Genomic DNA, 57671 nt, shown 5'->3' with positions numbered 1-57671 from the left:
CCCGGCAGCGGACGGCCGCGATGATGTTGGTCTGGCCGGTGGCCGCGGCGGCGAACTCCACCTCCGGGTGCTCGGCGAGCGCATGCCCGGCCGCGGCCAGCGCGGACGGCGCCACGGTCAGCCACAGCATCGCGCCGATCTCGCGGCCCACGTGTTCCGGGGAGTACTGCACCGCGAAGTAGAGGACGCCGCTGCCGCGCAGCCGGTCCAGGCGGCGTCGCACCACGTCCTCGGACTGGCCGCATGCTGTCTGCAGGTCCGCGAGGGTGGCCCGGCCGTCCCGGAACACCGCGGCGAGCAGCGCCTCGTCGATCTCGTCGACCGTGACGGTGCCCGGTGCCGCCTCCACCGGCGTGGGGCGCAGCGCCGTCTCCTGCTCGGTGGTGAGGGCATTGGCCTTCTGCAGCCAGCGGAGGGGGCCACCGTAGAAGCGGTGCAACAGGCAGTGTGCGCTGAACCCGATCACCCGTTGGGTGCGCTGTAGCCGGCCCAGCAGCAGTTCGTCCCGGGCGGCGCGGCTACGGGGCCTCATCTCGCAGACCACCTCGCTGCCGCCGGAGATCAACGCGACGTACGACGTGTCCGGGCGGCGGGCGAGCGCGTCGGCCAGCCGTTCGGACATGTCCGGGGTGCACCGCAGCCGGACGATCCAGTTGGAGCGGCCGACCCGGCTCTCGTCGGTCATGCCCAGCACACGCAGCCCGGCCTGGGTTTGCAGGCGTCGGAAGCGGCGGGCGACGGTCTGGTCCGAGACGCCGAGAACAGCGGCGATCCGGCTGAACGGGGCGCGACCGTCGAGTTGCAGGGCCTGTAGCAGTTGCAGGTCGAGGTGGTCCAGGGAAGGGGGCACGGTCTTCCTGATCGTCGGTGGCGTCACCAGCGTAGAAGCCGGTGACGCCGCCGTCTTTCGGTTGGGTGAGGTCAGGCCGACACGGTTTCTGGCAGCGGGGCCGCAGGTTGTGGGTCGCGTACCGGGCGCGGACGGCGCAGCAGGACGACCGCGGCCAGGGCGGCGATGAGCATCAGCGTGGCCGACACCGTCAGGGACAGCTGGAAGCCGTCGAGGAACGCGTTGTTGAGGGCGTTCAGCACGCCGTCCTGCTGAGTGCCGTAGTCGGCGGTGGCGACTGCCTGGAAACCGCTGTCGCCCATCGCGGTGGTGGCGACCTGCTGGCGGTCACCGCTGACTCCGGCGTCGGTGAGGTGTCCCGGCAGGGAGCTTGCCGCCCTGCTGGTCAGCAGGGCACCCAGGACGGCGGGGCCGAGCGCGCCGCCGACCTGGCGGAACGCGTTGTTGCCCGCGGCTGCCATGCCGGCCAGCTGGAACGGCACCGAACTGACCGCGGTCGCGGTCATCGGGGTCAGCACCGCGCCGAGGCCCAGGCCGAACAACGCGAGCCGCCAGCTCAGCTGCCCGAACGACGTGCCGGCGTCGACGGTGCTGAGCAAGAACAGCGCGACCGCCGAGATGAGCAGGCCGGCGCCGAGCAGCCAGCGCACCTGCACGCGGTGCATGAGGCGGGCGATCAGCGGCCCCACGACGACCGGCACTGCCGTGTTGGTCAGCAGCCGCAGCGCAGCTTCCATGGTCGACAGCTGCTGAACCAGGCCGAGGTAGAGGCTGAGCACGAAGATGCTGCCGATCACACCCATGAAGCTGACCATGGCGATCACGGCGGTGGCGTTGAAGCCGCGGCTGGCGAAGAGGGCGGGGCTCAGCATCGGCGAGTCGCTGCGCTGCTCGATCACGACGAACGTGGCGAGGCTGAGCGCGGCCACGGCGAACGCCAGGAGCACGATGGGGTCGGTGAACGAGCCGGCGCCGCCCTCGATGACGGCGAAGACCAGGGCGACGATGGCGAGGGCTGCGGTGATCTGGCCCGGCCAGTCCAGGTGCCGCTTGCCCGGCGCCCGCGAGTCCGTCACCAGCGGAATGGCGATCAGCGCGGTGAGCAGCGCGAGCGGGATGGCCGGCAGGTAGATCCAGCGCCAGGACACGTGCTCGAGGATCGCCCCGGCCAGCAGCGGGCCGAGCGCGAGGGCGAGCATCAGGGAGGTGGCCCAGAGGCTGATGTACCGGCCGCGCTTGCGCGGATCCGGCACGGCGTGGCTGATGAGCGCCAGCGTGGCGGGTAGCAGAGCGGCCGCGCCCACGCCGGCGAGCGCCTGGCCGACCCAGACCATCGCGATCGACTGTGCGGACAGTGCGACGGCCGCGCCGATCGCGCAGAACAGCAGGCCGGCCTGGAACACCTTCTTGCGCCCGTGCACGTCGCCGAAGACGCCGGCGGTCAGGATCAGGGCGGCCATCGGCAGGACGAAGGCGTCCGACACCCAGGACAGATCGGCGGTCGACGCGTCCAGCCCGCGCTGGATCATCGGTAGGCTCACCGACACTGTCGTCACGGGCAGATAGGCGACGAACACCCCCAGACATGCCATGACCAGTGTCGCGCCGAGCCGGTTTCCCGACGCCTTATCCGTGGTTGCCATCTACGCGCAGCTCCTCTTCGGCGGACCCGGTGCCCGGCCGACGAGCCAGCATCCGTGCCGTTGAGGAGCACCGCCAGTCAATCGCGCCGAATCCCGGAATACCGACGTGCGGGCTCTGTGACGCAGGGCTTTCCGACACCGTCTACGGCTCAGCGAAGCCCGGCCGACCCGATCGGGCTAGGTGCCGGTGGTGGTCCGGTGGCCCCCGAGGGTCGCCACGGGAGCGGCTTCGGCGAGCGCGGTCCGGACGGTCTCCAGCAGCGGGTCGCCCGGGTGCTCGATCCAGTGCTGGACGGCGACCCGCAGGATGGCCAGGAAGGTCGCGGCCAGGAGGCGGGAGCGCAGTGCCACGTCGGCGTCGCTGAGCCGGTGGGCGAGTTCTGCGGCCAGCTCGCGCTCGATCGCGGCGTACGCCGCCACCTGATGGGGAGCCAGGCCGGGCTGCCCGCGTAGCTTCCGGCGTTGGCCCAGCCAGGCGGGCCCAGAACCCCCGAACATCTCCTCGGTGAGGCGTTCGGCTGCTCGGCTCAGTACGGTCCACGGCGGCTCGTCGAGGGGCTGTTCGCGGATCAACTGCAACAGCCGGTGCAGGCGCGTGGTGTCGCCGTGGAAGAGCGCCTGTTCCTTGCTGGAGAAGTAGTTGGAGAAGGTCCGCCGGGAGACGTTGGCGGCGTCGGCGATCGCTTCGACCGTCACCGCGTCGAACCCCTGCTCGGCGGCGAGGCGCAGGGCAGCCTCGTGCAGGGCGAGGCGGGTCGCCGCCTTCTTGCGCTCCCGCAGCCCGGTGGTCTCGTCCATCGCTCAGAGGGTACGTGCGGGTGACGGACTTCTCAATGCGCAAACTTGCCTGCTGGGCAAGATCGGTAGATGCTTGCTTGCGGCAACCAACATATGTGTGTGGAGCGGACGTGGACAACGGTGTTAGTGAACTCGGGCTTCGCCTGTACGACCTGGTCAGAACCGTTCGGCTGCTGAAGCAACGCCGGGCCGAAGAGCGCCCGGCGATCCCGCCGGGTCTGCTCGGCATGCTCGTGCAGATCGATCAGGTCTCCAGCGGCTGCCACGCCCGCGAGTTGGCCCATCACACCCGGCTCGACCCGTCGACGGTCAGCCGCTCCGTCACGGCGCTGGTCGCGCACGGCCTGGTCGAGCGGCGGCCCGACCCGACCGACAAGCGGGCGACCTTCCTGGCGGTCACCCCGGCCGGCCGCGAAGCCCTGGCCGGCGGCCACGGCTGGTACGGCGAGCTGCTCGAGCGAGCGCTCGCCGACTGGACTCCCGACGAGGTGACGGCGCTGAGCGCCGCCCTCGGCCGATTTACCGGCGACATCGAGGTCGCCCTCGGAAACCACGACAACCTGGAGGCCGCGCGATGAGCGCACCCACCATCACGGCCGGCGCTGAGCCGATGACCCATCGGCGGACGCTAGAGGCGCTCAGCGGCCTGCTGCTGGTGCTGTTCGTCGCGATGCTGAGCAGCACGGTCGTCTCGACCGCGCTACCGAAGATCATCGGATCGCTGAACGGCTCGCAGAACCAGTACACCTGGGTGGTCACCGCGACCCTGCTCACCGCGACCGCGACCACCCCCATCTGGGGCAAACTGGCCGACCTGTTCAACAAGAAGATCCTCATCCAGGTCGCCATCGTGGTCTTCCTGCTGGGCTCGGTCATTGCCGGCTTCTCACAGACCGCCGGCCAGCTCATCGCCGCCCGCGCGTTCCAGGGCATCGGGGTCGGCGGTCTTCAGGCGCTGGTCCAGGTGGCGATCGCGGCCATGATCCCGCCGCGGGAGCGGGGCCGCTACAACGGCTACCTCGGTGGCGTCATGGCGGTTGCGACCGTCGGCGGCCCGCTGCTCGGCGGCCTCATCGTCGACACCTCCTGGCTCGGCTGGCGCTGGTGCTTCTTCGTCGGAGTGCCGGTAGCCGCCGTCGCGCTGATCCTGCTCCAGGCCACCCTGCACCTGCCCACCGCACGCCGCGAGAACGTCAAGATCGACTACCTCGGTGCCGGCCTGATCGCCGCCGGTGTCAGCCTGCTGCTGATCTGGATCTCCTTCGTCGACAACTCGTTCGCCTGGGCCTCCTGGCAGACAGCGGCCATGGTGGGCGGCACACTCGTCCTGCTCGCCCTGGCGGTCTGGGTCGAATCGCGCGCGGCCGAGCCGGTCGTCCCGCTCGGCATCGTGCGCCAGCACACCACCGCGCTGGCCATCCTCGGCAGCCTCGCGGTCGGCATGGCCATGTTCGGCGGCGCCGTCTTCCTCGGCCAGTACTTCCAGATCGGCCGCGGCTACAGCCCGACGGAGGCAGGCCTGCTCACCATCCCGATGATGGCCGGGGTCCTCGGCTCGTCGATCATCGCGGGCCGGCTGATCACCAAGAGCGGAAAGATCAAGCCGTACATCGTCACCGGCTCGATCCTCCTCGTCGCCGGGTTCGCCCTGCTCGGCACGATCGACCACGAGACCTCGCTCGTCCTGGTCGGTGCCGCCATGTTCATCGTCGGCGTCGGTGTCGGCATGACCATGCAGAACCTCGTTCTCGCGGTGCAGAACACGGTCTCGCTCAAGGACATCGGCGCGGCCAGTTCCAGCGTCGCGTTCTTCCGCTCGCTCGGTGGCACCATCGGCGTCTCCGTGCTCGGCGCCGTCCTCGCCCGCCGGGTCAGCGACCAGATCACCCACGACCTCTCCGCCGCCGGGATCCCGGCCTCTGCCAGCTCGGGTGACAGCAACCTCAACATCACCGCGCTGCCCGAGGGAGTCCAGGAGATTGTCCGGGCCGCGTACGGTGACGCCACCGGACACATCTTCCTCATCTCCGCCGCCATCGGTGTCGTCGGCGTGATCGCCGCACTCCTGCTCAAGCCGATCACCCTGCGGACCAGCCTCGACCTACCGGACGCCGCCACGTCGACGGCCGTCGCCGCCGACGCGATCGACGGCGCTCCCGCCTTCGACACCGAGCGGGACGGAACGACCCGCCGGCGCTGACGTCGGGCCGTACGACCCGGGGCCGCCGCCGTCCGAGGACGGCGGCGGCCCCGGTCTGTCCAGCGAGGGGTGGCACCAGCGAACGTGAACCGAATCGAGGAACCTGTGGAGATCGCGGAGGTGGCAGCGGCACGACCGGCGACACCCGCCCGGCGAGCCGCCCCACTGCGCCGGGCACTGCGCGAGCTGGGGCTCGTCGCCGCGCTGTTCCTCGCCTACAAGGCGGCCCGGGTGGCGGGAGCCGACCGGGTATCGACCGCAGTGGGAAACGGGAAATGGATCTGGCACGTCGAGCGACTGTTCCACCTGCCCAACGAGGCCGCCTTCCAACGTCCCGTGCTCTCCCACGATCTGTTGGTGCACCTCGCCAACGGCTACTACGCGTACGTGCACTTCCCCGCCACGGCCATCTGTCTGATCTGGCTGTACGTGCGACACCCGGTCCACTACCTCTGGACGCGCAGGATGCTCGCCGGGCTCACCGCGGCGGCGCTGGCGCTACATTTCCTGGTCCCACTGGCACCGCCGCGACTGACGGCCCTGACCGGCATGGTCGACACCGGCAGCCGCTACGGGCCCGCCGTCTACGGCCCACCCGACACGGACGCGTTGAGCAACCAGTACGCCGCCATGCCCTCCCTGCACGTCGGTTGGGCACTCGCCGTCGCCGTCGCGCTCATCGCGGTGACCGGTGGGCGTCTGCGGTGGCTGTGGCTGGCGCACCCGCTGGCCACCCTGCTGGTGGTCGTGAGCACGGGCAACCACTACTGGCTCGACGGCATCGTCGCGGCGATGCTGCTCACCGTCGTATGCCTGGTGCTGCCCACGCCCCGCACGAACGGCCGGTCGATCCCCCCGCCGACGCAGCGTCCGGCCGGGTGGCCGCGCCAGCGCGTACGGTCCGGCCACCTGCCCGCGCGCGCCGGGGCCGGTGCCGTCCTGAAAACGCCATCACCGGCCAGGAGCCGGCGCCGAGTACCGGCCGGCGCTAGCCTTGGGGCGGCTCGAAACGGGCATCCGACCGTCGTGGATGCCGCGCGAACCGTCGGGCCGACGGCTCTGAACGGGGACGAGGATGCCTGAACCGCGCGCCTTCTGGCTCGACGAGCAGTTCGACCGCGAGCGCGGCGCTGACGGGCGAGGTCGCTACGAGGCTGAGGTGCTCAGTCGGCTCGAGGAGTTCACCGACACCTGGGGCGACATCGCGCCAGTCGCCTTCGCGGCGACAGCGTGGCGGCTGGCCACCGAGTTGTCGCCCGGTTTCGTCCGCTGGCACCGGCGGATCGTCTCGGCGACCTGCACGCGCAGCCCGTGGGACGGAAGCATGGTCTGCGCGGTAACGGTGATCTCCCGCTGGCCGGCTGAACTCACCTGGACGAAGCAGTGGCAGCGCGACCGTGGCTGGCGGGACTGGCCCCAGTTGTTCGGCCAGTACACGACCCCCTCGGAGCAGGACCAGACGCGTAGCCCACACCTACGCGCGTTGCTTCAGGTGGACGCGCCGGTCCCGCTCGACGATCTCCCGCCAGCTCCCGACGGCCCGGACGATTCCGTGGCGCTCGCGGCGCGTAGAGCCGTCACGGTGCTGACTCGGGAACTCAACGAACTCGTCGCGCCGATGATCGGCCAGCTCGAAGCCGGGGTGCCAGCGGGCTCCTGACCTGCGCCCTGCGAGCCGGCCTGTCACCCCTCAGGCTGGGAACCTGTCACCCGGGTTCTCGTGCCTGCCAGTTCAGGCGGTCCCGGTGGAGCCGTTTGATGACTGTCCAGCCGAGTGCGAACGGTATGGCGCCCATGGCGACGACTCCCAGGACGTCAGATCCGGTCACCTCGAAGACGGCCCCCACGTCGCCGAACAGTTGGGCGACCGTCTGGAAGGCCACATGGAAGCCGATGCCCGCCCAGATGTCGCCGGTGGCGACGCGGAAGCCGCCCAGGAGCAGTGCGAAGACGAAGAAGAGCAGCAGTCTGTCGAGGGAGGTGGCGGCGCCGACGAGGAACCCGAACAGGGTGAACAACATGGACTGTCCGATGACGGCCTGCCAGGCCGGCAACCGGGTGGCGAGGTTGCGCTGGAGGTAGCCGCGGAAGATGAGTTCCTCCGGCAGCGCCTCGTACAGGAAGACGAGGACGACCAGCAGCGCCGCCACCCGCAGGGCATCCGTCGCGGAGGTGCGCAGGCTGATCTGGACCCAACCGAAGCCGAGGCAGAGCGCGAACCCGATGGCGGCGGGAATGAGCCAGCAGGCCATGCCGAGCAGCAGGCGCCGCCAGCCGGTGCGCAGGGACGGCAGCCCGAGGCCGGTCCAGGGGCGACGGTCGAGCAGGCGGCGGGCGGCCACCACCAGGGGGACGATGAGCACCGTCGTGAGGACGGCCCTGGCGACATGGGTGGGGCGGTCGTAGTCACGCCCGAGCAGAGCGCCGTGGTAGAGGAACAGCCACACCAGCACGGTGCCGGCGAACACGATGAGGATTCGCCAGTGCAGGGCGAGACGAGAGTCGGGGGACGTCCGGGTATCAGACACGTCAGGCTCGCTCTCCCACACCGCGCGGCGGACCTCTCGGCAAGGCGCAGCGTAGCCATCGGCGTCAACGGCGGACCGTGGTCACGGCCAGCAGTCGGCGCATCAGGGGAGCATGATCTGGGGTCGTCAGCGACCGAGGACGAGGTAGGCGAGACCGACGACCCCGCGATACCCGCCGACGTACTGGCGCAGCCGGTCGTCGAGCTCCGCGCGGACCTCCGCGGCGCGGGGATCCTCCGGGTACGTCAGCAGCCACTCCTGCCGGCCCGCGAGCCAGGTGGACTCGAAGTCGTCCCACTCCCGTTGGTCGGCGGTGCTCAGGTGCAGCACTCGCCAGCCGCGTTCGCGGGCGGCCTCGATGAGGCCCGGGAGGTCCATGACCTCCGTGCCGAAGATCTGCTCGACCTCCGCCGTCGGGGGACGTTCCCAGTACGCGTCGCCGAACAGCAACCGCCCACCGGGCCGGACCACGGTGGCGAGCGCGTCGAGGGCCGCGCTCGTGCCACCGAAGGCGTGCGCCGAGCCGATGCAGAGGACCCGGTCGGCGGGCTCCTGCCAGGCCGCCGCTTCCCCCATCACGAAGGCGACGTGCCGGTTCAGCGACCGACCGGTGGCCAGCCGCCGCCCCCGGGCGAGGGCGGCGTCGTCGGTGTCGACGCCGACGCCCCTCGTCGCGACCGGGGCGGCCACACCACCGGCGGCGACCGCCCGCAGCAGCAGCTCACCCCAGCCGCAACCGAGATCGAGTACGCGCGCACCCGGTCGGACGTCGAGTCGTTGCAGCAGCAACGCCGCGTGCTCCTGTGACAGGGGCGTGTTCCAGCGCATCCGCGCGTAGCGGCTGGCGGCGAGGTGGTCGGTGGGCTGCATCCGTTGAGGGTGTCAAGTCGTGATCGTCGGCGTGCGCCGGGTCCGGCACCCCGACGTACGGCAGGATCGGTGGGGTGGGCGCGGAGCATGCGGGGCCGTTGCGGCGGCCAACCCCGCAGCAGGTGGCGGCGGCTGCCGGGCAGGGCCTGGTGGACGTGATCGGTCCCGGCCTGCGCGTGCTGTTCTGTGGCTTCAACCCGGGTCTCTACTCCGCTGCGGTGGGGGAGCACTTCGCCCGCAGGAGCAGCCGCTTCTGGCCGGCGCTGCATGGTTGCGGCTTCACCGACCGGGAGATGCACCCGTGGGAGCGTGACGAGTTGCTGCGGCAGGGCCTGGGCATCACCAGCCTGAGCAACCGGGCCACCGCCCGCGCCGACGAGCTGACATCGGCGGAGCTGGTGGCCGGGGTCACGGGGTTGGCGGTGAAGGCCGAGCGGTACCGGCCGGGGTGGGTGGCGATCCTCGGGGTGACCGCGTACCGGATCGCCTTCGCCCGGCCCCAGGCCGGGCTGGGGCCGCAGCCGGATCGGCTGGGTCCCGCCCGGGTCTGGGTGCTGCCCAACCCCAGCGGCCTGAACGCGCACTTCCCGCTGCCGGCGTTGACCGCCGAATTCGCCAAGCTGCGGCGGGAGATCGATCCCTAGGCGTGCAATGTGGTGGCAGCCTCGGTGGCCAGCGCCTGGTAGTACGGCTGCATCGCGGGGTGGTAGTCGTCGAACTCGGGCCGGGCTGAGCCGTCCCGCGAGGCGACCAGCATGTCCAGGTAGTACTCCCAGCCGGCGCCCACCTCGGCGATGCCCTCCAGGCTGGTCAGGTGCTGGACGAACCGCAGCTCGGTGGTGCCGTCGGTCTCGGTCAGCGCCAGCTCCAGGAGCCAGGTGCCGTAGCTGTCGATCATCGACACGGCCAGGCGCTGCCGCGGTTCGCACGCCTCGATGCGCACGTCACACCAGGGCTGCTGCTCCTCGTACGCCATCTGGACCCGGATGGTCCGTCCGGGCGCGGCGTCGCCCTCCCAGGGGCCGAACCAGCGGGCCGTGCGCTCCGAGTCGGTCAGGCTTGCCCAGACGTCCGCCGCCGGGGCGCGGAACGTCCGGGTGAGGACGAGATCGTGGCCGGCGGCGGTGCGAAACAGGCGTCCGGCGGGTGTACGGGTCATGCCGTGTGCTCCCTTCGGTGCTCCGCCGGGCCGCGGCTGCGGCGCTCTCGGCGGGTGCGATAGACCTCGGTTTCCAACGCGTCGAGATGCCGCTCCCACCGGTCGGTGGCGGCGAGTGCGGCAAGCCAGTCGACCAGCGGGGCGAGCGGGCGGGGATCGAGCCGGTAGATCCTCTTGCGGCCGACCAGTTCGTCGAGGACCAGCCCGCTCTCGCGCAGCAACCGCAGGTGGCGGCTGATCGCGGGTCGGCTGATCACGAACCGCTGGGCGATGTCGCCCGCGGACATTGGTTCGTCGCGCAGCAGGGTCAGGATGTGCCGCCGCACGGGGTCCGCGATCGCGGTGGCCACCTCATTCACCGCGGAAGCGTAACTGACGAGTTACGGATTAGCGTGGCGAAGACCACCGACACCCGTATATCGCTGCTTCGATGGTGGGCACATGATCACTTGACCTGGCACTCTGTATGTCATGGCCGCCCTCCTTCGCTCCCGCATGACCGACTGGACTTTTGTCGTACCCGTGCTCGCCGTCCTGATGCTCGTCGTCACCTGGGGGCGGAACCTGCCCGGGCCTGTCATCGTGGTGGTCGCGGTGCTGCTCGGTGGCGCGGTGCTCGCGGCCGTGCACCACGCGGAGGTGGTGGCCCACCGGGTGGGGGAGCCGTACGGCTCGCTGGTGCTCGCCGTCGCGGTCACGGTGATCGAGGTCGCCCTCATCGTCACGCTGATGATCAGCGGGCCGGAGAAGACACAGTCGCTCGCCCGGGACACCGTCTTCGCCGCCGTCATGATCACCTGTAACGGGATACTCGGCCTCTCCCTGCTGCTCGGGGCGCTGCGCCGACGGGTCGCGGTGTTCAACCCGGAGGGCACCGGCGGGGCGCTGGCCACCGTGATCACCCTGGCCACCCTGAGTCTGGTCATTCCGACCTTCACCACGGCTCGGCCCGGCCCGGAGTTCAGCCCGGCCCAGCTCGCCTTCGCAGCCGTCGCGTCGCTGGCGCTGTACGGGCTGTTCGTGCTCGTGCAGACCGGCCGGCACCGCGACTACTTCCTGCCGGTCGACAGCCGGGGTGAGGTCATCGAAACGGAGGAGCACGCGAGGCCGCCGACGACCCGCGCGGCGCTGGTCAGCCTGGGGCTGCTGCTGGTGGCGCTGGTCGCGGTGGTCGGCGACGCCAAGACCGTCTCCCCGACCATCGAGGCCGGCGTCGCGGCGGCGAACCTGCCGCACGCGTTCGTCGGCGTGATCATCGCCCTGCTCGTGCTGCTGCCGGAGACCCTGGCCGCCGCTCGCGCGGCCCGCCGCGACCGGGTGCAGATCAGTCTGAACCTCGCGCTCGGCTCCGCGATGGCCAGCATCGGCCTGACCATCCCGGCCATAGCGATCGCCTCGATCTGGCTCGACGGGCCGCTGTTGCTCGGCCTCGGTGGCACCCAACTCACGCTGCTCGCGCTGACCGCGGTGACCGCGGTGCTGACCGTCGTGCCGGGCCGGGCCAACGTGCTGCAGGGCGGCGTACACCTGGTGTTGATGGCCGCCTTCGTCTTCCTGGCCGCCAGCCCCTAAACCGTTCCGCCGCACGGAAGGGTCCCTTGTTGACGCCAGGCGTCAACAAGGGACCCTTCCTTCATCACCTGCCGATGGGTCGTCGACCAGGCGGTCGGCGCGGGCGTGCAGGTAGCGCTGCTGCGCCAGGTTCGTCGACCGGGAGGCCGCCAACCGGTACGCCTCCCGCGCCGCGACCCGCTCGCCGACCAACTCCCACAGGTGGGCACGGGCGGCCGGCAGTCGGGGATCGTCGGCCAGTCGGGTGTCGTCGGCCAGGTCGGCGAGCAGCGCCAACCCGGCCGCCGGGCTGCGGCTCATCGCGACCGCCACCGCGTGGTTGAGCGCCACGACCGGGTTGTCGTTGATACCCAACAGAACCTCGTACAGGGCGGTGATCTGCGCCCAGTCAGTGGCCGCCGCGCTGGGCGCCTCGTCGTGCACGGCCGCGATGGCCGCCTGGAGCTGGTACGGCCCGACGACCCCGCGCGGCAGCGCCCCGGTGATCAGGTCGACCCCCTCGGCGATCTGGTCGGCCCGCCACCGGCCGCGGTCCTGCTCAGCCATCGGCACCAACTCGCCGTGCGGGTCGATCCGGGCCGGGGCGCGGGCGTCGGTGAGCAGCATCACCGCGAGCAGCCCGGTGACCTCGGGATCCTCGGGCAGCAGCCGGTGCACCAGGCGGGTCAGCCGGATCGCCTCGGCGGTCAGGTCGGCGCGCAACAAACCAGGGCCGGCGGTGCGCGCGTACCCCTCGGTGAAGATCAGATAGAGCACGTGCAGCACGGCGGCGAGCCGGTCCGCGCGCTCCGCCCCGGTGGGTGGCGCGAACCGCAGCCCGCTGTCGCGGATGCGCTGCTTGCCCCGGCTGATCCGCCGGGTCATCGTCGCCTCCGGCACCAGGAACGCGCGCGCCACCTCGGCGGTGCTCAACCCGCCCACCGCGCGCAGCGTGAGCGCGATCTGCGACGCGGGCGACAGCGCCGGATGGCAGCACAGGAACAGCAGGGTGAGCGTGTCGTCGGCGTCCGCCGGCGGTCGATCGGCCGCCGGGGCGCGCCACTGCTCGGGCAGCACCCACCGGGCCACGGTGTCCTCCCGCCGCATCCGAGCCTGCTCGCGGCGCAGCAGATCGGTCAGCCGGCGGGACGCGACAGTGATCAACCAACCACGCGGATTCTCCGGTACGCCGTCGCGCGGCCAACCGCCCGCCGCGGCGATCAGCGCCTCCTGCACCGCGTCCTCGGCGGTGTCGAAGTGCCCGTAGCGGCGGACCAGCGCGCCGAGGACCTGCGGCGCCAGTTCGCGCAGCAGGTCCTCGACGGGCGTGTCCACCAGTCAGCCGGCCAGTTCCTCGAAGCCGCCCAGCACCGGCCGCACGTCCACGTATCCGCCGGGGGCATCCGGGTCGACCAGCCCGGCGGCGATCTCGGTGGCCCGGTCGAAGCTGGCGCACTCCACGATCGTGTAACCCGCGAGGACTTCCTGCGTCTCCGGGTACGGGCCGTCGGTGACCACGGGCGCGCCCTCGCGGACCTGCACCCGGCGCGCGTGCACCGGCTCGCTCAGGCCCCGGGCGTCGACCAGTTCCCCGGACTCGGCCAGCGCCTGGTGGAACGTCTCCATGTGCTGGTGCATCGCCGCGATCTGCTCGGCCGACATGGCCGGTCGGTCGGTCGCCCGGCCGGACAGCACGTCGTAGTCCTGCTGCGACCCATAAAGCAAAATCATGTACTTCACAGTGGTCTCCTCCTGCCGCTGGTGCCGCCCCCGGCACCGCCTCACAAGAAACGTCGAAGCCCACACCCCCACCCGGACACCCCACCCCCACCTGATCTGTCGATCAAGAAGTTTGCGTCACGACACGCCGGGCGGGGCGACGCCAACCTCTTGATCACGCGCAGGAAAGGGGTGGTGGGTGGGGGTTAGGTTGGCGGGATGGGGACTGTGTGGGTGGTCGTTGGGGTTTTTGCGGCGGTGGCTGGTACGGCGTTCGGGGTTGTGCTTTGGCGAGGGCGGGAGGCTGGTCGGGTCGGCGACGATCCCGCGGCTGGTCGGGATGCCCGGGGCCGGCAGCAACGGTATGAGGCCGAGCGACACGGCGACCAGGGCGGCACCTGGCAGCGCGGCCGTGAGTCCAGCGGCTGACCGAGGTCACTGACCATAGGAGCAGCGGCCAGGTCGAAGCGGAGGCGGTCCCGTAACCGGTGCGGCCACAGAGATGACCACACCAGCAGCACGGGCGCGTAACCCGCCACCACCCGGGGCGGCACCTCGTCGTCGCGCAGCTCCAGCCACGGCCGGCTGCCGGCCTCGTACGGGTCGCGCAGCGACCGCCACACGATGTGCGGCGGCGCCGGCTGACGTCGCAGGCGGCTGCCCAACTCGTGCACGACGCTCCTCCCGGACGTCCTCACCGCCCCCGAGCCATTGTGGCGGCCAGGCGCCAGCGCCGTGAACCGTCCGGCCCAGCCGTGCGTGAATCCGGTGCGTGGGCGTGGCGGTCGTATCGTCGGGGTACTGCGCAGCGCGAGCACCGATGTCTGGGGAGGCACAGTGGGGACACGGTCAGGACGCGACGCCCGGGTCCCGTTGGCGGGCCTGCTGGTCGCAGCGCTGGTGTCGCTCGCCTGCGCCGGAGGCGGGTTGGCCGAGCCGGAGGGCGAGCGCCCGGCGCCGGACCGGTCGCAGGCCTCCCCGGGGCCGCGCACCACCCGGGCCGACAGCACCACCAGCGTCGCCGAGTTCGAACAGGACGTCGCCGACGCGCAGGCGATCGCCGAGCGGTACTGGGCGGCCCAGTTCAAGGCGTCCGGGCAGAGGTTCCAACCCGTCCGGCGGATCACCCCGTACCAGCGGGCCGGTGAGGTGTCCTGCGGCGGCCAGCCGTTGCCCCGCAACAACGCGGTCTACTGCTCGCAGGGCGACTTCATCGCGTACGACGTCGCCTGGTCGGTCGCGGCGTTCCGCGAGGTCGGCGACGCGTTCGTGTTCTACCTGCTCGGCCACGAGTACGCCCACGCCATCCAGGTGCGGCTCGGCATCAACTACAGCTTCACCATTCAGCAGGAGTTGCAGGCCGACTGCATGGCCGGGGCGTACCTCGGCGACTCGGTCCGTTCCGGTGTGCTGACCCTGGCCGAGGGCGACCTGGACGAGTTCCGGGAGGGGGTGGCGGCGGTCGGCGACGACCCGGACCAGCCGTGGTTCGCGGAGGGCTCGCACGGCACCTCCGAGCAGCGCACCGATTCGTTCTTCCGCGGCTACGAGCGCTCCCTTGAGCCCTGCGACCTGGGCTGAGGGGGTTGCCCGGATCACGTCGGGGCCCATCGCGGTCACCGACGATGGTCGGGCCTGGCAGGATCGCCGGTGTCGGCCACGACCCTGGAGGATCCGCTGAACAGCCATCACCCCGCCGCCGTGCTCTTCGACATGGACGGCACGCTTGTCGACAGCGAGAAGCTGTGGGATGTCGCGCTGCAGGAACTCGCACGGGAGTACGGCGGTGAACTCTCCGCGGACGCCCGCCGGTCGATCGTCGGCACCAGCATGGCCGACTCGATGCGCATCCTCCACGACGACCTGGGGCAGCCCGAACGGGATCCGGCGATCAGTGCGGCGTGGATCAACACCCGGATCCTGGAGCTGTTCCGCACCGGTCTGCGCTGGCAGCCGGGCGCGTTCGCCCTGCTGAGCGCGGTCCGCGCGGCGGCGATCCCCACCGCGCTGGTCACCTCCAGCGGTCGGGCGCTGGTCGAGATCGCCCTGGACACCCTGGGCCGGGACAACTTCGACGTGGTGGTCTGCGGTGACGAGGTCGTCGCGGCCAAGCCGCACCCCGAGCCCTACCTGACCGCTGCCCGACTGCTGGGCGTGCCGATCGAGCGTTGCGTGGCGATCGAGGACTCGTCGACCGGGGTGGCCAGCGCGGTCGCTTCCGGCGCGGCGGTGCTGGCCGTACCGGCGGAGGTGGCACTGCCGAGCACTGCCGGCGTACACCAGGTGGAGAGCCTGACCGACGTGGACCTGGAGTTGCTCGCCGAGCTGTTGACCGACCGGGCCGCAGCCTGAGAAAGACCCCTGCCACGCACATGGCGCAGCAGGGGCCCTTCGTCCACCTCAGTCGTGGGCGATCGCGCCCAGGACGTTGATCCGGGCCGCCCGGATGGCCGGGAGCACCGCGGCGACCACGCCGATGATCGCGGCGAGACCGAGGAAGACACCCATCTGCCCCCAGGGCAGGACCAGGTCGGTGATCCCCTCGTCCTTGAGTGCCTCGACCACCGCGGCACCGAGGCCGGTGCCCACCACCACGCCGAGCAGCGCGCCGAACACGGAGATCACCACCGCCTCCACGGTGATCATGCCCATGGTCTGCGACCGGCGCAGGCCGATCGCCCGCAGCAGACCCAACTCGCGGGTCCGCTCCAGCACGGACAGCGCCAGGGTGTTGATGATGCCGAGCACGGCGATCACGATGGCCAGGGCGAGCAGGATCTGGATCATCGTGAGCAGCCCGTCGACCTGACTGGTCTGCTGCTTGATGAACGCGTCCCGATCGGCCACCGACACCTCGGGGCTGTCCGCGAGCAGCGCCTCCACCTGCGGCTGCACGTCGGCCACCGGGGTGCCCGGGGCCAGCTGGATGAAGCCCTGGATGGGCTGCGGGATGGCGAAGTCCTTCGCCGCCGCCGGCGGCAGCGTCACCGGGTTCAGCAGCTGCGACGACTCGTAGATGCCGCTGACGGTGTACGTCCGCGCCTCACCCCGGGTCAGCTGCACGTTCACCGTCGAGCCCACCGACCAGCCACGGGAGGTGGCGGTGTCGGAGCTGGCCAGCATCTGGGTCGGCCCGAGCCGGTCGATGTCACCGGCGGTGGCCTTCGCGCCGAAGATCTGCCGCAGCGACGCGGGCTCGCTGCTCGCCGCGACCCAGGAGCTCTCGCCGTCGAGCTTCGCCATGTCGCCGTACTCGCCGTCGACCATCTGAACGCCCGGCAGGGTCTTCGCCCGGTCCAGCACACCCGGGTCGAAGGTCGGCGGACGTGGACCGCCCTGAACGCCGGCGATCACCAGCTCGGCCTTGATGGTGTCCTGGGCGAGCGCGCTGATGCTGCCCTTCGCCGAGTCGAGGATCACCGTGACACCGGTGACCAGCGCGATGCCGACCATCAGCGCGGCGGCGGTGATCGCGGTGCGGCGCGGGTTGCGCCCGGAGTTGAGCCGACCCAGCTTGCCCGGCACCGACCAGGAGAAGATCGCCCCGAGCAGGCTCACCACCGGTCGGCTGATCAGCGGGGTCAGCAGCGCCACCCCGATGAAGGCGAACAGCACACCGCCCAGGATGGTGGCCAGCGTCTGCCCCCCGGCGTTGCCGCTGAGCCCGAGGAAGAGCAGCACCGCGCCGATGCCGGTGACCACCGCCCCGGCCACGGTGACCTTGGTCAACGGCCGGTCCGGGGTGGCGACGTCCTGCATCGCCGCGATCGGCGGGATCCGGGACGCCCGCAGCGCTGGCAGTAGCGCCGCCACGACGGTGATGACCAGGCCGACGGCGAACGAACCGATCACCGCGGCCGCGGGCACACCGATACCGGCCAGGGTGAGCCCACCGGCAAGCTTGCCGAACAGGAACGCCAGCAGCGCACCGACCCCGATGCCGGCCGCCAGGCCGAGCACCGACGCGATCAGCCCGACCGCGATCGCCTCCAGCACCACCGATCCGATGATCTGCCGGCCGCTGGCCCCGATGGCGCGCATCAGCGCCAACTCCCGAGTGCGCTGGGCCACGATGATCGAGAAGGTGTTGAGGATCAGGAAGGTGCCCACCAGCAGCGCCACCGCGGCGAAGCCGAGCAGGATCTTGTTGAAGAAGGACAGGCCCTCCTTCAGACCGGCCGAGGCGTCCGCTGCCACCTGCTCGCCGGTCTTCACCTCGTAATCGGCGCCGAGGGCGCGGGCCACGTCGTCGCGCAGCGTCTCGTCGGAGATCCCACCGGCAGTGCGCACGGTGATGCTGCTGAACACGTCCGGCTCGCCGAGCATCAGTCGCTGTGCCACCGGCGTGGTGAAGAAGACCTCGTTGGCACCACCGATCGAGTCCCGGTCACCGCTGTAGCCGGAAACGCCGACCAGGGTGAATTCCCGCTTCTTCGACTCGAACGCGGTGAGCACGCCGACCTTCTGGCCGACCTGCACCTTCGCCGCCGTGGCCAGCGCCTTGTTGATGACGATCTCGTCGTCGGCCTGTGGGGCGCGCCCGTCGCGCAACTGGAGCAGCTCACCCTCGCCGGTCCAGTTCTCACCCAACTGCGGCGGACCGAACGAGGTCACCACCTTGCCGTTGCTGCCGATCACCCGGGCGCCGTCGGCGGCGACGACACCGGTCGCCGAAGCCACCCCCGGCACCTGCTTGACCCGGTCCACCACGGCGGCCGGCAGCGGGTTGGCGGTCTGTTCGCCCTCGACCTCGTTGACCTCCACCTTCGGCTTCGCCGCGACGTTCACGTCGATCTCGGACGAAGCGTCGGCGAAGATCGAGTCGAAGGAGCGGCCCAGCGTGTCGGTGAGCACGAAGGCGCCGGACACGAACATCACGCCGAGCACCACCGCCAGCCCGGACAGGATCAGCCGGACCTTGCGGGCCAGCAGACTTTTCAGTGTCGCCCGGAACATCAGTTGCCCACCTCGGCCGGAGTGTCCAGCTTCTTCATGGTGTCCAGCACCGTCTCGGCGGTCGGCTCGATCAGCTCCGAGACGATCTCTCCGTCGGCGAGGAAGACCACCCGGTCGGAGTACGCTGCGGCCGTCGGGTCGTGGGTGACCATCACGATGGTCTGCCCGTGCTCGCGGACCGAGTTGCGCAGGAAGCCCAGCACCTCGGCGCCGGAGCGCGAGTCCAGGTTGCCGGTCGGCTCGTCCGCGAAGATCACCTCGGGGCGGGAAACCAGCGCTCGGGCGCACGCCACCCGCTGCTGCTGCCCGCCGGAGAGCTGCGCCGGCCGGTGATCCAGCCGGTCCCGCAGGCCGACCGTGTCGATCACCGTGTCGTACCAGGCCGGGTCGGGCTTGCGGCCGGCGATCGACAGCGGCAGCAGGATATTTTCCTTGGCGGTCAGCGTCGGCAGCAGGTTGAACTGCTGGAAGATGAAGCCGACCTTGTCGCGGCGCAGCTTCGTCAGCCCCGCGTCGCCGAGCCCCGTGACCGTCGTCTCACCGATCGCCACCGTGCCCCGGGTCACCGAGTCCAAGCCGGCCAGGCAGTGCATCAGCGTCGACTTGCCGGAACCGGACGGCCCCATGATCGCGGTGAAGCGACCGCGTTCGAACTCCGCGCTGACCCCCCGCAGCGCGATGACCTGCGCCTCGCCGCTGCCGTACACCTTCCACACGTCGTTCGCCCGGGCCGCGGCCTGCGCGTGCTGGCCTACCGTCGCGGTCACGTCATCTACCTCTTCCGTCTCTGCCCATACGCGCCGCCCCCCGATGGTCCGGCGCGACTGTTCCCATCATCGGCGCTGCGAGCGCCCGACCCGTCCGCCCACGGGGGGACCCGGCGCGGATTTCCCGCTGCGGGTGCACCCCCATGCCGGGTCAGGGTTGCCCCTGATCCGACGGCCGGTCGACCTGTTTTCTCGACCGGCGAAACGCTGCCGGACCCGACGCCAGGAGCCGACCCCACGAGAGGGTCAACCGCGCCGAGCCATCTCCGGTCACGGTAGGTGACGACGGCAACGGCGGCCGTCCCCCCACGGAGGGATCTTCGAGTACGCCGGGGGAGGTATCCGGACCGGCGGAGGCTACGCCCGGGGACGGACCAGACCCGACTCGTACGCCAGCACCACCGCCTGCACCCGGTCGCGCAACCGCAGCTTGGTCAGCACGTGCCCGACGTGAGTCTTGATGGTGGTCTCGCTGACCGACAGCACCGCCGCGATCTCGGCGTTGGACAGCCCTCTGGCGACCTGCACCAGCACCTCACGTTCCCGGTCGGTGAGCCCGTTGAGCGCCGCCGACGGGGTCGCCGCCGGGTCGGGCAGCAACTCGGCGAAGCGGTCCAACAGTCGTCGCAGGATCCGGGGCGCCACCACCGCGTCGCCGCCGGCCACCGTGCGGATCGCGGTGATCAACTCCTCGGCCGGCACGTCCTTGGCCAGGAACCCGCTGGCGCCGGCGCGCAACGCGCCCACCACGTACTCGTCCAGGTCGAACGTGGTCAACACCAGCACCCGCACCGGCAGTCGGGCCTCGACGATCGCCCGGGTCGCGGCCACCCCGTCCATCCGGGGCATCCGGATGTCCATCAGTACGACGTCGGGCAGCAGCCGGCGGGACAGCTCCACCGCCTCCAGGCCGTCACCGGCCTCCGCCACCACGTCCAGGTCGCCCTCGGCGCCCAGCACCATCCGGAAGCCGGTACGCAGCAGCGGTTGGTCGTCGGCGAGCAGGATCCGCACCGGCCGCGCCGAGGCCACCCGATCGGTCATCTCGTCTCCCGTCCCCACGCCGACACCGTGCTGCCGCAGCGGTCATCCTCGCGCACCCAGGCCGGTGCGTCGCGGACCACCGTAGAGGCCGGCTCGTCGCGCTGTCCCGACCGGCGCGGGGCTGCTTCGGTCGGGTCGTGTGGCGTCGGCGGGGGCACGCCCCGGGCCCGGCCCGAGCGGTCAGAGCCGTAGGGGCCGGACCGGCCTCACCGCGCCGGGCGTGAGCGCCGCCCCAGGGACGTCACTCGTCGGCGCCCGGGGCCACCGGAGCGGACCGGGAGTCGCGCAGCGGATCGGCGCTCGCCGCCGCGACCGGGAACGGCGGCGGGGTGCCGCCGAAGGTGGGGCACAGAGCCTGGTGGCTGCACCAGTCGCAGAGCCGGCTCGGCCGGGGCCGGAAATCCTGCCGGGCGGTGGCCTGCTCGATCGCCCGCCACAGCGCGACCACCGTGCGCTCGAAGCGGACCAGCTCGTCGGCGTCCGGCGTGTAATCCAACACTTCGGCGTCGCGCAGGTAGAGCAGCCGCAGCACCTTGGGCACCACCCCCCGGGTGCGCCACAGCACCAGCGCGTAGAACTTGAGCTGGAACAGCGCTCGCGCCTCGAACGCCTCCCGTGGGGCGCCGCCGGTCTTGTAGTCGACCACCCGCAGCGCGCCGTCCGGAGCGACGTCCAGCCGATCGAGGTAGCCCCGGATCAGCAACTCCTCGTCGACCACCGCCGAGATCAGGCTCTCCCGTTCGGCCGGCTCCAGCCGGGTCGGGTCCTCCACGGCGAAGTAGCCCTCCAACAGCCCGGCGGCGGACCGCAGGAACTCCACCGGGCCAGCCGGCTCCGCGCCGTCGAAGATCCCGGCCAGCTCCGGCTGCTCGGTGACCAGCCGGTCCCACTGGGGCGCCACCAGATCACCGGCAGCCGCCGGCGTGCGGCCCTGCGCGGGCAGGTCGAACAGGCGCTCCAGCACCGCGTGCACCAGCGTGCCCCGGGCCTGCTCGACGGTGGTGCGTTCGGGTAGCCGGTCGATGCTGCGGAACCGGTAGAGCAACGGGCAGGTCTTGAAATCCGCCGCACGTGACGGGGACAGCGAGGCCCGCACCGTCGGCGGCGCCTGCGCCGGGGAGGAGGGCTGGGAGGTGGTGACCGATTCCGCCGTCATGTCGGCAAAGGTTAGGGCACCGGTGTGACACCGACCGCCGCCCGCCCCGCACAGCGACGGTCCGTAGCATCGTGCCGATGGAGCAGACATCCCGGCCGCCGCGCCGACCCGACCGGCGCCTCGGCCTGAACGTCGGCCGGGTATTCGGGGTGCCGCTGCACCTCAACGGTTCCATGGTCCTGCTCGCGGTGCTCATCGCCGTGTTGTACTCCGAGTTCGCCCGCCGGCAGCTGGACCTGTCGCAGATCGGCGGCTACCTGATCGGCTTCGGCTTCGTGGTGTCGCTGCTCGGCTCGGTGCTGCTGCACGAGCTGGGCCATGCCCTCACCGCCCGGCGGTACGGCATCGGTGTGCGCGGAATCACCCTGGAACTGCTCGGCGGCTACACCGAGATGGACCGGGACGCCCCGTCGCCCCGCGTCGACCTGCTGGTCTCGCTGGCCGGCCCGGCGGTCTCCGCGGTGCTCGGCGTCCTCGCGGTCGCCGCCACGCTCGCCCTGCCCGAACAGACAGTGGCCCACCAACTCGCCTTCCAGCTCGCGCTCAGCAACGTCATCGTCGCGCTGTTCAACAGCCTGCCCGGGCTGCCCCTGGACGGCGGCCGGGCGTTGCGCGCCGCCGTGTGGGGGTTGACCCGCGACCGGCACCTCGGCACCGAGGTCGCCGGCTGGGCCGGCCGCGTCGTCGCCGTCGGCACCGCAGCCCTGGTGCTGCTGCTCACCCTCGCCGACTACCTGGCGCCGTTGGCGCTGCCGCTGATGCTGCTGGTCGCCGTCACCCTCTGGCGCGGTGCCGGGCAGTCGATCCGGGCAGCCCGGGTCAGCCGCCGCTTCCCGCTGATCGACCTGTCCCGGCTGGCCCGGCCGGTCTGGCCGGTCGCCACCGGTACGCCCCTGGCCGAGGCCCAGCGCCGACGCGCCGAGGGTGGGCAGCCCGGCTCCGCCCTGGTGGTCACCGACTCCACCGGCCGGCCGGTGGCGCTGGTCGACCCGGCCGCCGCCGGGGCGGTGCCCGTCGAACGCCAACCGTGGCTGGCGGTGGACGCCGTGGCCCGGTCGCTGGGCACACTTCCCACACTGCCGGTCGGGATGGACGGCGAGCGGGTGATGGAGGCCGTACAGACCCACCCGGGCGCGCAGTACGTGGTGACGTCAGGCGAAGATGTCGTCGGCATTCTGCATATCGCGGACCTGGCCCAGCTCCTCGAACCCAACCGGAAGATGACACCGTGACCGCAACACCCTCCACCGTCCCGGCCGACCCCGCCACCCCGGCGCTGACACCCGTGCACCGTGGGCCGTTCCGGCCCGGCGACCGGGTCCAGCTGACCGACCCCAAGGGGCGGATGCACACCGTGACGCTGGAGCCGGGCAAGGAGTTCCACACCCACCGCGGCATCCTGGCGCACGACGCGCTGATCGGGCTCCCCGACGGCAGCGTGGTGACCACCTCCGGAGGCGGCACCGCGTTCCTGGCCCTGCGGCCGCTCCTGTCGGACTATGTGCTGTCCATGCCGCGCGGCGCTCAGGTGATCTACCCGAAGGACTCGGCGCAGATCGTCGCGATGGGCGACATCTTCCCCGGCGCGAAGGTCCTCGAGGCCGGCGCCGGCTCCGGCGCGCTGAGCTGCTCCCTGCTGCGCGCCGTCGGCACGGAGGGGGAGCTGCACTCGTTCGAGCTGCGCGAGGACTTCGCGCAGATCGCCAAGCGCAACGTCGAGGCGTTCTTCAACGGGCCGCACCCGTCATGGAACCTGCACGTCGGCGACGTCGCGCAGTGCCAGGAGACCGGCTTCGACCGGATCATCCTGGACATGCTGACCCCCTGGGAGACCCTCGACATGGTCGAGCGGGCGCTGGTGCCCGGCGGGGTGTTCATCGGCTACGTCGCCACCACACCGCAGCTCTCCGAGCTGGTGGAGGCGCTGCGCGAGCGCGGCGGCTGGACCGAGCCGCGGGCCTGGGAGTCCATGGTGCGCGACTGGCACGCCGAGGGCCTCGCCGTCCGGCCGGATCACCGGATGATCGCGCACACCGCGTTCCTGGTGTCCGCGCGCAAGCTGGCCCCCGGGGTCACCGCGCCACCGCGTCGCCGCAAGCCCAGCAAGGGCACCGAGGCGTACGTGCAGCGCCGTCAGGACCTGCGCGAGGCGGAGGCGGCCCGACAGGCCGCCGCCGCCCAGGCCGCAGCTGCGCAACCCGACGGTACGGGGGAGATGGACCTGCCGTGACCAATGAGCTGGGCGTCGGCACCGCCGAGCAGGGGGAGGCGCTGGCATGAGCCGACCGGGCTATGGCGGCGGTGACCTCCCCGCGGTCTTTCCCGACTGGTCGCCCTACCAGGATCTGGAATCGGCGGCACGGGCCTACCTGCGCGACCCGGACGTCGCCCTGGAGGCGCTCGGCGGCGTGCTGCGCGGCGCGTCGGTGCTCGGCTTCACCCTCGAACGCTTCGTCAACGAGGTCAACGGCGTGTGGCAGGAGGTCGTCGTCTGCGACGGCAGCCGGCTGATCCTCTGGCACGGCGAGGACGTGCCGCCGGAGGAGGGCCCGCCGGGCTCGATGACCTCATCGCTGCGGGTGGTGCCGGTCTCCACCGTCACCGAGGTCGGCTGCCGGCGGCGGCTCAACCGTTCCGACAGTGGCGAGATCCGGGTCGACAGCATCGACGTCTACCTGCTGCTCACCTCGTTGGACGAGGCGCCGCCGAGCGAGGAGATGGTCGCCACGCCACGACACGACGCGCTGCGCTTCGGCAAGACCCTCGACGACGGCGGGGCCGGGCAGATCGCCCGGCTGGAGGAATTCGCGCGGCTGGTCGCCTCGGTCGTCGGCCGTCCGATGCTCTGAGGCGTACCCCTCTCGGGCCCGGCCGGGCCGCGCGGCCCGGCCGGCGGGTGGTTCAGTCCTCCTCGGCGTCCGGGCCGGCGACCTCGACGCCGTCGCCCCGCACCACGTGGATGCAGTCGCCCGGGCACTCCTTCGCGGAGTCGATCACTTCGAGTCGCAGGTGCTCGGGCACGTCGACCCGGCTGCCCGGTGCCATCAGCAGCGCACCGTCGGCACCTTTGACGTACGCCAGGCCGTCGATGTCGAACTCGAACACCTCCGGCGCGTACTGCACGCAGAGCCCATCGCCCGTGCAGAGATCCTGGTCCACCCAGACCTGCAGTTGGTCGGTCGCGACCTCGGCCACCGGTGCACCCCCCATGTTCTCGCGTCCTACGCTTCGACGGTACCTGAACGCCGGTACCGGCCCGTCAGGCCACCCTTGGCGATCAAGGTTCGGTGACGAGGGTGTTGCGTGGGACCGAATCGGCCTCATAGCGGCTAGGGTTAGGGCAGAACGTTCAAGCCCCCCGGGGAGGTGGGACGTGGCACGCAGCGACGACGCGGACTCGCGCGCCGCACGGTGGGAGAAGGAAGCCCACGATCTCTCCACGCAGGTCGCGTTCCTGCAGGAGGAACTCGCCCTGGTGCGGCGCAAGTTGACCGAAAGCCCCCGACACGTCCGGCAGCTCGAAGAGCGGCTGGCGGCCACCCAGGCACAGTTGGCGCGGCTGACCGAGAACAACGACCGGCTGGTGAGCACCCTCAAGGAGGCTCGCACGCAGATCGTGACGCTCAAGGAGGAGATCGACCGCCTCGCGCAACCGCCGAGTGGCTACGGTGTCTTCCTCGCCAAGCACGACGATGACACGGTGGATGTCTTCACCGGCGGCCGCAAGCTACGGGTCTCGGTGTCGCCCTCGCTGGACGTGGGTGACCTGCGCCGCGGCCAGGAGGTCCTGCTCAACGACGCACTCAACATCGTCGACGCGTTCGGCTACGAGCGGGTCGGCGAGGTGGTGATGCTCAAGGAGATCCTGGAGGGGCCAGACGGCGGGCCGGGTGACCGGGCGCTCGTGGTCTCCCACTCCGACGAGGAGCGCATCGTGCACCTCGCCGAGACGCTCATCGGCTCGGCGATCCGGGCCGGCGACTCGCTCATGATCGAGCCCCGCTCCGCGTACGCGTACGAGCGGATCCCGAAGAGCGAGGTCGAGGAGCTGGTCCTGGAGGAGGTGCCCGACGTCGACTACGGCGACATCGGTGGCCTCCAGTCGCAGATCGAGCAGATCCGCGACGCGGTGGAGCTGCCCTTCCTGCACGCGGACCTGTTCCGTGAGCACCAACTCCGCCCGCCCAAGGGCATCCTGCTCTACGGCCCGCCCGGCTGCGGCAAGACGCTCATCGCCAAGGCGGTGGCCAACTCGCTGGCCAAGAAGATCGCCGAACGGCAGGGCAAGGAGAAGCACACCAGCTTCTTCCTCAACATCAAGGGCCCCGAGCTGCTCAACAAGTACGTCGGCGAGACCGAGCGGCACATTCGGCTGATCTTTCAGCGAGCTCGGGAGAAGGCCGGCGAGGGCACCCCGGTGATCGTGTTCTTCGACGAGATGGACTCGATCTTCCGGACCCGCGGCTCCGGTGTCTCCTCCGACGTGGAGAACACCATCGTCCCGCAGTTGCTCAGCGAGATCGACGGCGTGGAGGGGCTGGAGAACGTCATCGTCATCGGCGCCTCCAACCGGGAAGACATGATCGACCCGGCGATCCTGCGTCCCGGTCGGCTCGACGTGAAAATCAAGATCGAGCGACCGGACGCCGAAGCGGCCAAGGACATCTTCTCGAAATACATCCTCGCCGGGCTGCCCCTGCACCCGGACGACCTGGCCGAACACGGGACCGACCCCCAGGCCACCGTCGCGGCGATGATCGACGCCGTGGTGCTGCGGATGTACTCGGAAACCGAGGAGAACCGCTTCCTTGAGGTCACCTACGCCAACGGTGACAAGGAAGTGCTCTACTTCAAGGACTTCAACTCCGGCGCGATGATCCAGAACATCGTCGACCGGAGCAAGAAGATGGCCATCAAGGAGTTCCTCACCTCCGGCCGCAAGGGACTGCGCCTGCAGCACCTGCTCGACGCCTGCGTCGACGAGTTCCGCGAGAACGAGGACCTCCCCAACACCACCAACCCCGACGACTGGGCGCGCATCTCCGGCAAGAAGGGCGAGCGGATCGTCTACATCCGCACGCTCGTCTCCGGAGGCAAGGGCGCCGAGGCCGGCCGCGCGATCGAGACCGCCAGCAACACCGGCCAGTACCTCTGACCGCCAGCGGCGGCACCGGACCCGTCCGGTGCCGCCGCTGCGTGCGTCCCACCGCGAGACGCCGCGTTGCTGCTTTCGGCCCGGCACAGCGACGTCGCTGTGGTCGGTGAGCCCGCCCGGCCCGAGGAGAGCCCGCGTCGTAGCCCGGCGCGCCGTAGCCCATCGTGGCCGACCCGGCCGCCCAGCAGGCCATCGACGGGATCCGTACGCTGCACCCGTCCCTCCGGGCAGGCCTGACCGTGGTGCCACTCGAACCCGCCAAAGCCCGGTAGTCACGCCGCGCCGACCGACAGCGACGGGCGGTAGGCCACCGCGCAGACTAGTCTCGATGGTGTGAGCGGCGGGCACGCCGGCTCCGTGGGCGAGCGAAGCGAGTGGTCGCATGACGGTACGTCGGATCATGGGCACCGAAATCGAGTACGGCATCTCCGTGCCCGGGCAGGCCGGAGCCAACCCGATGGTCACCTCGTCGCAGGTGGTCAATGCCTATGGCGCACGTCCAGAACTCAACCGGGGCGGGCGAGCCCGCTGGGACTACGAGGAAGAGTCGCCGCTGCGCGACGCCCGCGGCTTCACCTACTCCGGAGCCGCCTACGACCCGGCCGAGGCGTTGGCCGACGAGGATCTCGGCCTCGCCAACGTGATACTCACCAACGGTGCACGGCTCTACGTCGACCACGCCCACCCCGAATACTCCACCCCGGAGGTCACCACCCCTAGGGACGTGGTGCGCTGGGACAAGGCCGGCGAGCGGGTGATGGCCGAGGCGTCCCGCCGGGCCGCCACGATCCCGGGCAGCCAGCCGATCCACCTCTACAAGAACAACACCGACAACAAGGGCGCCAGCTACGGCGCCCACGAGAACTACCTGATGCGCCGGCAGACACCGTTCGCCGACATCGTGGCGTACCTGACGCCGTTCTTCGTCACCCGCCAGATCGTCTGCGGCGCCGGCCGGGTCGGCATCGGCCAGGACGGCGGGCAGAACGGCTTCCAGATCTCCCAGCGCGCCGACTTCTTCGAGGTCGAGGTAGGCCTGGAGACGACGCTCAAGCGGCCGATCATCAACACCCGCGACGAGCCGCACGCCGACGCCGACAAGTACCGCCGGCTGCACGTCATCATCGGTGACGCCAACCTCTCGGAAATCTCCACGTACCTCAAGGTCGGCACCACCGCGCTGATCCTCACCATGATCGAGGAGAAGGCGCTCGGCGCCGACCTCGGCATCGCTGACCCGGTCAGCGAGCTGCGCGCGGTCAGCCACGACCCCAGCCTGTCGCACCGCATGAGACTGCGCGACGGTCGCCGCCTCACCGCACTGGACCTGCAATGGGCGTACCTGGAGCGGGTGCGGTCCTTTGTCGACGACCGGTACGGCACCGACGTCGACGAGCAGACCGTCGACGTGCTCGACCGTTGGGAGAGCGTACTGGACCGGCTCGGCCGTGATCCGATGCTCTGCGCCGACGAGTTGGACTGGGTGGCCAAGCTGCGGCTGCTCGAGGGCTACCGGGAGCGGGAGAAGCTCGGCTGGGGCTCGCACAAGCTCCAACTGGTCGACCTGCAGTATTCCGACGTCCGGCCGGAGAAGGGCCTCTACCACCGCCTGGTCGCCCGGGGGGCGATGAAGACGCTGCTCACCGACGAGGAGAGCCGCACCGCGATGACCGAGCCGCCGGAGGACACTCGGGCCTACTTCCGCGGCCGCTGCCTGGCCCAGTACGCGTCCGAGGTCGTCGCCGCGAGCTGGGACTCGGTGATCTTCGACGTGGGCCGGGAGTCGCTGGTCCGGGTGCCGATGATGGAGCCGGAGCGAGGCACTCGCGCGCACGTCGGAGCACTGTTCGACCGCTGCGCCAGTGCCAAGGACCTGCTGGAGACGTTGACCGGGCGCTGAACACGTGTCCGGATGCCCGTCGTGTGCCGCAGGCCGGCGCGCGGCGGGCTTTTCGTCGCCCGCGCGAGGTAAGTTCATCGCAGACGATCGTGGAGGAGGCAGCAGTGGCCACTCATGACAGCGGCGGCCAGTCGCAGTCCGGCAAGTCCCGTCAGGGCGAGGAAATCGAGGACGTCACCACCGAGGCCAACCCTGAGGTGGCTGAGCGGCACGCCGAGATCACCGAGGACGTCGACGACCTCCTCGACGAGATTGACTCCGTCCTCGAAGAGAACGCAGAGGAATTCGTGAGGGGATACGTGCAAAAAGGGGGCGAATAGAGCATGCCCGGATAAACCGGACACGTTCGTCCTTTCGATGATCGAGACGGCCACCGCCGCGACCGCGGCGAGTGGCTGCCCCTCGATCAGTTCTGTGCCCCTGGCACGCGGCCGGACGCGGCACCGGATGGCCACCGGCGACGCCCGGACCCTGGTGCCACCAAGCCCCTTGCCGACTTTCCGCGGAACCGCTCCGGTCGTGGAGGTTACGGCCGATACTGCAAGCCTTGCCACCACAAGATGGGCAAGGAGAGCAAGCTCCGTCTGCATGGCGGGTTCCGCGAGCACCACCTGCGGCGGCGGGGGAGAAGGAGTCTCCCGAGCTCCTGGCCGAGCAGGGCGGGGTCTGCGCGATCTGTGGCGGCGCCGACCCGCAACATCTGGACCACGATCATCGCACCGGATGGGCGCGCGGGATACTCTGCTTCAACTGCAACGGTGGTCTTGGCCAGTTCCGTGACAGTCCCATGAGGCTGGCCAGGGCGATCACGTACCTGAGAGGAACCACGTGGCAGCGGGCTTTGATCCATCCGGGCGTCTACCAGATGTGTTCACCAACGCGGGGACGTCCTCCTTCACCACGTTTCTGAGCCGGGTGGCCCCCGAGATGCTGCCCGGCCGGCGACCGCTGCCGCCGGGCATGGCCGCCGACCTGGCACCACACGCGACCACCATCGTGGCCATCGCGGCCGCGGAGGGCGTGGTGATGGCCGGCGACCGACGGGCGACCATGGGCAACCTGATCGCCCAGCGCGACATCGAGAAGGTGCACCCCGCCGACGCGTACTCGCTGGTCGGCATCGCGGGCACCGCGGGCATCGGGATCGAGCTGATGCGACTGTTCCAGGTGGAGTTGGAGCACTACGAGAAGATCGAGGGCGCGATGCTCTCGCTCGACGGTAAGGCCAACCGGCTGGCCTCGATGATCCGGGGCAACCTGGGCGCGGCCATGCAGGGGCTCGCCGTGGTGCCGCTCTTCGCCGGCTTCGACCTGGCTGCCACCGACCCGGCGAGGGCCGGTCGGATCTTCAGCTTCGACGTGACCGGTGGTCCGTACGAGGAGACCGGCTACGACGCGATCGGCTCCGGCTCGCTCTTCGCGAAGTCGGCGCTGAAGAAGCGCTTCCGGGCTGGTCTGTCGGTCGATGACGCGACCCGGCTCGCGGTCGAGGCGCTCTACGACGCGGCCGATGACGACACCGCGACCGGCGGGCCCGACCTGACCCGCCGGATCTATCCGGTGGTGATGACAGCTACCGCCGAGGGCACCCGCCGGCTGACCGACGCCGAGACCGCGGCGATCGCCGAGGGCGTGGTCGCCGGCCGGATGGAGAACCCGGGCGGTTGAGCCCCGTCCACCCCCACCAGTCAGCAGTCGTCAGCACCGCGCCGTAAGGAGAACCGCCGCCGTGGCCATGCAGTTCTACGCCTCGCCCGAACAGATCATGCGCGACCGCTCCGAGTTGGCCCGCAAGGGCATCGCTCGGGGTCGCAGCGCGGTGGTCCTCAGCTACTCCGGCGGGGTGCTCTTCGTCGCGGAGAACCTCTCCAGCGCCCTGCACAAGGTCAGCGAGATCTACGACCGGATCGGCTTCGCCGCGGTCGGCCGGTACAACGAGTTCGAGAATCTGCGCCGGGCCGGGGTGCGCATGGCCGACCTGAACGGGCTCAGCTACGACCGCCGTGACGTCACCGGCCGGGCCCTGGCCAACGCCTTCGCGCAGACGCTCGGTGCGATCTTCACCGAGCAGTCGAAGCCGTTCGAGGTGGAGATCTGCGTGGCCGAGGTCGGTGCCACTGCCGACGAAGACGAGCTGTACCGGTTGACGTACGACGGCTCGGTCAACGACGAGCCGGGGCGAATGGCCATGGGTGGGCAGGCCGAGGCGATCACCGGCGTGCTGAAGGCGCAGCACCGGGCGGACATGTCCCTCGCCGAGGCGGCCCGGGTAGCGGTGCAGGCGTTGAGCACGGTTGGTGGTGAGGGCGGCGCCGCCCGGACGATCGCCGCCAACCAGCTGGAGGTGGCGGTGCTGGACCGCCACCGGGTTGGTCGTACGTTCCGTCGGATCACCGGCGCGGCGCTGACCGCGTTGCTGGACGGCGATGTCGCGGCTGCCGAGCAGCCCGAGTCGGCAGGCGGCCCGGACACGCCGACAGCGCCGGCGACGGAGTCGCACAAGCCGACGACGTCGGCGGGGTCCGCCGACCTGGAGGACAAGCCGGCGGACGGCAAGTAACACCGGCCAACGCGGCGGGCGGCAGGAGTTCCGTGGCCGCCCGCCGCGGCACGTCCAGCACGTGGGCGGCTGGGCGCATCCGGGCGGCTGGGCGCATCCGGGCGGCGAGGCCACCGCCGAGCTGCGGGCGGTCAGTGGCGCTTGAGCAGTGGCTTGGCGAGTGCCCAGTAGCTCCCGGCCAGCCTGTTGAAGACGCCCAGCCCGGGGGCGGCGACGTTGGTGGGAGCGAGCCGGCCGGTCGATTTCCGCGCGGAGCAGGGCGGAGTGTTCTGCCAGGGTGCGGGTCTCTTCTTCCAGGTGGCTCATGTCGAGGTCGCTGCGGATGGCGGCGGTCACCGTCACGCCCGGCTGGGCGCGCAGCTCGCCGAGCAGGTCCCGACCCAGCATCCCGCCGGCGCCGGTGACGAGCACCCGGATCATGCGGCCGGTGCCGCCTTCAACGGCTCCCACCAGGCCCGGTTGTCGCGGTACCACTGCACGGTCTGCGCCAGGCCGTCGGCGAGATTGATGCTCGGGGCGTACCCCAGCTCTTCATTGATCTTGGTGATGTCCAGCGAGTAGCGGCGGTCGTGGCCCTTGCGGTCGGTGACCGGTACGACCCGGTCCCAGCCGGCGCCGCAGGCGTCGAGGAGGAGGCCGGTGAGCTCCTTGTTCGTCAGCTCGGTGCTGCCGCCGATGTTGTACACCTCGCCGGTGCGGCCCTTCTGCTGGACCAGCGCGATGCCCCGGCAGTGGTCGTGCACGTGCAGCCAGTCCCGGATGTTGCCGCCGTCGCCGTAGAGCGGAACGGTGCCGCCGTCGAGCAGATTGCTGACGAACAGCGGGATGACCTTCTCCGGGAACTGGTACGGCCCGTAGTTGTTGGAGCAGCGGGTGACCACCACGTCCATGCCGTGGGTGCGGTGGTAGGACAGGGCGAGCAGGTCGGAGCCGGCCTTCGAGGCCGAGTACGGGGAGTTCGGGGCCAGCGGCCAGGTCTCCGTCCACGAGCCCTCGTCGATCGAACCGTAGACCTCGTCGGTGGAGACGTGCACGAAGCGACCGGTGCCGTGCCGGAGCGCGGCGTCCAGCAGCGTCTGGGTGCCGAGCACGTTGGTGGTGACGAACGGCGCGGCGCCGGCGATCGACCGGTCGACGTGCGATTCGGCGGCGAAGTGCACGATCACGTCGTGCCCCGCGACCACCTCGTCGACCACCGTCGCGTCGCAGATGTCGCCCCGCACGAAGCGCAGCCGAGGGTCGTCGCGCACCGGGTCGAGGTTGGCGAGGTTGCCCGAGTAGGTGAGCTTGTCGAGCACGGTCACCCCGACGGGCTCGACCGTGGGCACGCCAGAGGCGCTGCCGCCAGGCACGCCCAGCAGCATGCGGACGTACTCCGAACCGATGAAGCCGGCACCGCCGGTGACGAGGATCCTCACGGGCCCAGAACTGTACGCGAAGCGGTGGGCCGGTTGTCGGCGGCGACCGGCGACATGCCGGCGGCGATAGTGCGGCGTACCGGGAGACCGGTGAGCTGTCCGTCACCGTGCTGGGCCGGGGCGCCGCCTGGCTGGACACCGGCACGACGCGACGTTGGCATGTTGCCGGAGTTCGACAACTGCCGGCGGTTGGTGGCGAGCATTGGGCCGGACGGAATGTCGCACTCAACCGGTATGTGACCGCGCTCGGGGCACGACCTGTGGTCTGACAGTGACGAACCGGGCCTCCGGGCGGCTAATGTCACACCATGGAGCGGCGAATCTTCGGCCTCGAGACCGAGTACGGCGTCACCTGCACCTATCGCGGGCAGCGGCGGCTGTCCCCGGACGAGGTCGCGCGGTATCTGTTCCGCCGCGTGGTGTCCTGGGGTCGGTCGAGCAACGTCTTCCTGCGCAATGGGGCCCGGCTCTACCTGGACGTCGGGTCGCATCCGGAGTACGCCACACCGGAGTGCGACTCGGTGACCGATCTTGTCGCCCACGACCGGGCCGGCGAGCGGATCCTGGAGGGCCTGCTCGTCGACGCGGAGAAGCGACTGCACGACGAGGGCATCGCGGGTGAGATCTACCTGTTCAAGAACAACACCGACTCGGCCGGCAACTCGTACGGCTGCCACGAGAACTACCTGGTGTCCCGGCACGGCGAGTTCGGCCGGCTCGCCGACGTACTCATCCCGTTCCTGGTCACCCGGCAGTTGATCTGCGGGGCCGGCAAGGTCCTGCAAACCCCGCGCGGCGCGGTCTACTGCCTGTCGCAGCGGGCCGAGCACATCTGGGAGGGCGTCTCCTCGGCGACCACCCGCAGCCGTCCGATCATCAACACCCGCGACGAGCCGCACGCCGACGCCGAGCGCTACCGGCGGCTGCACGTCATCGTCGGTGACTCCAACATGAACGAGGTCACCACGCTGCTCAAGGTCGGCACCGCCGACCTCGTGCTGCGGATGATCGAGGCCGGGGTGGTGATGCGCGACCTGTCCCTGGAGAACCCGATCCGGGCGATCCGGGAGGTGTCACACGACATCACCGGCCGGCGCAAGGTGCGGCTGGCCTCCGGCAAGGAGGTCAGCGCCCTCGACATCCAGCAGGAATACCTGGCCAAGGCCACCGAGTTCGTCGAGCGCCGCGGCGGCGACCAGGCCGCCAAGCGGGTCGTCGAGCTGTGGGGCCGGGTGCTGCACGCGGTGGAGACCGGGGACCTCGAACCGGTCTCCCGGGAGATCGACTGGGTCAGCAAGCTGCGGCTGATCGAGCGCTACCAGCGCAAGCACGACCTGCCGCTGTCGCACCCCCGGGTGGCACAGATGGATTTGGCCTACCACGACGTGCGCCGCGGTCGCGGCCTCTACGGGCTGCTGGAGCGCCGGGGCGAGGTCGACCGGGTGGCCACCGACCCGGAGATCTTCGAGGCCAAGGAGACTCCTCCGCAGACCACCCGGGCCCGGCTGCGCGGCGAGTTCATCCGCCACGCACAGGAGAAGCGACGGGACTTCACCGTCGACTGGGTGCACCTGAAGCTCAACGACCAGGCGCAGCGCACCGTGCTCTGCAAGGACCCGTTCCGGGCGTACGACGAGCGGGTGGAACGGCTGATCGCCAGCATGTGACGGGTGCGTCGGCCCCGGCGGTGGTGTCCGCCGGGGCCGACCGGCCCAGTCGGCTCAGCGGCCCGGTAGGCTGGGCGCGCCATGACGACTTCTGGACCTTCCGACCGCTCCGAGCGCGGCACCGAGCGGCAGAACTGGGTCGAACGCCGGCGGGAGAAGATCCGCGCCGAGATCGACCGTAACCGGCGCGGTGAATACACCGTGCCGACGTGGGTGCTGGCCCTGGCGCTGGTGCTCATCGTCGGCGGCTGGCTAGCCCTGATCTTCCTCGCCTGACCCGCCCCGCCCCGCTCTCGCCCCCGCCCCGCTCTCGCCGCCGCCCCACCCACCCCCGCGCGTCGATCATGGAGTTGTGGTGGGGGAGGAAGGCCGCAAATCGCCAGAGGCCGGGCACCACAACTCCATGATCCACGGGGCTGGGGCTGGGCTGGGGGTGGGGCGGGTTAGGGGAGCAGGGTGAGCGCGTGGCGGCCGGCGGCGGCTGCGGCCAGGAAGTACGCATGGTCGGCGTCGAGGCCACGGCCCATGGTGGACAGGGGCACGGCGCTGGCGCGCAGCGCGGCGTCGAGACCGGTGGTGGGCACCCTCACGATCCGGTGCCGGTCCGTGAGGGGTGCCAGCGACTTGTCCACCTCGGCGGCCAGCGCCGGATCCAGATCGTCGGGCACCACCAGCTCCGCCGGGGCCAGCGCCACCCGGCCGTACGCCGTGAGGCTGTGGTGCGACACGCCCCGGTGCCGGGGGCGGGGGTCGGCGTCGGAGATGCGCAGCGACCCGACCGGCCGGCCGCCCAGCGTGGCGATCGCGTTGACCGCGTCGCCGACGGCGACGCCGGAGAAGCCCCACCGGGTGCCGGTGCCCAGGTTGCCGGGGCCCTGGGCCACGATCGCCACGTCAGCGCCCAGTACGTACCGCGCGGCGAGCAGGCCGCCGTGCAGGGTCGTGGCCTCCAGGTCGCCGCCGAAGGCCTGCCCGACGGTGATCGTGCCGGCCAGTTCGGAGCGCAGCCCGGCGAGCGTGCGGGAGAACCATGCTGGCAACGCCCCACCATCGGTGAGCAGGTACGCCACCCGCGCCCGCGGAGCGTCGGCCCGGATGCCGGCCAGGATCGCCGGCAACGCCGAGTGCAGGTCGGCCGTGACCACCGGCAGACCGCCCAGGTCGTCCGCGTCGGCCAGCACATCGCGGTGCGGGGACGCCTCCTCGTCGACGCCGAGCAGGATCGGCTGCAACGGCGTGTAGCGGGCCTTCACCAGGTGCCCGGCGTCGCGGGTGTCGCCGACGTCCGGCGGGTCCGGCGGCAGCCGGTCGGGCAGGGCCACCACCAGGGCGTATCCGCCGGTGCCCAACCCCATCAGTAGCGCACCGGCGTTGAGCAGCACCCGGTCGCCCGGCTCGGGCGTGCCGACCAGTTCGGGATAGGCCAGCGCCCGCATGCGCGTGCCGTCGGGCAGGTCGACGTCCAGCTCCACCGCCCCGGTCCACTGTCGTCGCAGCGTCGCCACCGTCCCCGTACGCCATCGCACCATGACGGGCACGCTAGCCGCGCGGGCCCGGCGGCCCGCGCCCGGGTGCTGCCGCGGTCGTGGTTCAGGGGCGGTCGGGCTCGTCGTCGGCGTCCGAGCCCGGTCCGGCCTGGGTGTGCCGGGCCCGGCCGGTGGCGCCGGGCAACGAGCGGGTGGGGTCGAGGAAGACGTAGCGGATCTCCGGGTACCGCCCGGTGAGCCGCCGTTCGGCCTCGTCGGCGGTGGCCTCGATGGCCGCGCCGGTGGCCTCGTCGCGGAAGTCGACCTTCGCGGCGACCAGGACGTCGTCCGGGCCGAGCTGCATGGTCAGCAGAGTGTCGATCCGCTCCACCTCGGGCAGCCCGGTCAGTTCCCGCTCGATCTCGTGGCGCAGCCGTTCCGGGACTGACCGACCGACCAGCAGCGACAGGTTGTTGCTGGCCAGGATCCCGGCGACCGTCAGCAGCAGCAGCCCGATCAGAATCGACGCGACGCCGTCCCACACCTCGTCGCCGGTGGCCTCGGACAGGCCGACGCCGAGCCCGGCCAGGAGCAGGCCGATCAGGGCCGCGCTGTCCTCCAGGAAGACCGCCTTGACGGTGGTGTCGGCGGTCAGCCGCAGGAACCGTCGGGGCGTGGTCCGCCACCGCTGGGACTCGCGGCGGACCTGCCGCACCGCCCGCGTCAGCGAGATCGACTCGATGACGAAGGACACCCCCAGCACGATGTACGAGATGAGGTAGTCGCCGCTGTGCTCGTGCACCAGGATGGTGGTGACGCCGTGGGTGACGGCGAAGCCGGCGCCGGCGACGAAGGTGAACATGGCGGCGAAGAACGCCCAGACGTAGCTCTCCTTGCCGTAGCCGAACGGGTGCCGCTGGTCCGCCGGCCGGGCGCCGCGCCGCAGCGCCTGGTAGAGCAGCACCTCGGTGGTGGTGTCGGCGATCGAGTGCGCCGCCTCGGAGAGCATCGCGGCCGAGCCGGAGATCACCCCGGCGACCAGCTTGGCGATCGCGATGGCGAGGTTGGCGGCGCCCGCGACGATCACGGTGCCAACGCTCTCGCTCTCGGTCCTGACCTCCGCCTGCGACATGAGGGCCACCCTATGACCGCAGACGGTCACGCGCCGGGGAGCGGCCCGGAGTGGGCGCGATCCGAACAGATGTGCGGCACGCCCCGCGCGGGTGCACGTCTCGGGCGCGTCGGCTGCTAGCGTCTACCCGTGTCGCGGACCCGCACCGAACGCCTGGTCAACCTGGTGATCTGCCTCCTGTCCACGCGACGGTTCCTGACCGCCGCGCAGATCGCCGCGACCGTGCCCGGCTACGAGCATGATCCCGACGACGCGCGCGACCACGAGGCGTTCCAGCGCAAGTTCGAGCGGGACAAGGCCGAGCTGCGTGAGCTGGGTGTGCCACTGGAGACCGGCACGGCGAGCGCCTTCGACGCTGAGCCCGGCTACCGGATCGCCCACCGCGAATACGCGCTGCCCGACATCCTCCTCGAGCCGGACGAGGCCGCCGCGGTCGGCATCGCCGCACGCCTGTGGCAGCACGCCGGGCTGGCCGCCGCCGCGTCGTCGGGGCTGGCCAAGCTGCGTGCCGCCGGGGTGGACGTGGACCCGCAGGCCACTCTCGGCCTGGAGCCGATGGTCACGGTCGACCCGGCGTTCGCGCCGCTGACCGCCGCCGCCCGGGACCGCCGCGAGGTCGGGTTCGACTACCGGGTGCCCGACCGTGACGCGCCCAGTCGCCGGCGGCTGCAACCGTGGGGCGTGGTCTGCTGGCGCGGCCGGTGGTATGTGGTCGGCCACGACCAGGACCGCGAAGCGACCCGGTGCTTCCGGCTGTCCCGGGTCGTCGGCACGGTTCGGGTGCTCGGCGAGCCCGGCGCGTACGAGCCGCCGGCCAACGTCGACCTGATCAGCCACGTGGCCCGCTGGTCGGGCCCCGTGGAGCGCACCGGCCGGGCCACCGTGCTGGTCGCACCGGGCCGTGCCGCCGGGCTGCGCCGCTGGGCGGTGGAGGTGACCACCGGGCCCGACGGCGACCGGCTGCTCCTTCCGTACGCCGACCCGGACGGGCTGGCCGGCCACCTCGTCGGCTACGGCCCGGACGTGCGGGTGCTCGACCCACCGGAGGTCCGCGAGGCGGTCGTCCAACGACTCAAGGAGATCGCCGTCCGACACGACGAGCTGGCCGTCACCGGGGGTGCCCGGTGACCCGGCCGGCCGCCCGGAGCGGCTCCCGCGCGTCCGCCGACCGGCTGGCCCGCCTGCTCAACCTGGTGCCCTACCTGCTGGCCCGGCCCGGCATCGAGATCGCCGAGGCGGCCGGTGACCTGGGCGTCACCGAGCGGCAGCTCCGCGAGGACCTGGAGCTGCTCTGGGTGTGCGGGCTGCCCGGCTACGGCCCGGGTGACCTGATCGACATGGCGTTCGACGGTGACCGGGTGACCATCACCTACGACGCCGGCATCGACCGACCGCTGCGGCTCACCCCCGACGAGGCCCTCGCGCTGGTGGTGGCGCTGCGCATGCTCGCCGAGACACCCGGCGTGGCCAACCGTGAGGCCGTCGAACGGGCCTTGGCGAAGATCGAGGACGCGGGGGACCTGGTGGGCGCGCCGGTGGCGGTCCGGCTGCCCGGGGACACCCGGCGGGTCGAGGCGCTGCGCTCCGCCGTGGAGGGCGGAAAGGCGCTGCGGATCACCTACTACACGGCGGCCCGGGACGAGACCACCGAGCGCGTCATCGACCCGCTGCGGATGCTGATGGTCGGCGGCCGGGCGTACGTGGAGGCGTGGTGTCGGCGCGCGGAGGGGGTCCGCCTGTTCCGCGCCGACCGGATCGACGCGATCACCGAGCTGGCCGAGCCAGCCACCGTTCCGCCGCAGGCCGTCCCGCAGGACCTCACCGACGGTATCTTCCGCCCCTCGCCCGACCTGCCGCTGATCACGCTGCGCGTCGGTCGGGGTGGTCGGTGGATCACCGAGTACTACCCGTGTGAGCGGGTCGAGGCCGGCGACGGCGACCAGTGGCTCGTCTCCCTGCGGGTGACCGACCTGGGATGGGCCCGCCGATTCGTGCTCGGCCTCGGCCCGGACGCCACCGTGGTCGCCCCGGTCGAGTTGGCCGAGCAGGTGCGGGCGACGGCCGCCGCAGCTCTGGACGCGTACGCCGTGCCCGCCCCCACGGCCACACCCCGCCGGCCCTCGTCTGATTCCGTGACGGCTGACCCCGCCGGTGCGGTCGGCGCGGCGTCGGGTGACCCGGCGGTGGCCGGCCGCACCCAGTAGGCTGACCGCCGTGCTGATCTGGATCGTGCTCGCCCTGGTGCTGCTCCCGCTCGTGGCGCTCGCGCTGGCCGTGCGCCCGGTGCTGACCCGGCTGCCCCGGCTGCGCCGCGCCGCGGTGGCGTTGCAGCGGCGGGCCGCTGAGGCCGAGGCGCTGCGGGAGACCGCCGAGGCGTTGCAACAGCGTGCCGAGGGTGTCCAACGACAACTCGACACCGCCCAGCAGCGGGTCGCCTTGATCAAGGCCAAGCGCGGCTGATCGACCCTCCGTCCGGGTGCGCACCCGGGCGATGGTTGACGGATCATCGCGGGTTGGTCAAGACTTCACCCTTCGGGCCAGACCACCACCACCCGGCGAGTGGCAGGCGGCCGATCCGCACGTACGATGGGCTGCGTACCGCCCCTCGGACACAGAGCGACTGGAGCTTCTCATGGGTGCCCTCAAGCCGTGGCACATCGCTGTTCTCGTGGTTGTGCTGATCCTGCTCTTCGGTGCGAAGCGGCTCCCCGACGCGGCCCGTTCGCTGGGTCGGTCGCTGCGGATCATCAAGGCCGAGACCAAGAGCCTGCAGGACGACGACCGCGACCTCGCCGAGAAGGCCGACGCGCAGGCCGGCTACCAGCCGCTGCCGCCGCACGTCGGGCAGCAGGCGCCGTACGCCGGGCAGCCGCAGCAGGCCCCGTACGCCGGGCAGCCGCAGCAGGCCCCGTACCAGCAGGCGCCGGCGCAGCAGCCGGTCGTCGACCCGGTGCACCGCGTCCGCGACAACTGACCGAAGGGCCCCACCACCGTGGCCTTCGCACTGCGTAAACGCGCCCCGAGCACCTTCGAGCGGGCTTCAGACGGCTCGATGACGCTCATCGAGCACGTCCGTGAGTTGCGCGACCGGTTGTTTCGCGCGTCACTGGCGATCGTCGCCGGCCTGATTCTCGGCTTCTTCCTGGCCCAGCCGGCGTTCAACCTGCTGAAGGAGCCCTACTGCAGCCTGCCGGATGCCACCGACGCACTCGGCAACTGCCGGTCGTTCCTTCAGCTGTCGCCTGCGGACGGCTTCATCCTGAAGCTGAAGCTGGCGCTCTGGATCGGCCTGATCGCCGGGGCGCCGGTCTGGCTCTACCAGCTCTGGGCGTTCATCGCTCCGGGGTTGCACCGGAACGAGCGCAAGTGGGCGTACGTCTTCGTCGCGATCGCGGCCCCGCTGTTCGCCGGTGGTGCCGTCCTGGCCTACCTCGTCGTGGACAAGGGCCTCGCGTTCCTGTTGGAGGCGGGCGTAACGGGCCTCTCCACCCAGCTGGAGGTCACCCGCTACATCTCGTTCGTCACGAACATGATCCTGTTGTTCGGGGTGGCGTTCGAGTTTCCGCTCATCCTGCTGATGCTCAACTTCACCGGGGTGGCCAGCGCCCGCCGGTTGTTGAGCTGGTGGCGGGCGGTCATCTTCATCTCCTTCGCCTTCGCCGCCATTGCCACCCCGGATCCGGGTCCGTTCGGCATGACGCTGCTGGCGCTCTCCCTGTCCCTGCTGTACTTCGTGGCGGTGGGCGTGGCGTTCATCAACGACAAGCGGCGTGGGCGTGGCAAGGAGGTCTACGCCGGCCTGGACGACGACGAGGTGTCGCCGTTGGAGCACGACGCGGACCCGGTCGTGGCCGGGCAACGGGTCGACGCGACCGCACCGATCGGCGTACCCGATCCGATCGCCGCTCCCGCACCGATCGAGCGGCGCTACGACGACATGACCTGACGCCTCGGCGTGCTGGTCCACCGGCGCCGTCCCCGCCTGGCGGGGACGGCGTCACCCGCTCCCGTGAACACACCCGGGCCTCGTGGGACTTCCTGGGTGACGTCCCACCATCCGGGCCGGCTTCGCGCGGACCGGGCCCGCCCACCGCCGCGCGACGGCAGCTTCCGCCGGCCAGGTTCGCACGACTGTTGCGGTGAAGGGCATCATGCATTCATGAACTCGGGCGCCATCATCACCATTGTCGTGGGTGTGTCCTTGGCCTGTGTCGGCCTGTTCCAGGCATGGGGGTTCCGGAAGCTGCGCCGAACCGGCGTGGCATCTGTCGGCACAGTGGTAGGCCATGAGAGGACCGTCGACGACGGCGCGCTCTACGCACCGGTGATCGCCTTCGTCGACGAGAATGGCAGGAAGCGTCAGTTCACGGTCCCCACACGCACCAGCGGGCGTGTCCACCGTGTCGGGCAGGAGGTTCCGGTGGTCTATCCGCCGGGGCGTCCGCACGACCCGCGACTGAGTTCGTTCACGCACTACGTGTTGCAGGTCGGCCTGCCGCTGGCTGTAGGTGCGTTGTTTGCTCTCCTCGGCCTGCTCGGTCTGCGGCAGGTGTGAATACCGTGCTGCGGGCCATCTCTGTCCCGCAGCACGTCGAGAACCGGCCCTGGGATGAAAGGGGCTCCCGGTCGGGCCGTTTCCCGATCTGATCAGGAATCTCGCAGGTGCAGCTTGGTCGGCTGTCGCCCGACCGCTACGGTGCTGCCCGTGACCGCAGACGATCACCTGCCCGGCCCCGTCGCCGTGCTCGCGAACTCCACCGCTGGCCGAGGCCGCTACAGCGCTCTGCTGCCGCGGCTGCTGGACGGTTTGGCCGGCGCTGGCCAACCAATCCGACTGCTGGAGGCGTCCAGCCCGGCCGAGGCGGAGGCGGCCTGTCGTACAGCGCTCGCCGATGGTGCTGGCGCGCTGGTGGCGATCGGCGGGGACGGCACAGTGCACCGGGCGTTGCAGGCGGTCGCGGGCACCGACGTGCCGTTCGGTGCGGTGCCCGCCGGCACCGGCAATGACTTCGCCCTCGACACCGGCTTCCCGGCCGACCCCCTCGCCGCGGTCGCGGTGATCGTCGAGGCGCTGCGGGCCGGCCGGACCCACCTCGTCGACCTGGCCCGCATGACCGGAGCCGATGGCACCGAGCGTTGGTACGGGGCGGTCCTCGCGGCCGGGTTCGACTCGATCGTCAACGAGCGGGCCAACCGGATGCGTTGGCCGCGTGGCCCGCGCCGGTACGACGTGGCGATCCTGGTCGAGCTGGCCCGGCTGCGGCCCCGCCGTTACACGCTGCGCCTCGACGGGGTGCCGCACGAGCTGGACGCGGTGCTCGTGGCGGTGGGCAACTGCCCGACGTACGGGGGAGGGATGCGGATCTGCCCCGACGCCGACCCGACCGACGGGCTGCTCGACGTGGTGGTGGCCGCTCGGGTCAACCGGCGGACCCTGATCCGGGTCAAGCCGCGCATCTACCAGGGCACCCACGTCAGCCACCCCCTGGTGAGCAGCTACAAGGCCCGCACGGTGGAGCTGACCGCCGAGGGCATCACGACGTACGCCGACGGGGAACGCTCGCTGGAGCTGCCCGTGACGATCAGCGCCGTCCCGGGCGCCCTGCGGCTGTTGCGTTGACCCGTACCGCACCGATGCTGGCCGCGATGATCAGCACGATGGCGGCGCACTCCAGCAGGGTCAGCGCCTGCCGCAGCACCAGCCACCCGGCGAGCGTGGCGATGGCCGGGCCGAGGCTCATCAGCACCGCGAAGGTGGCGGTGGGCATCCGCCGCAGCGCGAGCAGCTCCAGGGTGTAGGGCAGCCCGGAGGCGAGCACCGCGAGGCCGGCGCCGAGCGCCAGCACCGGCGGGTCGAGCAGCACCGCGCCGCCGTCGATGATGCCGAGGGGCAGGGTGACCAGCGCGGCGAGCGTCAGCGCCAGGGCCAGCCCGTCCGCGCCCGGGAAACGGCTGCCGACCCGGGCGCTCAGCACGATGTACGCGGCCCACATGGCGCCCGCGCCGAACGCGAAGGCCACCCCGGCCGGGTTCAGCCGGTCGAAGCCGCCCTGCCCGAGCAGTGCCACCCCTGCCAACGCCAGCCCGGCCCAGCCCCAGCTGGCCAGCCGCCGGGCGCTGAACACCGACAGCGCCAACGGGCCGAGCACCTCCAGCGTCACCGCCGGGCCCAGCGGGATGCGTTCGATGGCCTGGTAGAACAGCGAGTTCATGCCGGCCAGCGCCAACCCGAACGCGCCCACCGCGAGCCAGGCCGACCGGTCGTGCCCGCGCAGTCGGGGGCGGCACACGACGAGCAGGAGCACCGCCGAGATCGTCAACCGCAGGGTCACCGCACCGGCCACCCCGGTGCGCGGGAAGAGCAGCGCGGCCACGGCGGAACCGAACTGCACCGACAGCGCCCCGCCGACCACCAGCCCGACGGCGGCGACGCCACCGTGCCGGGCCGATGGCGCGTCGGTCGGCGGTGGTGTGGGCAGCAGGGTCTCCGTCACGGGCACGACGGTAGGCGGTCCGTCCCGGCCACGCTCCGGCGGTGTCCACCTCCCGAAACTCGCCGCTCGCGCCGACACGGCCGGCGTTAACGGTCGCCAACGCGGTGCTACCGGCGTACCTTCCGAGGTATGACCAGCGGCATGCGAAAACTGTCGATCTCCGTGCCACCCGACGTGGCGGAGCGCCTCCAGCACGAGCCCAACGCCAGCGCCTACGTCACGCAGGCTGTCCGTGACCGCATGCGTCTGGACGCCCTGGACGCGGAGTTGGCCCACCAGGGCATCCACATCACCGAGCAGGGCGTGGCCGAGGCGCGCGCCCGCCGCGCCGCCGTTGAAGCCGCATGGTCGCCGGAGCGCCGCGACGCCCTTCGTGAGCGGGCACGCCAGCACGCGCTCGACGCCGCCGCCGGCACTGTCGAGCAGCCGGCCGCATGACCGCCGAGGACGACCGGCCGATCCGGCTTGTGCTGGACCGGTCGGCACTGCTGGCGTACCTCGCGGGGTCGGTGCATGTGGGTGAGCCGCTGCACGAGGTCATTCAGGACCGCAACAGGTTCGGTGTCACCGCGGTGACCGCGGCGGAGGCCCTGGCAGTCGTCAGCGACCCCAAGGAACGGGCGAGCCTGCACCGGCTGCTGACCCTGGACGCCTGCGAGGTGCTCACCACGGAGGGGCACTCCTGGCACGAACTCAGCTTCTGGCGCACGCTGACGGGCCGTGTCGATCTGGCCACCACCGTGCTGGCCGTCCTCGAACACGACGCCGCGATCCTCAGCGGAGAGGACCGGTACGGCGACGGCGATCTACCGGTGATTCACATCCCGGACTGACAGCGGCACGGCGTGGGTCAGCCCGGCAGGGCGAGATCGAGCACGGCGCCCAGCCCGTTCTCCTGACCCGGGTCGGCGGCCGGGAGCACCAGCACGGCGCAGCCGGCGGCCACCGCGCCCGCGTCCGCCGGTGTGTCGCCGACCATCAGCGTCTGCTCCGGGTCGACGCCGAGCATCCCGCACGCCCGCCAGAAGATGGCCGGGTCGGGCTTGCAGCGCCCCACCTCGTACGAGAGCACGAACGCGTCGACCAGGTCGGTCAGCCTCCAGGCGTCGAAGTGCGGCCGTAGGTCGAAGCCGATGTTGCTGACCACCGCCACTCGCACCCCGGCGTCGCGCAGCGCGGTCAACGTGGGAGCGGTGTCCGGGTACGGCAGCCAGCCCTCGGCGATCAGCAGCCGCTCGTAGAGCGCGTCGGCGAAGCCCTCGATGCCCGCGTCGACGGTCTCGGCCAACCCGGTGTACGCGCCCCGGTGGGCGTGTTGGTAGAGATCCCGGTCGGCCCACAGCTCGGCCAGCCGGGGCGGCACCCGCGCTGGTAGTGGCCCGCCGGCGCGCCCCGCGGTCAGCAGCCGGTCGGCCAGCGAGGTGGCTCGAACCCGGTCCAGGGTGACCCCGCACGAGGCCGCCGCCTCCAGCACCCACTGCCGGGGCTCCTCCACCTGCGCCAGGGTGCCGTGGAAGTCGAAGAGCACCGCCTTGACGGGCCGTCGGGACGCCCGGGGGGCGGCGGCGGCCTCGGCGCTGCCCGGCGGACGGGTCTGAGGCGGTTCGGCATGGTCCGGCACGCCGTGCACCCTACCGACCGCCCCCGATGGCACCTCCGGACGGCCTTGACGGGTGTCGTGTCCCGGCACGCACTAATCTTGGTGCCATGTCGAGCCCCGCCGAGCGGTACGCAGCGGCGCGCCGCCGAGCCGCACAGGCCTCACAGTTCCCGGCGCTGGACGAGTTCGCCCTTGACCTGGGGTTCGACCTCGACGATTTCCAGCGGGAGGCGTGTCAGTCGCTGGAGCGGGGCAGCGGTGTGTTGGTCTGCGCCCCCACCGGTGCCGGCAAGACCGTGGTGGGGGAGTTCGCCGTCCACCTGGCGCTGCGCGGGCGGCCCGGCGACCCGGCGGTGTCCGACGATCCGGCGACGCCGCCGGTCCGGCGCAAGTGCTTCTACACCACGCCGATCAAGGCGCTGTCCAACCAGAAGTACCACGACCTGGTCGCCCGGTACGGTGCCGAGCAGGTCGGCCTGCTGACCGGCGACAACGCGATCAACGGCGACGCGCCCGTGGTGGTGATGACCACCGAGGTGCTGCGCAACATGCTCTACGCGGGCTCCAGCACCCTGCAGGGGCTGGCGTACGTGGTGATGGACGAGGTGCACTACCTCGCCGACCGGTTCCGCGGTGGGGTGTGGGAAGAGGTGATCATCCACCTGCCCGCCTCGGTCACCCTGGTCTCGTTGTCGGCGACCGTCTCCAACGCCGAGGAGTTCGCCGACTGGCTGGTCACCGTGCGCGGCGAGACGGCGGTGGTGGTCAGCGAGCACCGGCCGGTGCCGTTGTGGCAGCACATGCTGGTCGGCAAGCGGATGTTCGACCTGTTCCACGACGCCGACGCCGCCCGCAAGCACGACGTGCACCCGGAGTTGCTGCGCTACACCCGGGAGACCGCGCGACGGTTGGAGTTGGGCGAGGGGCGCAGCGCGGGGCCCGGCGCCGGCCGGCGTGGCCCGCGCTGGCGTGGCCCGATGCGCCCGGACATCGTCGACCGGCTGGACCGGGAGGGTCTGCTGCCGGCGATCCTGTTCATCTTCAGCCGGGCCGGTTGCGCCGCCGCGGTGCAGCAGTGTCTCGCCGCCGGGCTGCGGCTCACCTCGCCCGAGGAACGGGCCGAGATCCGCCGGGTCGTCGAGTCCCGGGTCACCGCCATCCCTGGTGAGGACCTCTCGGTGCTCGGGTACTGGGAGTGGCTCGACGGCTTGGAGCGCGGCCTCGCCGCCCACCACGCCGGCATGCTGCCGGTGTTCAAGGAGATCGTCGAGGAGTTGTTCGTCCGCGGCCTGGTCAAGGCGGTCTTCGCCACCGAGACCCTCGCGCTGGGCATCAACATGCCGGCCCGTTGCGTGGTCCTGGAACGGCTGGTCAAGTACAACGGCGAGGCGCACGTCGACCTGACCCCGGGGGAGTACACCCAGCTCACCGGGCGCGCCGGGCGCCGTGGCATCGACGTGGAGGGGCACGCCGTCGTGGTGTGGTCCCCGGAGACCGACCCACGGCAGGTGGCCGGGCTCGCGTCCACCCGCACCTACCCGCTGCGCTCCAGCTTCCGGCCCTCGTACAACATGGCGGTGAATCTGGTCGGCACGGTCGGCGTGGAGCCGGCCCGGGCCCTGCTGGAATCCTCGTTCGCCCAGTTCCAGGCGGACCGGTCGGTGGTTGGCCTGGCGCGGCAGGTGCAGCGCAACACCGAGACCATCGAGGCGTACGGCACGGAGGCCGCCTGCCACCACGGCGACTTCGAGGAGTACTTCGCGCTGCGGGTGGCGATCGCCGACCGGGAGAAGGCCATCGCCCGGCAGGGGCAGACCCAGCGCAAGGCCGCCGCGGTGGAGTCGTTGGAGCGGCTGCGGATCGGTGACGTGATCCGGGTGCCGTCGGGCCGGCGGGCCGGGCTGGCCGTGGTGCTGGACCCGGCGACCGGCGGGTTCGGTGAGCCCCGCCCGCTGGTGCTGACCCAGGACCGTTGGGCCGGGCGGGTCAGCCCGGGCGACTTCACCACCCCCGCCGAGGTGCTGGCTCGGATCCGGGTGCCCAAGCACTTCAACCACCGGTCCCCGGGTGCCCGGCGCGATCTCGCCGCCGAGGTCAGCGGCACCGGCCTGGACCGGCACGGCGGCCGACGCGGTGGCCGATCCCGGCAGGTGGCCGGCGAGGACCACGGGATCACCCAGCTCCGCACCGAGCTGCGCAACCACCCCTGCCACGCCTGCCCGGAGCGGGAGGAGCACGCCCGCTGGGCGGAGCGTCGCCGACGGCTGGAGCGCGACACCGAGGAGCTGCGCGAGCGGGTCTCCGGGCGTACCGGGTCCCTCGCGCGGACGTTCGACCGGATCGTGGCGCTGCTGACCGAGCGCGGTTACCTCGCCCGCGACGGCGCCGTCACCGACGCCGGCCGGATGCTCGGCCGGATCTGGACCGAGGCGGACCTGCTGGTCGCCGAGTGCCTGCGCCGGGGAGTGTGGAACGGCCTGTCCCCGGCCGAGCTGGCCTCCGCGGTGTCCGTGGTGGTCTTCGAGGCACGCCGCGACGTCGACGAGCGGGCGTCGCTGCCGCGCGGGGCGGTGGCCGACGCGGTGGACGAGACGCTGAAGCTGTGGGGCGAGATCGAGGCCGATGAGGCGGCGCGCGGGCTGACCGCGACCCGGGAGCCGGATCTCGGCTTCGCCTGGCCCGTCTACCGGTGGGCCCGCGGCGAGACGTTGGCCAAGGTGCTCGGCAGCGGGCACGAGATCGACGGGGAGATGCCCGCCGGTGATTTCGTCCGCTGGGCGCGACAGGTCGTCGACCTGCTCGGTCAGCTTGCCGACTCCGGCGGGGCGTCGCCGGAGCTGCGGTCCACCGCCCGTCAGGCGATCGCGGCCGTCAACCGGGGCGTACTGGCCTACCACACCTCCGCCTGATCATCAGATTCGGTCACCATCCCTGACGAATCGACGCATCGGACGGTCACCACGTCAGCACCCCCCGGATAGCCCGGGGGTCGCTGTTGCGCCTGCTCACGGCAGCCCTGATCATTGCCCGAGCGCCTTATTGACGCGCTGGTAACGAATGGGGAGAAGACCGCCGTGGCGGAGATCAATCACTTTGAGTACGGGTGGATCACGCCCGCGCTGAGTTACGCGCTGTCCGTGCTCGGCTCGATCCTCGGGCTGGTCTGCGCCGGGCGTATCCGCGCGGCGCGCACGACCGGCCAGCGGGCCTGGTGGGGCCTGCTCTCGGCCTGGGCTCTGGGTGGCACCGCCATCTGGGCGATGCACTTCATGGCCATGCTCGGGTTTGCCGTCGACGGCACCCGGATTCGCTACGACGTGCCGCTGACGGTGGCCAGCACGGCCATTGCCGTCGTGGCGGTCGGTATCGGCCTGGCCATCGTGGGCACCGGCCGGTTGAACCTGGTACGACTGATCGCCGGTGGCGTCTTCACCGGTGCTGGTGTGGCCTCCATGCACTACACCGGGATGGCGGCGATGCGCCTCAACGGCAGCCTCGGCTACGACACCACCCGGGTCGTGCTCTCGGTGGTCATCGCTGTCGTGGCGTCCACCGTGGCGCTGTGGCTCGCGATGACCGTCCGACGGGGGTTGGCGATCTTCGCCTCCGCGCTGGTCATGGGCGTCGCCGTGAACGGGATGCACTTCACCGGCATGAGCGCCCTGTCCGTGCACCGCCACGAACGTGCGGGTGAGGTGACCGGCGCCGGGGTGAGCACACTGCTGGTGCCGATCGTGCTGGCAGTGATCTTCGGGGTGGTCGGTCTGCTCTACGCCCTGCTCGCCGCTCCGACCGACGACGACCGGGCCGCCGCCGCGTACCTGGACGGTCGGCGGGTCCCGGAACCGGCGGCCGCGGCACCCGCTCCGGACCCGGTCGGGTTGCGGGCCCGCTCCACCCTCGGCCAGCCGGGCACCCCGTTCCCGTCCCGCCGGGACACGCCGCCCCGGTGACGTCGTGTGGCGTCGGCGGTCAGCCGTGCCCGATGCGGGGGTCCGTCGGCGGTCGACCGCGGTCGATGCTGAGGGTGGCCAGCAGCCCGGGGTGATCGGTCGCCCCGTGCATGGCCACCGATCTGCGACAACAGAGCGTGATGTCGGTTGTCGCCATGATGTGTTGCAGCCTGCCGTCGTCGATCCGCTGATAGCCCGCCTGCTCACAGGGCCGCACGCCGAGGTCGCCGTCGGCCCGTAGGTTGAGGTCGCCAGTCAGCACGGTCGGCTCGTACCCGGTGCTCCTACTGATCGTCGGCAGGATCGTGTCGAGCAGGTGGCCGCACTGGGCGAGCGCGACCCGGTAACTGGTGGCCGCCAGGTGCGTGGTGCAGGCGAGCAGGGCGCCCTCGACGTTGACGCAGAGCCAGGCTCGTTCCTCGGGGTCCACGACGTCCTGCGTCGGGTGGATGCCGCCGTACACGGCGCGCGGGGTGTCCGGCGTCCGGACGTGGGTCAGCAGCCCGACGCCGTACGGCTGGCCGTTGCGGCACCGGGTGACCTCGCCGCTGGGGCGGTCGCCCGCGGCCTGGAACGCGGCCATGACGGTCCGACCGGTGTGGACGGTTTCGAACACGTACTCCAGGACGGAAAGGTCGTCCTCACAGATTTCGTTGAGGGTGACCAGATCGGGCGCCTCGGCCTTGATCACCTCGACGGCCCTGGTCATCGCTCGGCCCGTGTAGCAGCCGGCGCGACCGCTGTTGCAGAGGTTCATCTGGAGCACCCGCAGGATGATGGGTTCGGGGGTGTCCGCAGCGGCGGCGTCGGCGGGGGCGGCGCGGACGACCGGCGGCCCGGCTGGCAGTCCGGCGGCCGCGATCAGGCAGCCGACGGCCAGGGCTCGGCGCAGAAATCGGTATGAACGGTCGGCCACGCGGACTCCGGGTGAAGGAGGCGACAGTCTTCGCCGAGGTGCCAGTGATCTTACTGGCGGCTGCTCGGCGACCGGACCCGCGAGGGCGGCCGAGGGGGCACACGAGGTGCGCGTACCCCCTCGGGTCACTCAGTGAGCGCGGACCGCGACGGCCGTGTACGGCGTGGTCGGGGTCGGTGGGGTCGTGAAGCGGGCGTTGGGCAGGTAGAGCTTGCCCCGCGCCTTGGCGACGGTCGTGGGTACGTCGAAGTTCGGGTCGGTGATGGTGTCGGTGACCGTTCCGGCGGTGCCGGCGCGGTTGAGCGTGACCACCGCGATCTGGTTGAGGCGGTTCTGCACGACGTAGAGGGTGTGGCCGAGCAGCAGCAGCCCGTCGCCGTTGGTGAAGGTGTAGCCGGGCACGTCCACGACGGTGCTCACGCCGGTCGCCGGGTCGACCCGGTACAGCGTGCCGGTGGCGGACTGGACGACGATCAACGCCCTGCCGTCCGGTGTGGTGGCGATGCCGTTGAGGTTCACGCCGGTGCCGACCTGCTCGTACGCGCCGGTCAGCGCGATGGTGGTGAAGCCGTCGGCGGGCGGCAGCGCGCCGCCCCGGCCGAGCGGCAGCCGGTAGAGCACCGGCCGGTTGGAGTCGGTGAAGTACGCGGCGTCGCGGGTCAGGACGACGTCGTTGACGAACGTCGGGGCGGTGGCGAACTGGTAGCTGGCCAGCACCTCGCCGGTGCGGGTGTCGAGTACGCGGGCGTCGCCGGCCGTGCCGCCGGAGACGAACAGTCGGCCGCGTGGGTCGACCTTGAGGCCGAGCGACGGGGTGCCGGTGGCCGCGCCGATCGTCGTGCCCCGGCCGGTGACCAGGTCGACGCGCTGGATGGCACCGGTGGCGCGGGAGCCGAAGTAGGCGTAGCGGCCGGCGGTGGCGATGCCCTCGGGTTGGAAGCCGTCGGGTAGGGCGAGGACGGTGGGCGGCCGCCCACCGGGGTGCGCCTGCGCAGGCACGGGCGCGACGGCGACGGAGGTCAGCAGGGCGGCGGTCAGAGCGCCGCGAAGCGTGGTCCGAAGGGGTCGGTTCACTGTGCTCCTTCTGGGCGGAAAGGCGGCACGAGCCGACCCATCCGCCACGATCACTGGGGCCAGGACCCTCCCCACTGTACGACCGGTGCCGGCCACGACGGGTCGTCAGGCGTTGCGGACGAGCCTCCACCGGTTGTCCGTGCTGCCGTTGTCCGCATCCTGTACGGCCTGTGCGCCCCAGGCGGTCGATCCGTTCAGGATGCCGAGCAGCTTGCCGCTGTTGACGTTGCGGATCCGGTAGGTGCCGTCGCCGTTGTCCACGAGAGTCCAGCGGTGGTCGGCGGTGCCGTTGTCCGACCATTGCAGGACCCGGGCGTTGTCGGCGGTGGACATGTTCTCCACGCCCAGCACCTTGCCGCTGTTGACGTTGCGGAACCGGACGGCGCTGCCGTCGGTGACGACGACCCAGTTGTGGTCCGCGGTGCCGCTGTCGCCCCACTGCACAGCGAGTCCACCGTCGGCGGTGGACATGTTCTGGATACCGAGGACCAGGCCGGTAGCGACGTTGACCAGGCGGCTGCTGCCACCGGTGGTGCCGCCGCTGGTGCTCCAGTAGACGGTGTAGTTGTATCCGTGGGCATCCTGGAACGGAGCGAGGGGCACCGTCGACCCGTTCGCGCTGGCGGTGAAAGCGAGCGAGGTGGTGCTGGTGCGGGTGATCGAGGAGGCGGTGAGTGACGGCAGGGCGCTGAGGGCGGTGTTGCCGTAGTTGCCGGCCAGCACCGCCGGGCCGTACGTGATCGCGGCGACGTTGGCGTTGTCGTTGGCGGCTCGGACGACGACCTGCATCGGTAGCCGCACGGTGATGGTGTCGCCGGCGGCCCAGGTACGGGTGACCGTGGCGTAGCCGCCCGGTGTGGTGGCGACGTTCTGCACCGCGCCGTTGACGGCGACCGTCGCGCCGTTGGCCCAGGACGGAATCCGCACCCGGATGCTCCACGAGCCGCTCATCGAGCCGGACAGGGTCAGGGCGGTGGTGTCACTGACCGGGTAGCTGGTGCTCTGGGTGACGGTGATGCCGCGCTGCGACCAGTTCAGCACCGACGGCGTGAACAGGTTCACGGTCAGCGTCGTGCCGTTGTAGAAGTAGATGGAGTCCATCAACTTCGTGTTGATCTCCAGGCCGGTGCCCTGGCAGCACCAGAACGAGTTGTAGTCGGTGCTCCAGGTGCCGCCACCCCACGCCGGGCCCACGCCTCGACGCCCACCCGGCCTGAGCGGGGTGAAATAGGTGATGTGGCCGTGGTTGTCGCCCGGGTTCTGTCCACCGATCAGGTGGTTGACCATCGCGCGCTCGTAGTAGTCGAAGTAGTCCGCCCGGTTCGGGTCGAGCAGCCACAGCTCGCGGGTCAGCTTGAGCATGTTGTAGGTGTTGCACTGCTCGCAGGTGTCGTTGCTGAGGTAACCGGCGATCGCGTTGGGCGCCCGGAAGTGCTCGGCCTGGCTGTTGCCGCCGATGACGTAGGAGTGCGCGCCGACGGTGATGCTCCACGCGTTGCTGGCGATGTCCCGGTAACGGGTGGTCCCGGTGGCCTTGAACTCCCGGGCCGCGCCCACCCACTTGGGAACCTGCGTGTTGGCATGCAGCCCGGAGAGCTGGTCCTGGTTGGCGGCCAGGGGGTTGAACACGGCGGCGTGGTCGAACCGCTGCGCGGCGGTGAGCCACCGGCCGTCACCGGTCTGCTGGTAGATGTCGGTCAGCACCTCGTTCATGCCACCGAACTCGGTGCCCAGCATCGACTGCATCTGGCTGGAGCTCAACCGGGACGTCCGGGTGTCGACCCAGCCGGCGAGGGCCAGCAGCACCGTACGGGCCTGCGTGTTGCCGGTGTAGCGCCAGACGTCGAGCAGCCCGGCGAGGGTCTTGTGGATGCAGTAGTAGGGCACGTTGCCGTTGGACAACGTCCGTGCCTCGAGCGCGGTGAAGTCGGACTCCGGGAAGCCGGAGAGGTATCCCGCGCCGAACCCGGCCGACCCGTTGTTCGCCTGGCACCTGGCCAGCTCGGCCACCATGTAGTTCGCCTTGTCCCGGCAGGTGGTGTCGCCCAGCACCGCGTACCCGTGCGCCCAGGCGGTCAGGAAGTGCCCCTGCATGTGGGTCCGGAACGGGAAGTTCGGCGCGTCCCAGCCCCCGTTGGCGGCGGCACCGTTGGTGGACAGCCGGTGGTTGGCGCGGAAGTTGTAGAGCAGGCGGTCGACGTCGACGAACCGCAGATAGTTCAGCGTCCGCGTCTGGTTGTCCATCCAGCGGCCGGCGGTCAGCCGCACCTGACCGAGGTCGAACGGATACGCCGAGACGCCGATGTCCGTACGGGCCGGCGGCACCACGGCCGCGGCCGCGCTTCCGGCGGCAATGGTGGTGCCGGTCGCGGAGAGCACCACGGTGGCTCCGGCGGCCTGAAGGAGGTGGCGGCGGCTGAGGGGCGGGGGTGACATGGGAACCTCCAGGGGGATTGCTACGGGGTGATCCGGAAGGTGGCGTCCTGGCGGTCAGCGGCGCTCGAGCTGCCGCTGAGTGGATCGATGCGCAACAGGTAGTTGGCGTGTCGCAGGTAGCGGGTCGGGAAGTTGTACGAGCGGAACGACGTCCAGGCGGCGTCGGCGAGCCCTGCCGTCCGGTAGAAGGTGGCGTCGGCCCGGAACACCGAGGTGTTCTCGTTCGCGGCGAGCCGGACCTCGTAGTTGTAGTGCCGCAGGTAGGAGCCGGGATAGTTCACCGACTGGAAGGACACCCCGGTGGAGTCGGCGAGGCCGGGCACCATCCGCCACATCTGGTCCTGGTACGGGTCGAACGGGTACGCGTCCAGCCGGGCAATGTTGTCGGCGTGCCGGACGTAACGGTCGGGCAGGTTGGAGGACTTCAGCCGGACCCAGTTCGGCGTCCCCCAGCGGGTGATCAGGCCGTTGTACTCCGCGTCCGTGATACCGATCATCGAGCCGTGCTTCGCGTTCATCGGCGGCGTGTAGTCGCGCTGGTTCATCGGGGTCCACGAGTTGCCCCCGATGGTCGTCGTCGACCAGGCGTAGTAGTCGTTGTTGACCGGGCCGTACGAGTCGCCCCACAGCCGCCAGCCACTGCCGTCGATCGCCTTGACCAGCAGCGGGGCCTCGATGCCGGTGCCCTGCATGAGCCCGCTGGTGTACGTGGTGAAGCTGTTCGGGGCGCCGGTGCTGGACCGGGCGCCGTAGAGGTTCCCGTTGCCGAGATTCTTGTAGTAGAGGTACGTGGTGCCGCCGTCGATGACGACGTCTCCGTCGAGGACGCCGAAGCCGGGGCTGAAGAACACCTGCGGCGAGCTGACCGTCTGGAAGTCGCTGGTGTAGTTGACCAGGAAGACGTCCTGGCCGTTGTTGGCGGAGTAGACGATGGCGTACTGGCCGCGGGCGGCGTCCCAGAAGGCGGTTGGGGCCCAGGTGTGGGTGTTCAGGGTGTGCATCCGGATCCGGCGGTATCCGGTGAAGCTCGTCAGGTTGGTCGAGTCCCACACGTGCAGGTACTGACTGTTGAGGCCGAAGTTGGTGCCTTTGAGGTCGGTGGCGAGCACCACGAAGGTGCCGTCCTGCTTGCGGAGGACGAACGGGTCCCGCAGGCCCAACTGGCCGGCTGTTGGTGTGACGACCGGGTTGTTCTGGTTGAGCGGCGTCCAGTTCAGGCCGTCTCGGCTGACGCCGAGGTGCAGCCCGTAGTCCGCGCCCTGGAACTGGGGCGTCTCGGTGAAGTAGGCCATGACGTACGCGGTGTTCGGCGCGGCGAGGGCGGCGCGCGGAAGACTCAGCACGCCGGTGGCGGCGGCAGCGGTGGACAGGGCGCCCAGGGTGAAGGCGCGTCGGGTCATCGGCACGACAGACGACCTTTCTGACAGCGGGACGGTGGTGGCAGGCTCAGCGACGTAACGACCGAAATCGGCAGTCTGGGCCGGGCGGGCATTGACGGCGCTGCCGCCATGGGCCTCACGTACAGGGCTCGGCTCATAGCGACGTATCAATGTGATCGCTAACATAGTTGTTCGTTAACACGCTCGCAACCCCCCGCGTCTTGTCCTGGCCGCTGTTGACGCTCGCCACGCCGCTCAGTACGGTGCATCGTAGATCTTCGATGTCAGCGTCGATACGCCAGTGCTGCGATGTGGTTACGACGTTCACCCCGCGAGGTGCAAAAAACCAGGTCAAACGAGTAGGAGAGGCTTCGTCTGAGATCTGTTAGCGCTAACAGCAAGCCCTGTGCGCACACGGCACACACTCTGGGAGTAATCGTGAAGGTGGCACAACGAACCACAGCCCGGACCAACCGCGGAGCCAGGCCCGCCGTCGCATGGCTTGCCAGCCTGGTCTGCGTCCTCGCCCTGGTCCCGGGCACGGCCAACGCCGACAACCCCATCGTCCAGAACATCTACACCGCCGACCCCGCGCCGATGGTGCACAACGGCCGCGTGTACGTCTACACCGGACACGACGAGGATGCGTCCACATACTTCACCATGCGTGAGTGGCGGGTGTACTCGTCCGCGGACATGGTGAACTGGACCGACCATGGCGTGCCCATGAGCCTGGCGACCTTCGCCTGGGCCGACGCCAACGCGTGGGCTGGCCAGGTCATCGCCCGCAACGGAAAGTTCTACTGGTACGTGCCGGTGCGCCAGCGCTCGAATGGGCAGATGGTCATCGGGGTCGGGGTGGCGGACAGCCCGACCGGTCCTTTCCGGGACGCGCTCGGTCGACCACTGGTCGGCAACGGTGAGATCGACCCGCATGCCTTCATCGACGACGACGGGCAGGCGTACCTGTACTGGGGTAACCCGGGCCTGTGGTACGTGAAGCTGAACCCGGACATGATCTCCTTCTCGGGCGGCGCGACCAGGATCCCGCTCAGCACGGCGGGCTTCGGCACCCGCACCGGGAACGCCAGCCGACCCACCCTGTACGAGGAGGGGCCCTGGGTCTACAAGCGTAACGGCTTGTATTACACCGTGTTCGCGGCGGAATGCTGCTCCGAGTTCATCGCCTACTCCACGGCGACCGGCCCCACCGGACCATGGACCTATCGGGGGGCGATCATGCCCCGGCAGGGCAGCAGCTTCACCAACCACGCCGGTGTCGTCGACTTCAACGGCGGCTCGTACTTCTTCTACCACAACGGCGCACTGCCCGGCGGGAGCGGCTACACCCGCTCGGTCGGCGTGGAGAAGTTCACCTACAACTCCAACGGCACGTTCCCGACCATCACCATGACCACCGCGGGCGTACCCCAGGTGGGCACGCTGAATCCCTACGCCCAGCAGGAGGCCGAGACGATCGCGTGGGGCTCCGGCATCGAGACGGAACCGTCCAGCGAAGGCGGCATGAACGTCGGCTGGATCGAGAACGGCGACTACATCAAGGTCAAGGGCGTCGCGTTCGGCACCGGCGCGACCTCGTTCACCGCACGGGTCGCCTCGGCCACCAGCGGCGGCCGGATCGAGGTGCGACTCGACAACACCACCGGCCCGCTGGTGGGCACCTGTGCGGTGCCGGGCACCGGCGGCTGGCAGTCCTGGACCAACACCACCTGCGCGGTGAGCGGGGCGACCGGAACACGTGACCTGTACCTGCGCTTCGTTGGCGGCAGCGGCAACCTGCTCAACCTGAACTGGTGGCAGTTCAGTGGCACCGGTGGGAGCGGGAACGTGCTGACCAACGGCACCGTGGAGAGCGGCACGACGGGCTGGGGCACCCACGGCAGCGGAACGCTGTCCAGGAACACCGCCGTCGTGCACGGCGGCACCGGGTCGCTGTCGATCACCGGCCGGACCGCGTCGTGGAACGGCCCCGGCCAGGACGTGACCTCGAAGCTCACCAACGGCAAGAGCTACACCACCAACGTCTGGGTACGGTCGCAGAGCGGCACACCGTCGGCGAAGGCGACTCTCTCACTGACTGCCAACGGCACGACGAACTACGTGCAGCTGACCCCGGCGGCGGGGGTGAACGCCAACGGCTGGACCCTGCTCACCGGCACGGCGACCGTGGCATGGAGCGGCACGCTGTCCAGCGCCACCTTCTATGTCGAGACGGCGGCGGGCACCGACAGCCTCCTCGTCGACGACGCCTCGTTGCAGTGACGCGGGTGCCGGAGCCGTGTGCGCACGGCTCCGGCGCATGACTTGACGAACGACATGTTATCGCTCACAGTCGATGGTTGAGGGCGGCCGCACCTGTGGTTCACCGGGCGAGCCTGCTGGTCGCACCTCGGAGCACGACGTCCGCCCAGGGCATGCCGGGCGTCGTGCCAGGACTCCCAGCACTGGTGCCGTGACGGCGGCCGGGCTCTCGCTCGTCATGGTCTCGACAGTTGGGGATGAATCCGCGGTCGAACCACCACAGAGAAGGAATTCGCATGAATCACCAGAGAGCCCTGCGAGTGGCGGTGACGCTCGCAGTCACCGGCACACTCGCCGCCGGAATGACGATGACGCTGACCACCGCGGCCAGTGCCGGGACGACCCTGAGAGCGTCGGCGGCCGAGAAGGGTCGTTACTTCGGCGCTGCTGTCGCGACGAACAAGCTTTCCGACAGTACGTATGTGACTGTTCTGAACCGTGAGTTCAACAGTGTCGTGGCCGAGAACGAGATGAAGTGGGATGCCACTGAGCCGCAGCAGGGTCGCTTCAGCTACACCGGGGGTGATCGTCTGGTGAGTCACGCGCGGGCCAATGGGATGAGTGTGCGGGGTCATGCGCTGTTGTGGCATGCGCAGCAGCCGGGTTGGGCGCAGGGCCTGTCGGGTAGTGCGTTGCGGAACGCGGCGATCAACCATGTCACGCAGGTGGCGACGCATTTCCGGGGTCAGGTCTACGCCTGGGATGTGGTGAACGAGGCGTTCGCTGACGGGGGTGGTGGTGGGCGGCGTGATTCGAATCTGCAGCGCACCGGTAATGATTGGATCGAGGCGGCGTTCCGGGCGGCGCGGGCGGCTGATCCGGGTGCGAAGTTGTGTTACAACGACTACAACACCGATGGTGTCAACGCGAAGTCGACTGGTGTCTACAACATGGTTCGGGACTTCCGGTCTCGTGGTGTGCCGATTGACTGTGTGGGTTTCCAGTCGCATCTGGGGAC

The 57671-nt window shown here is 70.9% G+C and carries 55 protein-coding genes (1 of these 55 running past the window's edge); 32 read left to right on the top strand and 23 right to left on the bottom strand.

The genetic code is table 11. The features are described from left to right. The 3 genes from ABZT18_RS18650 to ABZT18_RS18640 all read right to left on the bottom strand — a co-directional run. Positions 1-850, bottom strand: the 5' portion of a protein-coding gene (locus ABZT18_RS18650) for an AsnC family transcriptional regulator (RefSeq protein ID WP_354995993.1). 131 nt of this gene lie to the left of the window's left edge; the window shows 850 of its 981 coding nt (coding positions 1-850); its start codon is at positions 848-850; its stop codon lies beyond the left edge, outside the window. 71 nt (positions 851-921) lie between these two features. After that, the gene (locus ABZT18_RS18645) at positions 922-2493 is read right to left on the bottom strand and encodes an MFS transporter (RefSeq protein WP_355251938.1); all 1572 of its coding nucleotides are present in this window, start codon (positions 2491-2493) and stop codon (positions 922-924) included. 177 nt (positions 2494-2670) lie between these two features. Continuing rightward, positions 2671-3291: a TetR family transcriptional regulator gene (locus tag ABZT18_RS18640; protein ID WP_354995991.1), complete on the bottom strand. Its 621-nt coding sequence runs from the start codon at positions 3289-3291 to the stop codon at positions 2671-2673. Between the two features lie 110 nt (positions 3292-3401). Here ABZT18_RS18640 and ABZT18_RS18635 point away from each other — a divergent pair, with 110 nt between their 5' ends. The 4 genes from ABZT18_RS18635 to ABZT18_RS18620 all read left to right on the top strand — a co-directional run bounded on the left by ABZT18_RS18635 (position 3402) and on the right by ABZT18_RS18620 (position 7151). Next, positions 3402-3869, top strand: coding sequence for a MarR family winged helix-turn-helix transcriptional regulator (locus tag ABZT18_RS18635; RefSeq protein WP_354995990.1), 468 nt, complete (start codon positions 3402-3404; stop codon positions 3867-3869). After that, positions 3866-5491 carry an MDR family MFS transporter gene (locus tag ABZT18_RS18630; protein WP_355251935.1) on the top strand — a complete coding sequence of 542 codons (1626 nt, stop codon included), beginning with the start codon at positions 3866-3868 and terminating at the stop codon, positions 5489-5491. The genes ABZT18_RS18635 and ABZT18_RS18630 overlap by 4 nt, the downstream gene beginning before the upstream one ends. Positions 5492-5575: 84 nt before the next feature. Next, complete coding sequence (locus ABZT18_RS18625; RefSeq protein WP_355251932.1) at positions 5576-6574, top strand: phosphatase PAP2 family protein; 999 nt, start codon at positions 5576-5578, stop codon at positions 6572-6574. Continuing rightward, positions 6567-7151 (top strand): hypothetical protein, encoded by a 585-nt coding sequence (locus tag ABZT18_RS18620; RefSeq protein ID WP_355251929.1) that lies wholly within the window; start codon positions 6567-6569, stop codon positions 7149-7151. Before ABZT18_RS18625 ends, ABZT18_RS18620 begins: the two co-directional genes overlap by 8 nt. 46 nt (positions 7152-7197) lie before the next feature. Here ABZT18_RS18620 and ABZT18_RS18615 read toward each other — a convergent pair whose 3' ends face one another. Both ABZT18_RS18615 and ABZT18_RS18610 read right to left on the bottom strand, forming a co-directional pair. Further along, positions 7198-8019, bottom strand: coding sequence for a type II CAAX endopeptidase family protein (locus ABZT18_RS18615; RefSeq protein ID WP_355251926.1), 822 nt, complete (start codon positions 8017-8019; stop codon positions 7198-7200). 126 nt (positions 8020-8145) lie between these two features. Further along, positions 8146-8889 carry a methyltransferase domain-containing protein gene (locus tag ABZT18_RS18610; protein ID WP_354995985.1) on the bottom strand — a complete coding sequence of 248 codons (744 nt, stop codon included), beginning with the start codon at positions 8887-8889 and terminating at the stop codon, positions 8146-8148. Between the two features lie 74 nt (positions 8890-8963). Here ABZT18_RS18610 and mug point away from each other — a divergent pair, with 74 nt between their 5' ends. Further along, positions 8964-9533: a G/U mismatch-specific DNA glycosylase gene (mug, locus tag ABZT18_RS18605; protein WP_354995984.1), complete on the top strand. Its 570-nt coding sequence runs from the start codon at positions 8964-8966 to the stop codon at positions 9531-9533. On the opposite strand, the gene ABZT18_RS18600 is transcribed toward mug, so the two are convergent. Next, positions 9530-10048: an SRPBCC family protein gene (locus ABZT18_RS18600; protein ID WP_354995983.1), complete on the bottom strand. Its 519-nt coding sequence runs from the start codon at positions 10046-10048 to the stop codon at positions 9530-9532. The two genes, mug and ABZT18_RS18600, sit on opposite strands and share 4 nt — an antisense overlap. Then, a complete protein-coding gene (locus tag ABZT18_RS18595; RefSeq protein WP_354995982.1) occupies positions 10045-10407 on the bottom strand; it encodes a metalloregulator ArsR/SmtB family transcription factor in 363 nt (120 codons plus the stop codon). Before ABZT18_RS18595 ends, ABZT18_RS18600 begins: the two co-directional genes overlap by 4 nt. 112 nt (positions 10408-10519) lie before the next feature. On the opposite strand from ABZT18_RS18595, the gene ABZT18_RS18590 reads away from it, so the two are divergent. Beyond that, positions 10520-11620: an ionic transporter y4hA gene (locus tag ABZT18_RS18590; RefSeq protein WP_354995981.1), complete on the top strand. Its 1101-nt coding sequence runs from the start codon at positions 10520-10522 to the stop codon at positions 11618-11620. Positions 11621-11662: 42 nt separating this feature from the next. Here the strand turns inward: ABZT18_RS18590 and ABZT18_RS18585 are convergent, their stop codons facing one another. Together ABZT18_RS18585 and ABZT18_RS18580 are read right to left on the bottom strand one after the other, a co-directional pair. Next, positions 11663-12937, bottom strand: a complete 1275-nt coding sequence (locus ABZT18_RS18585) for a DUF6596 domain-containing protein (protein ID WP_354996092.1) — start codon at positions 12935-12937, stop codon at positions 11663-11665. Further along, positions 12938-13330, bottom strand: a complete 393-nt coding sequence (locus tag ABZT18_RS18580; RefSeq protein WP_354996091.1) for a YciI family protein — start codon at positions 13328-13330, stop codon at positions 12938-12940. It abuts the gene before it with no gap. 825 nt (positions 13331-14155) lie between these two features. Between ABZT18_RS18580 and ABZT18_RS18575 the strand changes: the two genes are divergently transcribed. Further along, positions 14156-14899, top strand: coding sequence for a neutral zinc metallopeptidase (locus ABZT18_RS18575; protein WP_354995980.1), 744 nt, complete (start codon positions 14156-14158; stop codon positions 14897-14899). Positions 14900-15019: 120 nt separating this feature from the next. Next, complete coding sequence (locus ABZT18_RS18570) at positions 15020-15670, top strand: HAD family phosphatase (protein ID WP_354996090.1); 651 nt, start codon at positions 15020-15022, stop codon at positions 15668-15670. A gap of 48 nt (positions 15671-15718) precedes the next feature. On the opposite strand, the gene ABZT18_RS18565 is transcribed toward ABZT18_RS18570, so the two are convergent. The 4 genes from ABZT18_RS18565 to ABZT18_RS18550 form a co-directional block, all read right to left on the bottom strand. Next, entirely contained in the window at positions 15719-18274 is a 2556-nt protein-coding gene (locus tag ABZT18_RS18565) for an FtsX-like permease family protein (RefSeq protein ID WP_354995979.1), read from the bottom strand. Next, entirely contained in the window at positions 18274-19041 is a 768-nt protein-coding gene (locus ABZT18_RS18560; RefSeq protein ID WP_354995978.1) for an ABC transporter ATP-binding protein, read from the bottom strand. The genes ABZT18_RS18565 and ABZT18_RS18560 overlap by 1 nt, the downstream gene beginning before the upstream one ends. 357 nt (positions 19042-19398) lie before the next feature. Continuing rightward, positions 19399-20085 carry a response regulator transcription factor gene (locus tag ABZT18_RS18555; protein ID WP_354995977.1) on the bottom strand — a complete coding sequence of 229 codons (687 nt, stop codon included), beginning with the start codon at positions 20083-20085 and terminating at the stop codon, positions 19399-19401. Between the two features lie 241 nt (positions 20086-20326). Beyond that, positions 20327-21241 (bottom strand): RecB family exonuclease, encoded by a 915-nt coding sequence (locus tag ABZT18_RS18550; RefSeq protein ID WP_354995976.1) that lies wholly within the window; start codon positions 21239-21241, stop codon positions 20327-20329. 77 nt (positions 21242-21318) lie between these two features. Between ABZT18_RS18550 and ABZT18_RS18545 the strand changes: the two genes are divergently transcribed. Genes ABZT18_RS18545 through ABZT18_RS18535 form a run of 3 tightly spaced genes read left to right on the top strand, consistent with a single transcriptional unit; the run spans position 21319 to position 24090 of the window. Beyond that, positions 21319-22473 carry a site-2 protease family protein gene (locus ABZT18_RS18545; RefSeq protein WP_354995975.1) on the top strand — a complete coding sequence of 385 codons (1155 nt, stop codon included), beginning with the start codon at positions 21319-21321 and terminating at the stop codon, positions 22471-22473. Between the two features lie 44 nt (positions 22474-22517). Next, positions 22518-23471 (top strand): tRNA (adenine-N1)-methyltransferase, encoded by a 954-nt coding sequence (locus tag ABZT18_RS18540; protein ID WP_354996089.1) that lies wholly within the window; start codon positions 22518-22520, stop codon positions 23469-23471. 46 nt (positions 23472-23517) lie between these two features. Continuing rightward, the gene (locus ABZT18_RS18535; RefSeq protein ID WP_354995974.1) at positions 23518-24090 is read left to right on the top strand and encodes a hypothetical protein; all 573 of its coding nucleotides are present in this window, start codon (positions 23518-23520) and stop codon (positions 24088-24090) included. A gap of 52 nt (positions 24091-24142) precedes the next feature. On the opposite strand, the gene ABZT18_RS18530 is transcribed toward ABZT18_RS18535, so the two are convergent. Continuing rightward, a complete protein-coding gene (locus tag ABZT18_RS18530) occupies positions 24143-24436 on the bottom strand; it encodes a ferredoxin (protein ID WP_354995973.1) in 294 nt (97 codons plus the stop codon). A 178-nt stretch (positions 24437-24614) separates the two neighbouring features. On the opposite strand from ABZT18_RS18530, the gene arc reads away from it, so the two are divergent. The 6 genes from arc (at position 24615) to prcA (ending at position 30856) form a co-directional block, all read left to right on the top strand. Further along, positions 24615-26396: a proteasome ATPase gene (gene arc / locus ABZT18_RS18525; protein WP_354995972.1), complete on the top strand. Its 1782-nt coding sequence runs from the start codon at positions 24615-24617 to the stop codon at positions 26394-26396. Between the two features lie 382 nt (positions 26397-26778). Continuing rightward, entirely contained in the window at positions 26779-28296 is a 1518-nt protein-coding gene (gene dop / locus ABZT18_RS18520; RefSeq protein WP_354995971.1) for a depupylase/deamidase Dop, read from the top strand. 104 nt (positions 28297-28400) lie between these two features. Continuing rightward, positions 28401-28616 (top strand): ubiquitin-like protein Pup, encoded by a 216-nt coding sequence (locus ABZT18_RS18515; protein ID WP_088948111.1) that lies wholly within the window; start codon positions 28401-28403, stop codon positions 28614-28616. 71 nt (positions 28617-28687) lie between these two features. Further along, positions 28688-29206: an endonuclease domain-containing protein gene (locus ABZT18_RS18510; protein ID WP_354995970.1), complete on the top strand. Its 519-nt coding sequence runs from the start codon at positions 28688-28690 to the stop codon at positions 29204-29206. Continuing rightward, positions 29125-29964: a proteasome subunit beta gene (gene prcB / locus ABZT18_RS18505; RefSeq protein ID WP_354995969.1), complete on the top strand. Its 840-nt coding sequence runs from the start codon at positions 29125-29127 to the stop codon at positions 29962-29964. The genes ABZT18_RS18510 and prcB overlap by 82 nt, the downstream gene beginning before the upstream one ends. 61 nt (positions 29965-30025) lie before the next feature. Beyond that, a complete protein-coding gene (prcA, locus tag ABZT18_RS18500; RefSeq protein ID WP_354995968.1) occupies positions 30026-30856 on the top strand; it encodes a proteasome subunit alpha in 831 nt (276 codons plus the stop codon). Positions 30857-31272: 416 nt separating this feature from the next. Here prcA and rfbB read toward each other — a convergent pair whose 3' ends face one another. Then, positions 31273-32274, bottom strand: coding sequence for a dTDP-glucose 4,6-dehydratase (gene rfbB, locus ABZT18_RS18495; RefSeq protein WP_354995967.1), 1002 nt, complete (start codon positions 32272-32274; stop codon positions 31273-31275). Between the two features lie 308 nt (positions 32275-32582). Here rfbB and pafA point away from each other — a divergent pair, with 308 nt between their 5' ends. Next, positions 32583-33941, top strand: coding sequence for a Pup--protein ligase (gene pafA, locus ABZT18_RS18490; protein ID WP_354995966.1), 1359 nt, complete (start codon positions 32583-32585; stop codon positions 33939-33941). An 81-nt stretch (positions 33942-34022) separates the two neighbouring features. Continuing rightward, complete coding sequence (locus ABZT18_RS18485; RefSeq protein ID WP_210910883.1) at positions 34023-34217, top strand: hypothetical protein; 195 nt, start codon at positions 34023-34025, stop codon at positions 34215-34217. Positions 34218-34384: 167 nt separating this feature from the next. On the opposite strand, the gene ABZT18_RS18480 is transcribed toward ABZT18_RS18485, so the two are convergent. Continuing rightward, on the bottom strand, positions 34385-35470 hold the full coding sequence (locus tag ABZT18_RS18480; protein WP_354995965.1) for a DUF3866 family protein: 1086 nt from the start codon (positions 35468-35470) through the stop codon (positions 34385-34387). A gap of 61 nt (positions 35471-35531) precedes the next feature. Then, positions 35532-36539, bottom strand: coding sequence for a cation diffusion facilitator family transporter (locus ABZT18_RS18475; RefSeq protein ID WP_354995964.1), 1008 nt, complete (start codon positions 36537-36539; stop codon positions 35532-35534). Positions 36540-36668: 129 nt separating this feature from the next. On the opposite strand from ABZT18_RS18475, the gene ABZT18_RS18470 reads away from it, so the two are divergent. From ABZT18_RS18470 to ABZT18_RS18440, 7 genes are all read left to right on the top strand, one after another. Beyond that, on the top strand, positions 36669-37667 hold the full coding sequence (locus ABZT18_RS18470; protein WP_354995963.1) for a WYL domain-containing protein: 999 nt from the start codon (positions 36669-36671) through the stop codon (positions 37665-37667). Beyond that, on the top strand, positions 37664-38743 hold the full coding sequence (locus ABZT18_RS18465) for a YafY family protein (RefSeq protein WP_354995962.1): 1080 nt from the start codon (positions 37664-37666) through the stop codon (positions 38741-38743). Before ABZT18_RS18470 ends, ABZT18_RS18465 begins: the two co-directional genes overlap by 4 nt. A 10-nt stretch (positions 38744-38753) precedes the next feature. Beyond that, positions 38754-38999, top strand: a complete 246-nt coding sequence (locus ABZT18_RS18460; RefSeq protein WP_354995961.1) for a hypothetical protein — start codon at positions 38754-38756, stop codon at positions 38997-38999. 172 nt (positions 39000-39171) lie between these two features. Beyond that, the gene (gene tatA / locus ABZT18_RS18455; protein ID WP_354995960.1) at positions 39172-39513 is read left to right on the top strand and encodes a Sec-independent protein translocase subunit TatA; all 342 of its coding nucleotides are present in this window, start codon (positions 39172-39174) and stop codon (positions 39511-39513) included. An 18-nt stretch (positions 39514-39531) separates the two neighbouring features. Then, positions 39532-40485 carry a twin-arginine translocase subunit TatC gene (gene tatC, locus ABZT18_RS18450; RefSeq protein ID WP_354995959.1) on the top strand — a complete coding sequence of 318 codons (954 nt, stop codon included), beginning with the start codon at positions 39532-39534 and terminating at the stop codon, positions 40483-40485. A 213-nt stretch (positions 40486-40698) separates the two neighbouring features. Then, complete coding sequence (locus ABZT18_RS18445) at positions 40699-41094, top strand: DUF3592 domain-containing protein (protein ID WP_354995958.1); 396 nt, start codon at positions 40699-40701, stop codon at positions 41092-41094. A 141-nt stretch (positions 41095-41235) separates the two neighbouring features. After that, entirely contained in the window at positions 41236-42159 is a 924-nt protein-coding gene (locus ABZT18_RS18440; RefSeq protein ID WP_354995957.1) for a diacylglycerol kinase, read from the top strand. Here ABZT18_RS18440 and ABZT18_RS18435 read toward each other — a convergent pair. Further along, complete coding sequence (locus ABZT18_RS18435; RefSeq protein WP_354995956.1) at positions 42122-43033, bottom strand: EamA family transporter; 912 nt, start codon at positions 43031-43033, stop codon at positions 42122-42124. The two genes, ABZT18_RS18440 and ABZT18_RS18435, sit on opposite strands and share 38 nt — an antisense overlap. A gap of 129 nt (positions 43034-43162) precedes the next feature. Between ABZT18_RS18435 and ABZT18_RS18430 the strand changes: the two genes are divergently transcribed. Then, positions 43163-43471 carry a hypothetical protein gene (locus tag ABZT18_RS18430; RefSeq protein ID WP_354995955.1) on the top strand — a complete coding sequence of 103 codons (309 nt, stop codon included), beginning with the start codon at positions 43163-43165 and terminating at the stop codon, positions 43469-43471. After that, positions 43468-43866, top strand: coding sequence for a hypothetical protein (locus tag ABZT18_RS18425; RefSeq protein ID WP_354995954.1), 399 nt, complete (start codon positions 43468-43470; stop codon positions 43864-43866). Before ABZT18_RS18430 ends, ABZT18_RS18425 begins: the two co-directional genes overlap by 4 nt. 17 nt (positions 43867-43883) lie before the next feature. On the opposite strand, the gene ABZT18_RS18420 is transcribed toward ABZT18_RS18425, so the two are convergent. Beyond that, entirely contained in the window at positions 43884-44654 is a 771-nt protein-coding gene (locus ABZT18_RS18420) for an HAD-IA family hydrolase (protein WP_354995953.1), read from the bottom strand. Positions 44655-44740: 86 nt separating this feature from the next. Between ABZT18_RS18420 and ABZT18_RS18415 the strand changes: the two genes are divergently transcribed. Both ABZT18_RS18415 and ABZT18_RS18410 read left to right on the top strand, forming a co-directional pair. Next, positions 44741-47542 carry a DEAD/DEAH box helicase gene (locus ABZT18_RS18415; RefSeq protein ID WP_354995952.1) on the top strand — a complete coding sequence of 934 codons (2802 nt, stop codon included), beginning with the start codon at positions 44741-44743 and terminating at the stop codon, positions 47540-47542. Between the two features lie 165 nt (positions 47543-47707). Next, positions 47708-48586 (top strand): MHYT domain-containing protein, encoded by an 879-nt coding sequence (locus tag ABZT18_RS18410; protein ID WP_354995951.1) that lies wholly within the window; start codon positions 47708-47710, stop codon positions 48584-48586. A gap of 19 nt (positions 48587-48605) precedes the next feature. Here the strand turns inward: ABZT18_RS18410 and ABZT18_RS18405 are convergent, their stop codons facing one another. The 4 genes from ABZT18_RS18405 to ABZT18_RS18390 all read right to left on the bottom strand — a co-directional run bounded on the left by ABZT18_RS18405 (position 48606) and on the right by ABZT18_RS18390 (position 54412). Beyond that, positions 48606-49502: an endonuclease/exonuclease/phosphatase family protein gene (locus ABZT18_RS18405; protein WP_354995950.1), complete on the bottom strand. Its 897-nt coding sequence runs from the start codon at positions 49500-49502 to the stop codon at positions 48606-48608. Between the two features lie 129 nt (positions 49503-49631). Beyond that, positions 49632-50576, bottom strand: a complete 945-nt coding sequence (locus ABZT18_RS18400) for a superoxide dismutase (protein ID WP_354995949.1) — start codon at positions 50574-50576, stop codon at positions 49632-49634. Positions 50577-50681: 105 nt separating this feature from the next. Continuing rightward, entirely contained in the window at positions 50682-53012 is a 2331-nt protein-coding gene (locus ABZT18_RS18395; RefSeq protein ID WP_354995948.1) for a beta-L-arabinofuranosidase domain-containing protein, read from the bottom strand. Positions 53013-53032: 20 nt separating this feature from the next. Continuing rightward, the gene (locus ABZT18_RS18390) at positions 53033-54412 is read right to left on the bottom strand and encodes a glycoside hydrolase family 43 protein (RefSeq protein ID WP_354996088.1); all 1380 of its coding nucleotides are present in this window, start codon (positions 54410-54412) and stop codon (positions 53033-53035) included. A gap of 489 nt (positions 54413-54901) precedes the next feature. On the opposite strand from ABZT18_RS18390, the gene ABZT18_RS18385 reads away from it, so the two are divergent. After that, positions 54902-56674: a family 43 glycosylhydrolase gene (locus tag ABZT18_RS18385; RefSeq protein WP_354996087.1), complete on the top strand. Its 1773-nt coding sequence runs from the start codon at positions 54902-54904 to the stop codon at positions 56672-56674. A gap of 275 nt (positions 56675-56949) precedes the next feature. Further along, a partial coding sequence (locus ABZT18_RS18380; protein ID WP_355251921.1) for an endo-1,4-beta-xylanase occupies positions 56950-57671 on the top strand: 722 nt, incomplete at its 3' end.

Source organism: Micromonospora sp. NPDC005291, from assembly GCF_040607415.1.
Classification (GTDB): Bacteria; Actinomycetota; Actinomycetes; order Mycobacteriales; family Micromonosporaceae; genus Micromonospora.
This window is presented reverse-complemented; position numbering and strand designations above follow the sequence as displayed.

What these genes read in the sequence shown, in the direction of transcription:
- ABZT18_RS18645 (WP_355251938.1), bottom strand. Translation starts at nt 2,493, where the DNA reads ATGGCAACCACGGATAAGGCGTCGGGAAACCGGCTCGGCGCGACACTG.
- ABZT18_RS18630 (WP_355251935.1), top strand. Translation starts at nt 3,866, where the DNA reads ATGAGCGCACCCACCATCACGGCCGGCGCTGAGCCGATGACCCATCGG.
- ABZT18_RS18485 (WP_210910883.1), top strand. Translation starts at nt 34,023, where the DNA reads ATGACGACTTCTGGACCTTCCGACCGCTCCGAGCGCGGCACCGAGCGG.
- ABZT18_RS18550 (WP_354995976.1), bottom strand. Translation starts at nt 21,241, where the DNA reads ATGACGGCGGAATCGGTCACCACCTCCCAGCCCTCCTCCCCGGCGCAG.
- ABZT18_RS18620 (WP_355251929.1), top strand. Translation starts at nt 6,567, where the DNA reads ATGCCTGAACCGCGCGCCTTCTGGCTCGACGAGCAGTTCGACCGCGAG.
- ABZT18_RS18535 (WP_354995974.1), top strand. Translation starts at nt 23,518, where the DNA reads ATGAGCCGACCGGGCTATGGCGGCGGTGACCTCCCCGCGGTCTTTCCC.
- ABZT18_RS18475 (WP_354995964.1), bottom strand. Translation starts at nt 36,539, where the DNA reads ATGTCGCAGGCGGAGGTCAGGACCGAGAGCGAGAGCGTTGGCACCGTG.
- ABZT18_RS18565 (WP_354995979.1), bottom strand. Translation starts at nt 18,274, where the DNA reads ATGTTCCGGGCGACACTGAAAAGTCTGCTGGCCCGCAAGGTCCGGCTG.
- ABZT18_RS18430 (WP_354995955.1), top strand. Translation starts at nt 43,163, where the DNA reads ATGACCAGCGGCATGCGAAAACTGTCGATCTCCGTGCCACCCGACGTG.
- ABZT18_RS18480 (WP_354995965.1), bottom strand. Translation starts at nt 35,470, where the DNA reads ATGGTGCGATGGCGTACGGGGACGGTGGCGACGCTGCGACGACAGTGG.
- ABZT18_RS18580 (WP_354996091.1), bottom strand. Translation starts at nt 13,330, where the DNA reads ATGATTTTGCTTTATGGGTCGCAGCAGGACTACGACGTGCTGTCCGGC.
- tatA (WP_354995960.1), top strand. Translation starts at nt 39,172, where the DNA reads ATGGGTGCCCTCAAGCCGTGGCACATCGCTGTTCTCGTGGTTGTGCTG.
- ABZT18_RS18425 (WP_354995954.1), top strand. Translation starts at nt 43,468, where the DNA reads ATGACCGCCGAGGACGACCGGCCGATCCGGCTTGTGCTGGACCGGTCG.
- ABZT18_RS18555 (WP_354995977.1), bottom strand. Translation starts at nt 20,085, where the DNA reads ATGACCGATCGGGTGGCCTCGGCGCGGCCGGTGCGGATCCTGCTCGCC.
- ABZT18_RS18390 (WP_354996088.1), bottom strand. Translation starts at nt 54,412, where the DNA reads ATGACCCGACGCGCCTTCACCCTGGGCGCCCTGTCCACCGCTGCCGCC.
- ABZT18_RS18600 (WP_354995983.1), bottom strand. Translation starts at nt 10,048, where the DNA reads ATGACCCGTACACCCGCCGGACGCCTGTTTCGCACCGCCGCCGGCCAC.
- ABZT18_RS18395 (WP_354995948.1), bottom strand. Translation starts at nt 53,012, where the DNA reads ATGTCACCCCCGCCCCTCAGCCGCCGCCACCTCCTTCAGGCCGCCGGA.
- dop (WP_354995971.1), top strand. Translation starts at nt 26,779, where the DNA reads ATGACGGTACGTCGGATCATGGGCACCGAAATCGAGTACGGCATCTCC.
- ABZT18_RS18640 (WP_354995991.1), bottom strand. Translation starts at nt 3,291, where the DNA reads ATGGACGAGACCACCGGGCTGCGGGAGCGCAAGAAGGCGGCGACCCGC.
- pafA (WP_354995966.1), top strand. Translation starts at nt 32,583, where the DNA reads ATGGAGCGGCGAATCTTCGGCCTCGAGACCGAGTACGGCGTCACCTGC.
- ABZT18_RS18415 (WP_354995952.1), top strand. Translation starts at nt 44,741, where the DNA reads ATGTCGAGCCCCGCCGAGCGGTACGCAGCGGCGCGCCGCCGAGCCGCA.
- ABZT18_RS18445 (WP_354995958.1), top strand. Translation starts at nt 40,699, where the DNA reads ATGAACTCGGGCGCCATCATCACCATTGTCGTGGGTGTGTCCTTGGCC.
- ABZT18_RS18610 (WP_354995985.1), bottom strand. Translation starts at nt 8,889, where the DNA reads ATGCAGCCCACCGACCACCTCGCCGCCAGCCGCTACGCGCGGATGCGC.
- ABZT18_RS18545 (WP_354995975.1), top strand. Translation starts at nt 21,319, where the DNA reads ATGGAGCAGACATCCCGGCCGCCGCGCCGACCCGACCGGCGCCTCGGC.
- ABZT18_RS18590 (WP_354995981.1), top strand. Translation starts at nt 10,520, where the DNA reads ATGGCCGCCCTCCTTCGCTCCCGCATGACCGACTGGACTTTTGTCGTA.